General features: G+C 65.8%; 57 protein-coding genes (1 of these 57 running past the window's edge). 29 read left to right on the top strand and 28 right to left on the bottom strand.

The annotated features are described in order from the left end of the window. The 4 genes from F7O44_RS25715 to F7O44_RS25700 form a co-directional block, all read left to right on the top strand. Positions 1-703, top strand: partial view of a response regulator gene (locus tag F7O44_RS25715; RefSeq protein ID WP_162453183.1) — the 3' portion only. 17 nt of this gene lie to the left of the window's left edge; 703 of the gene's 720 nt are visible here — the last part of the coding sequence; its start codon lies beyond the left edge, outside the window; the stop codon is at positions 701-703. A 217-nt stretch (positions 704-920) separates the two neighbouring features. Beyond that, on the top strand, positions 921-1,832 hold the full coding sequence (locus F7O44_RS25710; protein ID WP_162453182.1) for an ABC transporter ATP-binding protein: 912 nt from the start codon (positions 921-923) through the stop codon (positions 1,830-1,832). After that, complete coding sequence (locus F7O44_RS25705) at positions 1,832-2,941, top strand: ABC transporter permease (protein WP_162453181.1); 1,110 nt, start codon at positions 1,832-1,834, stop codon at positions 2,939-2,941. The genes F7O44_RS25710 and F7O44_RS25705 overlap by 1 nt, the downstream gene beginning before the upstream one ends. A gap of 427 nt (positions 2,942-3,368) precedes the next feature. Next, on the top strand, positions 3,369-3,956 hold the full coding sequence (locus tag F7O44_RS25700) for a TMEM165/GDT1 family protein (protein WP_162453180.1): 588 nt from the start codon (positions 3,369-3,371) through the stop codon (positions 3,954-3,956). A gap of 6 nt (positions 3,957-3,962) precedes the next feature. Here the strand turns inward: F7O44_RS25700 and F7O44_RS25695 are convergent, their stop codons facing one another. After that, on the bottom strand, positions 3,963-5,576 hold the full coding sequence (locus tag F7O44_RS25695; protein WP_222851700.1) for a dolichyl-phosphate-mannose--protein mannosyltransferase: 1,614 nt from the start codon (positions 5,574-5,576) through the stop codon (positions 3,963-3,965). A 31-nt stretch (positions 5,577-5,607) separates the two neighbouring features. Between F7O44_RS25695 and rsmI the strand changes: the two genes are divergently transcribed. Beyond that, positions 5,608-6,480: a 16S rRNA (cytidine(1402)-2'-O)-methyltransferase gene (gene rsmI / locus F7O44_RS25690; RefSeq protein ID WP_222851699.1), complete on the top strand. Its 873-nt coding sequence runs from the start codon at positions 5,608-5,610 to the stop codon at positions 6,478-6,480. Between the two features lie 155 nt (positions 6,481-6,635). Here rsmI and F7O44_RS25685 read toward each other — a convergent pair whose 3' ends face one another. Beyond that, on the bottom strand, positions 6,636-8,264 hold the full coding sequence (locus tag F7O44_RS25685) for a family 20 glycosylhydrolase (RefSeq protein ID WP_162453177.1): 1,629 nt from the start codon (positions 8,262-8,264) through the stop codon (positions 6,636-6,638). A 175-nt stretch (positions 8,265-8,439) separates the two neighbouring features. On the opposite strand from F7O44_RS25685, the gene F7O44_RS25680 reads away from it, so the two are divergent. Continuing rightward, positions 8,440-9,756 carry a hypothetical protein gene (locus F7O44_RS25680; protein WP_162453176.1) on the top strand — a complete coding sequence of 439 codons (1,317 nt, stop codon included), beginning with the start codon at positions 8,440-8,442 and terminating at the stop codon, positions 9,754-9,756. A gap of 158 nt (positions 9,757-9,914) precedes the next feature. On the opposite strand, the gene F7O44_RS25675 is transcribed toward F7O44_RS25680, so the two are convergent. Then, a complete protein-coding gene (locus tag F7O44_RS25675; protein ID WP_162453175.1) occupies positions 9,915-10,622 on the bottom strand; it encodes a hypothetical protein in 708 nt (235 codons plus the stop codon). A 545-nt stretch (positions 10,623-11,167) separates the two neighbouring features. Here F7O44_RS25675 and F7O44_RS25670 point away from each other — a divergent pair. Then, the gene (locus F7O44_RS25670) at positions 11,168-12,397 is read left to right on the top strand and encodes a hypothetical protein (RefSeq protein ID WP_162453174.1); all 1,230 of its coding nucleotides are present in this window, start codon (positions 11,168-11,170) and stop codon (positions 12,395-12,397) included. 340 nt (positions 12,398-12,737) lie between these two features. Here the strand turns inward: F7O44_RS25670 and disA are convergent, their stop codons facing one another. Continuing rightward, positions 12,738-13,850 carry a DNA integrity scanning diadenylate cyclase DisA gene (disA, locus tag F7O44_RS25665; RefSeq protein ID WP_162453271.1) on the bottom strand — a complete coding sequence of 371 codons (1,113 nt, stop codon included), beginning with the start codon at positions 13,848-13,850 and terminating at the stop codon, positions 12,738-12,740. Between the two features lie 186 nt (positions 13,851-14,036). Between disA and F7O44_RS25660 the strand changes: the two genes are divergently transcribed. Further along, positions 14,037-14,807 (top strand): SDR family NAD(P)-dependent oxidoreductase, encoded by a 771-nt coding sequence (locus F7O44_RS25660; protein ID WP_162453173.1) that lies wholly within the window; start codon positions 14,037-14,039, stop codon positions 14,805-14,807. On the opposite strand, the gene F7O44_RS25655 is transcribed toward F7O44_RS25660, so the two are convergent. Further along, positions 14,796-15,443 carry a hypothetical protein gene (locus F7O44_RS25655; RefSeq protein ID WP_162453172.1) on the bottom strand — a complete coding sequence of 216 codons (648 nt, stop codon included), beginning with the start codon at positions 15,441-15,443 and terminating at the stop codon, positions 14,796-14,798. The two genes, F7O44_RS25660 and F7O44_RS25655, sit on opposite strands and share 12 nt — an antisense overlap. 29 nt (positions 15,444-15,472) lie before the next feature. Here F7O44_RS25655 and pyrE point away from each other — a divergent pair, with 29 nt between their 5' ends. Continuing rightward, the gene (gene pyrE, locus F7O44_RS25650; RefSeq protein ID WP_162453171.1) at positions 15,473-16,021 is read left to right on the top strand and encodes an orotate phosphoribosyltransferase; all 549 of its coding nucleotides are present in this window, start codon (positions 15,473-15,475) and stop codon (positions 16,019-16,021) included. A gap of 386 nt (positions 16,022-16,407) precedes the next feature. Here pyrE and F7O44_RS25645 read toward each other — a convergent pair whose 3' ends face one another. Beyond that, a complete protein-coding gene (locus F7O44_RS25645) occupies positions 16,408-17,133 on the bottom strand; it encodes a hypothetical protein (protein WP_222851698.1) in 726 nt (241 codons plus the stop codon). Between the two features lie 237 nt (positions 17,134-17,370). Between F7O44_RS25645 and F7O44_RS25640 the strand changes: the two genes are divergently transcribed. Genes F7O44_RS25640 through F7O44_RS30690 form a run of 3 tightly spaced genes read left to right on the top strand, consistent with a single transcriptional unit; the run spans position 17,371 to position 20,261 of the window. After that, positions 17,371-19,125, top strand: a complete 1,755-nt coding sequence (locus F7O44_RS25640) for a carbon starvation CstA family protein (protein ID WP_162453170.1) — start codon at positions 17,371-17,373, stop codon at positions 19,123-19,125. 41 nt (positions 19,126-19,166) lie between these two features. Continuing rightward, positions 19,167-19,607 (top strand): thioredoxin family protein, encoded by a 441-nt coding sequence (locus F7O44_RS25635; protein ID WP_222851697.1) that lies wholly within the window; start codon positions 19,167-19,169, stop codon positions 19,605-19,607. Positions 19,608-19,628: 21 nt separating this feature from the next. Then, positions 19,629-20,261, top strand: coding sequence for a TrmH family RNA methyltransferase (locus tag F7O44_RS30690; RefSeq protein WP_343073922.1), 633 nt, complete (start codon positions 19,629-19,631; stop codon positions 20,259-20,261). An 81-nt stretch (positions 20,262-20,342) separates the two neighbouring features. Here the strand turns inward: F7O44_RS30690 and F7O44_RS25625 are convergent, their stop codons facing one another. Continuing rightward, positions 20,343-21,377: an SIS domain-containing protein gene (locus tag F7O44_RS25625; protein WP_162453269.1), complete on the bottom strand. Its 1,035-nt coding sequence runs from the start codon at positions 21,375-21,377 to the stop codon at positions 20,343-20,345. Positions 21,378-21,507: 130 nt separating this feature from the next. Here F7O44_RS25625 and F7O44_RS25620 point away from each other — a divergent pair, with 130 nt between their 5' ends. The 4 genes from F7O44_RS25620 (at position 21,508) to F7O44_RS25605 (ending at position 24,765) form a co-directional block, all read left to right on the top strand. Continuing rightward, positions 21,508-22,245 carry a UTRA domain-containing protein gene (locus F7O44_RS25620; protein ID WP_162453167.1) on the top strand — a complete coding sequence of 246 codons (738 nt, stop codon included), beginning with the start codon at positions 21,508-21,510 and terminating at the stop codon, positions 22,243-22,245. A gap of 18 nt (positions 22,246-22,263) precedes the next feature. Next, complete coding sequence (locus tag F7O44_RS25615; RefSeq protein ID WP_162453166.1) at positions 22,264-23,322, top strand: hypothetical protein; 1,059 nt, start codon at positions 22,264-22,266, stop codon at positions 23,320-23,322. Between the two features lie 121 nt (positions 23,323-23,443). Next, positions 23,444-23,851 (top strand): phage holin family protein, encoded by a 408-nt coding sequence (locus F7O44_RS29785; protein ID WP_162453165.1) that lies wholly within the window; start codon positions 23,444-23,446, stop codon positions 23,849-23,851. Then, on the top strand, positions 23,848-24,765 hold the full coding sequence (locus F7O44_RS25605; protein ID WP_222851695.1) for an alpha/beta fold hydrolase: 918 nt from the start codon (positions 23,848-23,850) through the stop codon (positions 24,763-24,765). Before F7O44_RS29785 ends, F7O44_RS25605 begins: the two co-directional genes overlap by 4 nt. A gap of 42 nt (positions 24,766-24,807) precedes the next feature. Here F7O44_RS25605 and mnhG read toward each other — a convergent pair whose 3' ends face one another. The 9 genes from mnhG to nth form a co-directional block, all read right to left on the bottom strand. Beyond that, positions 24,808-25,164: a monovalent cation/H(+) antiporter subunit G gene (gene mnhG / locus F7O44_RS25600; RefSeq protein WP_162453163.1), complete on the bottom strand. Its 357-nt coding sequence runs from the start codon at positions 25,162-25,164 to the stop codon at positions 24,808-24,810. After that, the gene (locus F7O44_RS25595) at positions 25,161-25,418 is read right to left on the bottom strand and encodes an MrpF/PhaF family protein (protein ID WP_162453162.1); all 258 of its coding nucleotides are present in this window, start codon (positions 25,416-25,418) and stop codon (positions 25,161-25,163) included. The genes mnhG and F7O44_RS25595 overlap by 4 nt, the downstream gene beginning before the upstream one ends. After that, positions 25,415-25,798, bottom strand: a complete 384-nt coding sequence (locus tag F7O44_RS25590) for a Na+/H+ antiporter subunit E (RefSeq protein ID WP_162453161.1) — start codon at positions 25,796-25,798, stop codon at positions 25,415-25,417. Before F7O44_RS25590 ends, F7O44_RS25595 begins: the two co-directional genes overlap by 4 nt. Positions 25,799-25,803: 5 nt before the next feature. Next, positions 25,804-27,321, bottom strand: coding sequence for a monovalent cation/H+ antiporter subunit D family protein (locus F7O44_RS25585; protein WP_222851694.1), 1,518 nt, complete (start codon positions 27,319-27,321; stop codon positions 25,804-25,806). Next, on the bottom strand, positions 27,318-27,650 hold the full coding sequence (locus tag F7O44_RS25580) for a sodium:proton antiporter (RefSeq protein WP_162453160.1): 333 nt from the start codon (positions 27,648-27,650) through the stop codon (positions 27,318-27,320). The genes F7O44_RS25585 and F7O44_RS25580 overlap by 4 nt, the downstream gene beginning before the upstream one ends. Then, a complete protein-coding gene (mbhE, locus tag F7O44_RS25575) occupies positions 27,647-30,439 on the bottom strand; it encodes a hydrogen gas-evolving membrane-bound hydrogenase subunit E (protein ID WP_162453159.1) in 2,793 nt (930 codons plus the stop codon). Before mbhE ends, F7O44_RS25580 begins: the two co-directional genes overlap by 4 nt. A gap of 205 nt (positions 30,440-30,644) precedes the next feature. Further along, positions 30,645-31,838: a MarP family serine protease gene (locus F7O44_RS25570; RefSeq protein ID WP_162453158.1), complete on the bottom strand. Its 1,194-nt coding sequence runs from the start codon at positions 31,836-31,838 to the stop codon at positions 30,645-30,647. A gap of 48 nt (positions 31,839-31,886) precedes the next feature. Next, positions 31,887-32,528, bottom strand: a complete 642-nt coding sequence (locus F7O44_RS25565) for an NUDIX hydrolase (RefSeq protein ID WP_162453157.1) — start codon at positions 32,526-32,528, stop codon at positions 31,887-31,889. Next, a complete protein-coding gene (nth, locus tag F7O44_RS25560; RefSeq protein WP_162453156.1) occupies positions 32,525-33,235 on the bottom strand; it encodes an endonuclease III in 711 nt (236 codons plus the stop codon). Before nth ends, F7O44_RS25565 begins: the two co-directional genes overlap by 4 nt. 243 nt (positions 33,236-33,478) lie before the next feature. Here nth and F7O44_RS25555 point away from each other — a divergent pair, with 243 nt between their 5' ends. Together F7O44_RS25555 and nhaA are read left to right on the top strand one after the other, a co-directional pair. Further along, entirely contained in the window at positions 33,479-34,141 is a 663-nt protein-coding gene (locus F7O44_RS25555; RefSeq protein WP_162453267.1) for a Crp/Fnr family transcriptional regulator, read from the top strand. 24 nt (positions 34,142-34,165) lie between these two features. Further along, a complete protein-coding gene (nhaA, locus tag F7O44_RS25550) occupies positions 34,166-35,542 on the top strand; it encodes a Na+/H+ antiporter NhaA (RefSeq protein ID WP_222851693.1) in 1,377 nt (458 codons plus the stop codon). A 67-nt stretch (positions 35,543-35,609) separates the two neighbouring features. Here nhaA and F7O44_RS25545 read toward each other — a convergent pair whose 3' ends face one another. The 5 genes from F7O44_RS25545 to F7O44_RS25525 form a co-directional block, all read right to left on the bottom strand. Further along, on the bottom strand, positions 35,610-36,386 hold the full coding sequence (locus F7O44_RS25545) for an MBL fold metallo-hydrolase (protein ID WP_222851692.1): 777 nt from the start codon (positions 36,384-36,386) through the stop codon (positions 35,610-35,612). Next, positions 36,383-37,111: an NUDIX hydrolase gene (locus F7O44_RS25540; RefSeq protein ID WP_187361636.1), complete on the bottom strand. Its 729-nt coding sequence runs from the start codon at positions 37,109-37,111 to the stop codon at positions 36,383-36,385. Before F7O44_RS25540 ends, F7O44_RS25545 begins: the two co-directional genes overlap by 4 nt. Further along, on the bottom strand, positions 37,108-37,566 hold the full coding sequence (locus tag F7O44_RS25535) for a RidA family protein (RefSeq protein WP_162453263.1): 459 nt from the start codon (positions 37,564-37,566) through the stop codon (positions 37,108-37,110). Before F7O44_RS25535 ends, F7O44_RS25540 begins: the two co-directional genes overlap by 4 nt. Positions 37,567-37,633: 67 nt before the next feature. Further along, complete coding sequence (gene sp36 / locus F7O44_RS25530) at positions 37,634-37,792, bottom strand: Sp36 family protein (protein ID WP_162453155.1); 159 nt, start codon at positions 37,790-37,792, stop codon at positions 37,634-37,636. Positions 37,793-37,877: 85 nt separating this feature from the next. Further along, positions 37,878-38,414 (bottom strand): winged helix-turn-helix transcriptional regulator, encoded by a 537-nt coding sequence (locus tag F7O44_RS25525; protein ID WP_187361641.1) that lies wholly within the window; start codon positions 38,412-38,414, stop codon positions 37,878-37,880. Positions 38,415-38,782: 368 nt separating this feature from the next. Here F7O44_RS25525 and F7O44_RS25520 point away from each other — a divergent pair, with 368 nt between their 5' ends. Together F7O44_RS25520 and F7O44_RS25515 are read left to right on the top strand one after the other, a co-directional pair. Next, the gene (locus F7O44_RS25520; protein ID WP_162453153.1) at positions 38,783-39,943 is read left to right on the top strand and encodes a thiamine pyrophosphate-dependent dehydrogenase E1 component subunit alpha; all 1,161 of its coding nucleotides are present in this window, start codon (positions 38,783-38,785) and stop codon (positions 39,941-39,943) included. After that, entirely contained in the window at positions 39,943-40,932 is a 990-nt protein-coding gene (locus F7O44_RS25515; RefSeq protein WP_187361635.1) for an alpha-ketoacid dehydrogenase subunit beta, read from the top strand. The genes F7O44_RS25520 and F7O44_RS25515 overlap by 1 nt, the downstream gene beginning before the upstream one ends. A 42-nt stretch (positions 40,933-40,974) precedes the next feature. Here F7O44_RS25515 and F7O44_RS25510 read toward each other — a convergent pair whose 3' ends face one another. Then, positions 40,975-41,559, bottom strand: coding sequence for a GbsR/MarR family transcriptional regulator (locus tag F7O44_RS25510; RefSeq protein WP_162453151.1), 585 nt, complete (start codon positions 41,557-41,559; stop codon positions 40,975-40,977). Between the two features lie 104 nt (positions 41,560-41,663). Here F7O44_RS25510 and F7O44_RS25505 point away from each other — a divergent pair, with 104 nt between their 5' ends. Beyond that, positions 41,664-42,548 (top strand): DMT family transporter, encoded by an 885-nt coding sequence (locus F7O44_RS25505; RefSeq protein WP_162453150.1) that lies wholly within the window; start codon positions 41,664-41,666, stop codon positions 42,546-42,548. 1 nt (position 42,549) lies between these two features. Here F7O44_RS25505 and F7O44_RS25500 read toward each other — a convergent pair whose 3' ends face one another. Next, the gene (locus tag F7O44_RS25500) at positions 42,550-44,136 is read right to left on the bottom strand and encodes a cation:proton antiporter domain-containing protein (protein ID WP_162453149.1); all 1,587 of its coding nucleotides are present in this window, start codon (positions 44,134-44,136) and stop codon (positions 42,550-42,552) included. Positions 44,137-44,196: 60 nt separating this feature from the next. Then, positions 44,197-44,796 carry a GbsR/MarR family transcriptional regulator gene (locus tag F7O44_RS25495; RefSeq protein WP_222851690.1) on the bottom strand — a complete coding sequence of 200 codons (600 nt, stop codon included), beginning with the start codon at positions 44,794-44,796 and terminating at the stop codon, positions 44,197-44,199. A gap of 214 nt (positions 44,797-45,010) precedes the next feature. On the opposite strand from F7O44_RS25495, the gene F7O44_RS25490 reads away from it, so the two are divergent. From F7O44_RS25490 to bagB, 4 genes are all read left to right on the top strand, one after another. Next, the gene (locus F7O44_RS25490; protein ID WP_162453148.1) at positions 45,011-45,949 is read left to right on the top strand and encodes an ABC transporter ATP-binding protein; all 939 of its coding nucleotides are present in this window, start codon (positions 45,011-45,013) and stop codon (positions 45,947-45,949) included. Continuing rightward, complete coding sequence (locus F7O44_RS25485) at positions 45,949-47,604, top strand: ABC transporter permease (RefSeq protein ID WP_162453147.1); 1,656 nt, start codon at positions 45,949-45,951, stop codon at positions 47,602-47,604. Before F7O44_RS25490 ends, F7O44_RS25485 begins: the two co-directional genes overlap by 1 nt. A gap of 133 nt (positions 47,605-47,737) precedes the next feature. Beyond that, the gene (gene bagA, locus F7O44_RS25480) at positions 47,738-48,718 is read left to right on the top strand and encodes an ATPase BagA (RefSeq protein ID WP_162453146.1); all 981 of its coding nucleotides are present in this window, start codon (positions 47,738-47,740) and stop codon (positions 48,716-48,718) included. Continuing rightward, entirely contained in the window at positions 48,715-49,854 is a 1,140-nt protein-coding gene (gene bagB, locus F7O44_RS25475; RefSeq protein WP_162453145.1) for an ArsA family ATPase, read from the top strand. Before bagA ends, bagB begins: the two co-directional genes overlap by 4 nt. Before the next feature lie 189 nt (positions 49,855-50,043). On the opposite strand, the gene F7O44_RS25470 is transcribed toward bagB, so the two are convergent. After that, positions 50,044-52,473 (bottom strand): transglycosylase domain-containing protein, encoded by a 2,430-nt coding sequence (locus F7O44_RS25470; RefSeq protein WP_162453144.1) that lies wholly within the window; start codon positions 52,471-52,473, stop codon positions 50,044-50,046. 219 nt (positions 52,474-52,692) lie between these two features. On the opposite strand from F7O44_RS25470, the gene F7O44_RS25465 reads away from it, so the two are divergent. Continuing rightward, the gene (locus tag F7O44_RS25465) at positions 52,693-52,986 is read left to right on the top strand and encodes a WhiB family transcriptional regulator (RefSeq protein ID WP_162453143.1); all 294 of its coding nucleotides are present in this window, start codon (positions 52,693-52,695) and stop codon (positions 52,984-52,986) included. Between the two features lie 74 nt (positions 52,987-53,060). Here the strand turns inward: F7O44_RS25465 and F7O44_RS25460 are convergent, their stop codons facing one another. Further along, positions 53,061-53,669 (bottom strand): TIGR04086 family membrane protein, encoded by a 609-nt coding sequence (locus tag F7O44_RS25460; protein WP_162453142.1) that lies wholly within the window; start codon positions 53,667-53,669, stop codon positions 53,061-53,063. 158 nt (positions 53,670-53,827) lie between these two features. Here F7O44_RS25460 and F7O44_RS25455 point away from each other — a divergent pair, with 158 nt between their 5' ends. From F7O44_RS25455 to F7O44_RS25445, 3 genes are all read left to right on the top strand, one after another. Next, positions 53,828-54,109: a hypothetical protein gene (locus F7O44_RS25455; RefSeq protein WP_162453141.1), complete on the top strand. Its 282-nt coding sequence runs from the start codon at positions 53,828-53,830 to the stop codon at positions 54,107-54,109. A 176-nt stretch (positions 54,110-54,285) separates the two neighbouring features. Then, the gene (locus F7O44_RS25450) at positions 54,286-54,588 is read left to right on the top strand and encodes a hypothetical protein (protein ID WP_162453140.1); all 303 of its coding nucleotides are present in this window, start codon (positions 54,286-54,288) and stop codon (positions 54,586-54,588) included. Between the two features lie 124 nt (positions 54,589-54,712). Continuing rightward, positions 54,713-55,009 (top strand): hypothetical protein, encoded by a 297-nt coding sequence (locus F7O44_RS25445; protein ID WP_162453139.1) that lies wholly within the window; start codon positions 54,713-54,715, stop codon positions 55,007-55,009. Between the two features lie 89 nt (positions 55,010-55,098). On the opposite strand, the gene F7O44_RS25440 is transcribed toward F7O44_RS25445, so the two are convergent. Further along, on the bottom strand, positions 55,099-56,085 hold the full coding sequence (locus tag F7O44_RS25440; RefSeq protein ID WP_162453138.1) for an aldo/keto reductase: 987 nt from the start codon (positions 56,083-56,085) through the stop codon (positions 55,099-55,101). A gap of 17 nt (positions 56,086-56,102) precedes the next feature. Continuing rightward, a partial coding sequence (locus F7O44_RS29780) for a hypothetical protein (protein WP_222851689.1) occupies positions 56,103-56,336 on the bottom strand: 234 nt, incomplete at its 5' end.

Here is a 56,336-nt window from a genome sequence, read left to right as displayed (position 1 = left end):
GACCGGCGGCGCCACGTCGATACGTGTCCTGATCGCGGATGACCAGGACCTGGTTCGGACTGGGTTCCGGGCAATCCTCGGGGTGGAACCGGGGATAGAGGTTGTGGGCGAAGCGCGCGACGGCTCCGAAGCCGTAGAACTCACGCGGCAGCTGGAGCCGGACGTGGTCCTGATGGACGTCCAGATGCCCGGCGTCGACGGCTTAGAAGCCACCAGGCGCATCCTCCGCACGGTGGACCCGGGCTGCCCGCCCACGGATGGGCCTCAGGACGCGGTGAAGATCGTCATCCTGACCACGTTCGATCGCGAGGACTATCTTTTCGAGGCGCTTCAAGCCGGCGCGAGCGGGTTCTTGCTGAAGAACGCGTCCGCGGACGATCTCGTTGAGTCGGTGCGCATCGTGGCTCGCGGGGATGCTCTGCTCTCGCCGGAGGTGACCAGGAGAGTGATCGCGCGTTTCAGCGCTCCAGCGCCCGCCACGGAGCCGCGCCGGCCACCCGAACTGACCGATCGCGAGTTCGAGGTTCTGGTCTTGCTGGCTCGGGGAGCCACCAATGCCGAGATCGCCGCTGAGTTGTATCTCGGGGAGACGACCGTCAAAACACACGTATCCCGAATCCTGATGAAGCTCGGGCTGCGTGATCGCACCCATGCCGTGGTCTATGCCTACGAGAACGCGGTCGTCGTGCCTTCGGGGCCCTGAGCCTGTTCCTGAACCCGGCGACGAGTCAGGTCCCGGCGGCTGGAGATCCGTCGCGCGGAGGACCTCAGGTGGTCCGAGCGCCGGACGCGCTGCGTGGCGATCGAAATCTAGTGTTCTAGTGTCCCTGAGTTCGGGTCAGGGCGTTGGAACGAGTGTGATCACCAATCGACCGGATTTACCCCGCCCTTGAGGGCAACACACAGGTGGAGGACGTGCCATGTTGCAAGTGCGCTCGGTGAGCCGAAACTTCGGCGAGCTCCGAGCCCTCGACGACGTCTCGTTCGACGTCGCCCCGGGCCGGATGACCGGGTTCGTTGGCGCCAACGGTTCGGGCAAGACAACCACGATGCGCGTGATTCTCGGCATCCTGGCACCCCACGGTGGCACGGTCACCTGGGGTGGCGCTCCCGTCACGCAAGGTGTGCGGCAGCGATTCGGTTACATGCCGGAGGAACGGGGCCTTTACCCGAAGATGAAGGTCGCCGATCAGATCACCTATCTCGGTCGGCTGCACGGGCTCGATCCGTCGGCGGCTCGCCGGAATACCGCTGAACTGCTCGAGCAGCTCAGCTTGGAGACACGCGCGAACGACCCGGTGCAGGAACTGTCCCTGGGAAACCAGCAGCGTGCCCAGATCGCGGCGGCGCTGGTGCATGATCCTGACCTGCTTATTCTCGATGAGCCGTTCTCGGGGTTGGATCCCATCGCGGTGGAGAATGTCGTCGAGGTCCTGCGGGACCGTGCCGCCCGGGGTGTACCCGTGCTGTTCTCGAGTCATCAGCTCGAACTGGTGGAACGGCTCTGCGATGATCTGGTGATCATCGCTGGCGGGACGGTCGCCGCGAGCGGGCGGCGGGAGAGCCTTCGGGACCGGTTCGGCACCCGGCGGTTCCAGTTGGTCGTCGACGACGATGCCGGATGGGTCCGGGACATGGCGGGTATCAAGATGGTCGAGCTCGACGGGCCTCGAGTTGTCTTCGAGCTGACTGAGGAGTCGCCGTCGGCGGCTGGCCTCGAGTCCGGCCGCCGTGACCAGTCAGTCCTGGAGCATGCGATGCGGCGTGGGCCGGTGCGTAGCTTCGGGCCGGTGACGCCGTCGCTGGCGGAGATCTTCCAGGAGGTCGTGTGATGGACTCGCAGACGAACAACCAGGCGGGCTCGACGTTCCTCAGCTCCACTCGTCTGGTGGCCGAACGGGAGATCAGAACTCAGATCCAATCGAAGGGTTTCTGGCTCACCTTTGCCGTCTTGGTAGTCGGTATCTTCGCGATGTCGCTTCTTCCCAGGCTTTTCGACGGCGGCTCCACCAGCGTCGCGGCTGTCGGAGCCGAAGCCGCCCAAATCGCCGCCGCCGGCGACCTGGACGTTCAGGAGGCGGCGGATCAACAGGCCGCGGAGGACCTGGTGAGATCCGGTGACGTCGACGCCGCGATCATTCCGGACCCAGCGGGCGACTCCCCCGTCGGATTGCGGATCATCGCGCTGAGTGACGCGCCCGACGACGTCATTCTGACCCTCAGCGTGTCGCCGCCGGTGGATCTGCTGGAGCCGGCCGACGTCAGCGAAGGCGTGCGGTTCCTGGTGACCTTCCTCTTCGCGCTGATCTTCTTCATGTTCGCGATGAGCTTCGGTATGGCGATCGCGCAGAGCGTCGTCACCGAGAAACAGACCCGCATCGTCGAGATCCTGGTCGCTACCATCCCGGTGCGGACGCTGCTGGCCGGCAAGATCGTCGGGTATTCGCTGCTGGTCTTCGGCCAGGTGGCGGTTCTGGCGGTTCTCACACCCGTGGCGCTTCGCGCCGGTGAACAAGACGACCTGCTCGACGTCATAGGCGGTGCGCTCGGCTGGTTCGTGCCGTTCTTCATCCTGGGGTTCGTGCTCTTGGCCGGGATGTGGGCGGTGGCCGGCGCGGTGATCAGCCGGCAGGAAGACCTGGGATCCAGCACGTCGTTGGTGATGACGCTGGTCATGGTGCCCTACATGGGAGTGATCTTCTTCCGTGGCAACGACCTGGTGATGACGATCCTGTCGTACCTGCCGTTTTCCGCTCCGGTGGCGATGCCGGCCCGGCTGTTCGCCGGTGACGCGGACTCGTGGGAGCCATTCGTGGCCCTTGGGCTCCTGGCAGTCGCGGTGGTGGCGTGTGTGCTGGTGGCGAGCCGCCTCTACTCGGGCTCCTTGCTCCAGACCGGCGGCAAGGTCGGGCTGAGCAAAGCCTGGGCACGCACCGAGTGAGTGCGTTCGGCATTGGAATCTCTCCTCGCCCAGCAGACTCGGTCGGCAGGAGGCTTCGCCATCGGCCTCCCCCGCCAACTGACGGTCGCGCTTGCCGGCTCCCTCGTGCCTCGTCCGCCGCCTCGCCGCTCGACATGCCCAGACACAACCACGGAGAGATTCCAATGCCGGACGCACTACGAGGTAGCGCGAGGTGAGCGCATGTGATGCTGCGCACTTCGGCTGGTACTGATCGCCCATGCACGAGTAGTGTCGGAAGCCGCGAAGGGGAGTAGCCCCCAATGTCGCGGTCGACATACTGACGCTGACGTGAGCGTCCGGCCGCACAGCCTCGTTGACGAGGCGGGCGAGACCTTCGGCCAAGGCAGTAATGCCGGGTCGGAGTCTCGTTGAACCTCCGGCCCGGTCTGGACCGAAGGGAATCCGCATGGCCGAGGCTTGGGCCGCCTTTCTCGTGAGTTTCGGCGTGATCTTCGTCGCCGAACTAGGAGACAAGTCCCAGCTCATGGCGATGACGTTCGCCACGCGTTACAAGGTATGGCACGTCCTGGTCGGCATCACGGTGGCCACCACCATCGTTCACCTCGGCTCCGTCGCCATCGGCGCCGGACTGGGTGAAGCGTTGCCCACCGGCTGGATCAACGTCGTCGCCGCTGTGGCGTTCTTTGGCTTCGCCGCGTGGACGCTGCGTGGGGACTCGCTCAGTGAGGAGGAAGAGCAGAAGGCCAAGCGCGCGACCGGCTCGGCGATCATCGCGGTTGGTGCGGCGTTCTTCCTGGCCGAACTCGGTGACAAGACCATGCTGGCCACGGTCACGCTGGCGACACAGTATGACTGGTTCGGCGTATGGATCGGCTCCACGATCGGCATGGTGGCCGCGGATGCGCTGGCGATCGTCGTCGGTAGGATGCTCAGCCAGCGGTTGCCCGACCGGGTGGTCAAGATCGGTGCCGCCACGTTGTTCGCGCTCTTCGGCGTCGTGCTGATGATGGAAGGCGTCCTCGAGCTGACCTGACGCGGATCAGATCCAGCTGTCGAACCACATGAGCCGCCGCCATTGCTCATAGGGGATGACCTCTCCGACGTAAATCGGGTAGAAACGCGCGGCGAGAAGGACCACAGCCAGCACGTACAGGCCTGCCACGGCGAGCCCGATCGTTCTGCGGGTCGCCGGGTCGCTCCGGGCCCCGATGATCCGGCCCAGCGTGTAGGCCACAGCCAGGGCCATGAACGGCATCATGGCGGCTGCGTAGAAGGCGAAGGTGGTGCGGTCCGGATACAGCAGCCAGGGCACCCAGGTCGCCACCATGCCGGCCAGGATGGCGCCGGGCCGCCAGTCGCGTCGCAGGAACCAGTACACGGCACAGGCGATCAACGCGGCGATGGACCCCCACCACAGCGCTGGATTGCCGAGAGCCAGCACCGACTGGCTGCAGTGGTCCACGAGACAGCCTTGTTCGTACTGGTCGAGGCTCTGGTACTCGAACAGAACGGGACGCCTGAGGAACAGCCATGTCCAAGCGCCCGACTCGTAGGTGTGTTCGCTGGTCAGGTTGGTGTGGAAGTCCCAAATCCGGGCGTGATAATGCCAAAGGCCGCGCAGCCATTCGGGCATCCATTCGCCTAGGCCCGACGGCGCGTTGCCGGCAGCCCAGTTCCGTGCCCAGCCGTTGTCCGAGGTGATCCAGCCCCACCAGGAACCGATATACACGACCACGGCCGAGCCCACGATGGTGACGAAGGCCACCGGCCCGTCGCGCAGCGCACTGTTGAGGGTGGGGCTCTGAAGCCCGGCGGCCCGGCGCGCGCCGATCTCCCACAGAACCGTCATCAAGCCGAACACGGCGACGACGTAAATACCACTCCACTTGGTGCCACAGGCCAGGCCGAGCATGATGCCGGCCGCCAGCCGCCAAGGGCGCCAGGCAAGCAGTGGCCCGTCGCCGAGCCATTTACCGGCTGCGGTGCGCTCACTCGCCCACCCGGTCAACGCGGCGCGACTTTGATCCCGGTCGACGAGAAGACAGGCGAACGCGGCGACGACGAACATCGCGAGCAGGCCGTCGAGCAGCGCGGTGCGGCTCACGGCGATCGACAAGCCGTCGACCGCCACGAACAGTCCGGCGGTGCAGCCCAGCACGGTGGAACGGAAGAGCCTGCGGCCGGCCCGGGCCACCAGAACGACCGTGATGACGCCAGCCAGCGCCGTCGCGATCCGCCATCCGGTGGGCTCCATGCCGAACGTTCGGATGCCGAGGCCGATGAGGAACTTGCCCACCGGCGGATGGACGACGAAGGACGGCTCGTCTTCGAAGAGTCCCGAGTCCGCGTCGAGAGCGTCCACCTCGCCGCTCATGATCATTTCGTCGGCGTCTTCCACGAACTTCCGGGCGTAGCCGAACAAGAGCTGCGAGAGCGCGTCCTTGGCGTAGTACGTCTCGTCGAACATGATCCGGTTGGGCCGCCCGAGCTCGACGAGCCTGAGCACGGCGGCCACGGCGCCGACGAACAACGGACCAGCCCAACCCCAGAACCGGTTGTCCTGCATCAGCCGGTCCGCCGGCGACGGACGCCGGCGCCCGGGCGCGTCTGCTGCCGGCGCGTCGTTCGGCGCGTCGACGGTGGTCGGGGTCACCGGGTCATCCTACGAGTGTGACGATGGTGGTGTGACAGGTGAACATGGCGGTACATCCGGACCAGGTGTTCTGGTGCTCGCGGCCACCCCGATCGGTCAGGTCGCGGATGCCTCCGCCAGGCTGGCGCGGGAACTGGCTGATGCCGACGTCGTCGCCGCCGAAGACACCCGGCGGCTGCGCAGGCTCGCGGCGTCACTCGACGTCGAGCTGTCCGGACGGCTGGTGTCGTACTTCGAAGCGAATGAAGACACCCGCACGCCCGAACTCGTGGCCGAACTGCTCGCCGGGGCTCGGGTAGTGCTAGTGACCGACGCGGGCATGCCGTCGGTCTCCGATCCTGGCTACCGGCTGGTCGAGGCCGCCGTCGCGGCGGGGGTGCGGGTGACATCGGTGCCAGGACCGTCAGCGGTGGTGACGGCGTTGGCGGTCAGCGGGCTCCCGGTGTCGCGATTCTCCTTCGAGGGCTTCCCGCCGCGCCGCGCGGGTGAGCGGCGCAGATACTTCGCTGCCTTGGCGAATGAACAGCGGAGCATGGTGTTCTTCGAATCGCGGCACCGGCTCGCGGCCACGTTGCGAGCGATGGCTGAGGCACTCGGTGCGGACCGGCTCGCAGCAGTGTGCCGGGAACTCACGAAGACACATGAGGAGGTCCGGCGCGGGCCACTCGGCGAGCTGGTGACGTGGGCTGAGGAGACCGGCCCGCTCGGAGAAATCACGATCGTCGTCAGTGGTGTGGATTCGGCCGCGGACGATCGAGGCCGTATGACGGTGGACGATGCGGTGTCCATCGTGGCCGAGCGGGTGGCCGGTGGTGCGAGCCGCCGCGACGCTATTGCCGACGTCGCACATGAGCTGGGCCTGTCCAGGCGTGAGCTTTACGCCGCGGTGGTCAACCAGCAATGACGGCCCAGCATTGTGCCGGTTCAGGAACAGGCCCAGAGCACGAGAGGCGACGTCATGAAAGATCCGGCGAATGGGGCCTCTCCATGGCGTGGCGGGCATCGGCGAGCGACGAAGGAGCGAGTCCGCTGGGCGAGGAGAGGTCCCATTCGCCGGATCTAACGATGGTCGTATCGAGCGCGAGCGCCTGTTCCGCCTTGCTGCCAAGGGTGCGGCCCCGACAACGGCCGGTAGTTGACCCCGAGAGCGTCGAGACGGACCAGATGGCTGCTGATTCGTTCGGTGACCGGATGCCGGCGGCGGTTCTCCGCGCTGGTCCACGCCATGTCGGCGACGGCGGCCAGCCGAGGAAAGGCGCTGTACTCGACTGCCTTCGGGGTGGGTAGGTACTCCGACCACAGCTGTGCCTGAACGCCGAGCACCTGCCCCGGCGGCTCCACGTCGTCCCGTTCGGCCCCGGCGAACCCAGAGGGAACGGGTTCGAACTCGGCAATGGTCTCCAGCGGGAGATGTCCATGAATATGGAGCGGCTCGCGGGGATCGTCGGAAGCGTAGTGATCGAGGTACACGGCCTCAGCCGGGCCGACGATCACATCGTGACCGGCGGCCAGCGCCTTGGCGGCCAGGCTGAACTCGCGCCACACCGCGATGACCGCATCAGCGGGAGCGCCGCCGTCCATGATCTCGTCCCAGCCGATCACCCGGCGTCCATGTTCGCGGAGGTGATCCGCGAACTGAGAGGTGAACCAGGACTGCAGGAGGCCGACATCGGCGAGGCCGAGTTCAGCGGCTCGGGCTTGGGCAGTGGCGCTCTGCCGCCACTCGGTCCGTGGGCATTCGTCGCCGCCGATATGGATGAAGGGCGAGTCGAAGATGTCGACAACGACGTCGAACACGTCCCTGGCGAAGCGCAACGACTCGTCGGTGGGCGCGAGTACCTCGTCGAAGACGCCGAACGTGGTCGCGACCGGCTTATGTGCATCGGTGTTGCCGAGCTCCGGGTAGGCGGCCAGCGCCGCGCGTACGTGCCCGGGGAGATCGACCTCGGGCACCACCGTGATCTGGCGGGCGGCGGCATAGGCCACTACTTCTTTGAGATCAGCGGTGGTGTAGAAGCCGCCGTGGGGCGTGCCGTCGGAGCCCTGATTGTCGCGGGCGTGGCCCACGACCGTCTCGGTCCGCCAAGAAGCGATCTCGGTGAGCTTCGGCCAGCCCGGAACCTCCAGCCGCCATCCTTGGTCGTCGGTGAGGTGCAGGTGCACGACGTTGAACTGGTGCAGGGCGGCGATGTCGATCAGCCGTAGCAGGAACTCCTTGGGCTGGAAATGCCGGGCCACGTCCAGCATCACGCCGCGCCAGGCAAACCGCGGCTCGTCCTCGATCGTGACACATGGCAGCTCTACCGGCGTATCGGTCACCGGGGCGGCGCGCAGCGTGTCGGCCGGAAGAAGCTGCCGGATCACCTGCACGGCGCGGACCGCGCCGGCAGGGTGCGCCGCGTGGATCGTGGCGCCGTCGTGGCGCACCTCGAGCCGGTACCGCTCGGCCGTTGTGGACGGGAACCGCAATGTGGGGTCCTCGTCGACTACGAATGTGATGGCGGGCGCGCCTCCGGAATCGGAGACGACGGGCAGCGCGTGCCCGGTGCCCGCACGCAGAGCGTCGTGCAGCAGCCATGCCGCGGCCGTTGCCGCGCCCTGGGCGACGAGCACGGTGTCGGCCGAGACAGCGAATGCGCCGGAGTGCTCGGAGACGGACAACGGTAGCGGAATCAACTCGACAGGCACGTGTTGACGATATCCGGCAGTTAGACCACTTGTACATCCACAGGCTCGCCGTAGATGCACCGCAGCCGGACACCGCTACATCTGGCCGGACATGAAGGAACTTGCAGTTAGGAATCATTCTCAATTATCGTTTCATGATTGACCATTGCTGACATACGGGAAGAAGTGTGTGCTCATGAGGCTCCGAGGCGCAGGTCCGGCGTTGCTGGGCGTGGCGTTGCTATTGACGGCCTGCGGTAGTGATGACGCTGACGATCCGGCCGCGGTGGCTCCGACGGCAGAGGAAGAGGATCGTGATGACGATCATGAACACGAGGACGATCACGATCACGAAGATGAGTCCGGTGAGACCCTCGGGGCGACGGAGGTGGACGCCCCGGTCACCCGCTTGCTCGTAGCGGACGGTGAGGCCGGCGAAGTCGCCGTCGTCGAGCCAGGCACCGGTGAGGTCATCGAGGTCATCGACATTCCAGCGCCGGAGATGTACCCCACGATGCTCGCCACCACCGAGGGTGACCGATATGGCTTCGCGGTGATGCCGGACCGTGACTTGGCGCAAGCCATCGACGTCGGGGTCTGGAGCGTTGACCATGGCGATCATTTCCACTACTACGTCGCCGCCCCGGCTCAGCTCGCCGAGTATCCCGGAGGCGGCCCGTCGCACGTCGTCACCCACAGTGGGCAGACCGCCATCTTCTTCGACGACGACGGCGAGTTTCAGGTGCTCAGCGCGGCTGACATCGCTCAGGGGGCGGAGGGCACAGTGATCGCGACGGATGCGCCCCATCACGGTGTGGCCGTGCCATGGGGTGAGGACCGGTTCATCGCCTCCGCGTATGGCGATACTGACCCGGACGACACCACGCTCCCGCCGGAGGTCGTCGTTCAAGATGCCGATGGCGAGGTCGTCGAGTCCGGCTTTCCGGAATGTCCTGGCCTGCACGGTGAGGTCGCATTGGGCGACACCGTGGCGTTCGCCTGTGCTGACGGCATCGTCGTCCTCGAGGAACACGGTGACCACTTCGACGGCCACAAGTTGGAGTACCCGGACGACGACGGCCGCAGCGGGACGCTGCGCACCGCATCCGGCCTCGATGTCCTGGTGGGCAACTACAGTGCGGAGGCCATGCTGGTGATTGACCCGGCCGAGCACGAGGTGACGCTCGTAGACCTGCCGGACGCGTTCAGCACCTTCGCGGTCTCGGCGTACGACGACGGCCGGCTGCTGGGTATGTCGGCCGACGGCACGTTGCACGCGGTGGCTCTGGACTCCGGCGAGATCACGTCGGTCGCGAGTGTCACTGAGGCCTACGACGAAGACGCCGAATGGAGTGATCCCACGCCACAGGTCGCTGTCGGTGGCGGTGCGCTCGTGTATGTGACCGACCCCGCGGCCGGTCAAGTGCACGAGGTGGATCTCGACGGCGAAGCCGTCACGCAAAGCCTCGATGTCGGCGGCACGCCCTTCCACGTGGCGGCTTTCGGCGGCTGACGTGCGCGCGTGTGCAGAAGGTCTCGGCATCTTCTGCTTCTGCCGCACGGACGAGGTCTTGCTCTACACACACAACGGCCTCCCGCATACCAAACGGTGTGCGGGAGGCCGAGTGTGTGTGCGGCAATGGTCGCCGATCAAAGCGACCGGGGCGATGCTCAGTCGTTGCAGGCCTCGTAGTGCGCGTGCTGGCCCACGGTCAGGAAGTTCAGCGGGCCCTGCCACAGCCAGGGGAGGATGCAGGCGTTGTTGCCGATCCCGCCGTCACCGGTGAGCTCCTCGCCGTCCGGAAGGTCGGCGCCGAACTCGCCCAGCACGCTGTCGTCCATGATGACGTCGTGGCTGCTGAGGTCACCCTGCAGGAAGCCCTCGAACGCGCTCTCGTCGAGCATGTCCGAGTCGATCATGTACTGGATGGTCATGTACTGCATCAAGCCGTTGGCGAAGATGTCGACCTCATCGACGTTGTTGCACGCCTCGTAGTGGGCATCCTGGCCGCTGGTCAGGAAGTTGATCGGTCCCTGCCAGAGCCACGGCGCGACACAGACGTTGTTGAGGATGTTGACGCCCTCTGCGTCCGCGGATCCGGATCCGTTACACGCGGAGTAGTAGCCGGTCTGGCCCTCGGTGAGGACGTTGAACGGGCCGGGCCAGAACCAGGGCAGCAGGCAAAGGTCGTTGCCGATGTTCGTGTCGGGGAGGTCGAGCAAGCCGTCCAGGTCGGCGACCTGTGGCGCGGCCTCGGCGACGGCGGGTGTGCTTGTCGCGGCAGAGTCCGCCGTGGCTGATGCCGCGCCGGCGAAGCCAAACGTGGCGGCCAGCGCAACGCCGGCGATCATGGCGCTACGCAGGGTCTTGGTGAGCACGATGTGTCTCCTCGTTCTGCAGAAGGTTTGTTCAGGAATCCCTGGACGTCGTATGGCACGCCCGGAGTTATGCTCCACATCTCATTTGAGATTTGTCAAGCACTGAATAACTATAGGTCAGTTAAGGCTTCTACTTCTGCCATTGTGTGAGCGAGTCGGGCCAGGTGAATGTCGCGCCCAGGCGCTGGGGCGCGTCATTGCGTAGCGAAAGTCGGACAAGTGGGGGCAGTATGCCGCATAGGGTCAATTAGCGCCCGGGGTGTACGTTTGCCCCCGTATACACCTGAAACTCCACGGAGCATCGCTGGGTATGGGCCATTCGAATGACGTGAACGTCAGCCTTCCGGTCTTATCGAGGCAATCTTCGACCAAGGCCGCGATGTACGTCTTTTGTCGTTGGTTGACACGGCCATTAAATGGCAGATAACGTCCAGTCAGTCAGCTCAGAAACTCCTGCTATCGACCGGGTACTTGGCCATTTTGTTTTCTGAGTTCTAGCGCCAAGTCCCATACTTACCTCATTAAGGGGCGTACTCATGACCTTTATGAATGCAACGCGGCCGGCACGCCGCGTTGCCGTTGCTTCCGCCGCATGTGGAGCTGCGGCTTCCCTGGTGGTCGGCGCTTTCGGTCTGCCGGCTCACGCGGACGAGGTCGACGGTGCTGGCGACTTCAAGATCACCGCGGACGGCTACTACGGCAGTATCCGTCTCGACTTCAGCGGTGGCGTTCCGATGGTCGGTGAGATCCCGGATGTGAAGGGCGACGTGACGGTCGGTGTCGTGCAGAACGACGTCGATTCGACCGGGCTCGACGCGCACGGTGAGGGTGTGTACTCGCGCTCGTTCGGCAGCCTCGTCGGCGCCGACCTGCTAGGTGTTGATCTTCCACTCGACCTCTACGCTGTCGAGCAGGTCGCACTCCCAGAAGAAGCTGAACCGGACACCTACGGTATTCACGACCTCACCATCCCGTTGGCGGGTAACCTGCGAGCCATCTCTGGTGAGGCCAAGGCCAACTGGAATGCCGATGTGCTCGGGCATGGTTCGGACGGAGGCGTGCTCACGTCGCTGTACTCTGGTGTTGGCCAGCTGGACCTCGTCGACCTCGGAGAGCTGGGTCTGCTCGACGGTGTACTCGGCAGTATGGTGCCGCTCGACCTTCCGGTGGGCAACGGACCACTGATCAGCACCGGAGACGGCCAACTGCTTCAGGAGACCGGAGTATTCGGCAAGGCTGACGGCAGCCAAGGCGCATACGTCGAGGTGAGTGGCCGCTTTGCTGACCTCAACCTGCTGGGCGGTGCGGCGAACGGCGGCGCCACCATCGGTCTGGCCGCAGCGTCGGACACCGAGGAGCCCAATGCCTGGGGCCGGCTCGAGGCTACCGGTGAGCCCGGGGGTGCCACGTTCGAGTACGAGCTTCCCGCTCTCGAGTTGTGGGTCGGTGACGAGGAGACCGGCGTCGCCATCGAGCCGGGCTTCGATCAGACCATCGAGATCACACCTGGTGTTAAGGCAAACATCAACTTTGCCGACTACCGCACCGACGACACCGAACTGGCGGAGGACGGCACCTACGCCGCCGCGTCGGGTGGCGGGCTGTCCGTCCGGCTGACCGTCGCCGTGCCGGCCCCGATCGTCGGCGAGGTCGAGCTCGGCAGTGCCGAGGTCGGCATTCTCAGCTTCCCGGAGGTCAGCGTCGAGGTGCCCCAGGGCGGGCTCTATGCCGATGGTGACGAAGACGATGACAACGACCTGGAGTTCACGCACTAAGTCGAGTCACGGGGGCGCCCGCGGCACGGAGGGGTCTCCCCACGGCGATGCGGTCCAAGCCGTACGTCGTTTCGCCTCCTGTCGACGGGGGTGCTGCGGAGCTTAACCGCTCTGGGCGCCGGCTGAATGGCCCGTGGGTCCACACCCAACAAGTGTGGACCCACGGGCCTTCGTCGTTGCCTCCCCGAGGCGCTGACATGTCCGCGCGGTTGGCTGGTCTGGCGCGACGATGCACGCCGCAACACGCCACCCGCTCGCGAACACAGAGCACGCCAAAGCTCGACCCCCCACGGACACGACAGAAGCGCCCCATTGGGTGAGGGGGCGGGAGGAGTTTGGGTCAGACGTAGCGTTCGAGGATGCTGGACTCGGCCAGCCTCGAGAGCCCTTCGCGGACGTTGCGAGCCCGGTTCTCCCCGACGCCGTCCACGGTCTGGAGATCGTCGACACTGGCGGCGAGGAGTTTCTGGAGGCCGCCGAAATGCTCGACCAATCGCTCGATGACCGGCGTGGGCAGCCTGGGCACACGGGCCAGCAGCCGGTAGCCACGAGGGCTGACGGCGGTGTCGAGCTGGTCGCCACCGCTGAACCCGAGGGCTTCAGCTACCGCACCGAGATCGAGCAGTTCGGTGGCGGACAGGGCACTGAGCCGATCGATGGCGGCCGCGACACCGTTGGCCTTGCGTCCCGCGGCTGCGGGCAAGTAGTCGCGGACGATGAGCTCCCGGTCCACATCGACGCCGGCGACGAGTTCGTCGAGCTGGAGGCTGAGGAGCCGGCCGTCGGTGCCGAGTTCTACGACGTAGCCGTCGATCTCGATGGAGATACGACGCACCATCTCCAGCCGCTGCGCCACCATGACGATGTCACGGACCGTGACGAGGTCTTCGATCTCGAGGGCCGAGAGGGTGCCGGAGACCTCGTCCAACCGGAGCTTGTAGCGCTCGAGTGTGGCCAGCGCCTGGTTGGCCCGCGAGAGGATCTGGCCGGCGTCTTCCAGCACGTGGCGGATGCTGTCGACATAGATGGCGACGATACGCATCGACTGGCTGACCGAGATGACCGGGAAACCGGTCTGCTTGGCAACACGTTCTGCCGTGCGGTGCCGGGTGCCGGACTCGGTGGTGGGGATAGACGGATCGGGAACCAGTTGCGCTGCCGACCGGACGATCTTGGTACAGTCTCGGTCGACGACGATGGCCCCGTCCATCTTCGCCAGCTCACGCAGCCCGGTGGCGTTGAACTCCACATCGAGGACGAACCCGCCACTGCATATCGACTCGATGGTTTTGTCGTAACCCAGCACGACCAGGGCGCCGGTGCGGCCCCGCAGGATACGTTCGAGCCCTTCGCGCAGTTCGGTGCCAGGGGCAACCGCGGCGAGCGCTTGGCGCAGCTTCGCCTCTGCGTCTCCTCTGTCGCTGCCGGGCACATGACCCCCGTCGTGACTCATCGATGACATCGGCTGCCAGTCTAAGGCCGGGTCAGGTCATGCGCGAGGATGACGCCCGGCACTGTCGGCACCAGTCTACGGCCCTCCGGGTGCCAACCCGAAGGCAACTCTGTGTTACTGATCACCCGGGAGGCGCTGCGGATGCCGTGGTCACGTTCAGCGCGCGGTCTCGTAGGGTAGTTGCCCATGCCTACGGCGCTCGTTACCGGACCTACGGCCGGCATCGGTCTGGCTTTCGCTCGCAAGCTCGCATCGCGGGGCTTCGCGCTTGTCCTTGTCGCTCGGGACGAGGAACGACTGGCTTCGGTCGCCGGCGAGCTGCGCGGTGCCTACGGCGTCGAGATCGAGATCATGCCGGCCGATCTCGCGGCTGACACCACCCGAGTCGAAGAGCGGCTTCGCGACCGGCAGCGACCGGTGGACCTCCTGGTCAACAACGCCGGCTTCGCATTGCGTAAACCCTTCCTCGCCAACGACATCGCCGACGAGGAGCAATTGCTCGACGTACTCGTCCGAGCGGTGTTACGGCTGACCCATGCCGCGGTCCCGGTGATGACCGAACGGGGCGCCGGTGCGGTGATCAACGTGAGTTCGGTGGCGGGCTGGGTACCGCGCGGCACGTACAGCGCGGCGAAGGCGTGGGTCACATCCTTCACCGAGGGCCTGGCGGCACAGCTGACCGGCACCGGTGTGCGCGCGATGGCCCTGGCACCGGGGTTCACCCGGACCGAGTTCCACGACCGGGCTCAGATGAATATGACGGGCCTGCCGTCCTGGGTGTGGCTCGATGCCGACACCCTGGTCGATGCTGCCCTGCGTGACCTGCGCCGCGGTAAGACCGTCTCGGTGCCGGGCGTCGTATACAAAGCCGCCGCCGTGGTTGTTCCTCGGTTGCCACGGCGCCTGGTGCAGGCCACCGGCCGCCGTCATCCGGACCGTCGCCGCTCAGCCAGGTAGTTGATCGAGCGCTCGGGCGAGACCGGCGGTCACGTCCGTCTCCTCGATCACCGGCCAGCCGCGCGAACCCGCGGACCTGGCCCAGAAGGCGGTGTCGCCGCAACCAGGCGCCTCCTGGCCGGTGCGTACATAGATACACGGTGCATCCGGCCAGTCGATGGCCGGCGGCAACGTCTCCGTCCAGAACTGGTGGTCGTGCTGCCGGACACCACCGGCTGGGTCAGCCGGCCAGAGCCCACCCGACTCGTGCAGCCGTTCATGCACGACATCGGCCTCCGCCGGTGCGGCGGCGCGCAGCAAATCGAGGTGGCTGGTGGTGCCGGGGCGGGGCAGCGTGGCGTCGACGAAGATGTAGCCGCCGACGTGCCGGCCGGCCGCTCGCTGGGCTCTGGCCAACGCCGGCAGCAGCGGGCCGGCGGTGCCGTGAGCGACCAGGGCTAGCGGGTCGTCCAGAGCCGAGGTGTTCAGGGCCTGTGCCACGGACGCGATCCAGGACACGCCGAACAACGGTGGTGCGGCCCCGTCTCGCGGTGCCAGGATCGCCAGGCCGGTGCCGGCTAGCTCCCGCTGTGTGGCCGCCCACCAGTCGACCGGATCGACCGGACCTGTTACCAGTACCAATGCGCCGGGTTTCACACATCCACCTTGCCGTACGCTCGTGAGCCGTGGAGACACGGGACCTACTGAGACAGCACATCATCAACAAGGCCGTAGTGCACGGCCGGGTCGTCCTCTCGTCCGGCAAGGAAGCCGACTATTACGTCGACATGCGGCGGGTCACCTTGGATGGCGAGGCCGCGCCGCTGATCGGCGAGGTGATGCTCGACCTCACAGCCGACCTCGACATCGCCGCCGTCGGCGGGCTCACGCTGGGCGCGGATCCAGTGGCGACGTCCATGTTGCATGCCGCCCACCGTCGCGGACACAACCTCGATGCTTTCGTCGTGCGCAAAAGCGAGAAACAGCATGGCCTGCGCCGGCAGATCGAGGGGCCGGAGGTCGCCGGCCGGCGGGTGCTGGCCGTCGAAGACACGTCTACGACCGGCGGCAGCGTGCTGACGGCCGTCGACGCACTGCGAACGGCCGGGGCGGACATCGTCGCCGTGGCGGTCATCGTCGACCGCGACACCGGAGCTCGCGAACGGGTGGAAGAGGCAGGCCTGGAGTACCGCGCCGCCTTCGGGCCGGCTGACTTGGGGCTTGTGGGGGCATAGTAGCTCTTGGGTAGCGGGAGTCTCTCCTTGCCCGGCGGAGAGCCGTTCCTGGGTGGAAGGAGTCTCTCCTTGCCCCGGCGGAGAGCCGTTCCTGGGTGGAAGGAGTCTCTCCTTGCCCCGGCGGAGAGCCGTTCCTGGGTGGAAGGAGTCTCTCCTTGCCCGCAGACTCGGTCGGAGAGGGGCTCCGCCATCGGCCTCCCTCGCTGATGCCCACCGCACCATGGAGAGACTCCATCCACCCAAGCCCGGCGCGGATGCCCACCACACCATGGAGAGACTCCATCCACCCAGGCCCGGCGCGGATGCCCACCACACCATGGAGAGACTCCATGCGCCGGAGCAGCTTGGTGGTCCCGGCACCCGGATCTTTCCTCACCCGGACACTGTCACGCGTTCAGGCCGCGGCGGCACGCTCGCTCGAGCTGGCGTTGCCGCCGGAACCGCTGCCAGAGAGTGAGCGTGGGCTCCAGGGTGGTCCGTTCTGGACGTTCTTCGACCCGGAGGAACCCGTCGCTCAGCTGACCACGGGTCAGCCAAGACGTCCAGCGCTCGAAGTCGGGTACCGAGAAGTCGTGGCCCAGCAACGCGGCTGCCCCGTCGGGCAGCGCCCGGCCGGTCAGGCTGGTGAGCCGGAGCTGTTCGGTGCCGGTGTCTTCGGGGCGAACGGTATCTATGGTGATGTCGATGCCGTCGGTGACACTCAGCAGAAGGTCGCTCGGCTCGCGACGTGCCGCGACGGCGGTGACAGCGGTCGCAGAGTCAGGCTCGATGAGAATCAGCAAGCGTGGCACGTACCACCAATGCTCGCGCCGGAGCATCGGTGAGTCGATCAGCGCTCTGGCTGGGGGATACTTCCTGAGTTCTTGAGTCACCAGGTGTTCGGCGAAGATCGCGCCATCACGGTCCTCGATCAGCCGTGGCCGGGCGATGACTGCGAGTGGCTTCCAGTTGGCGCCGGTCAGACGTGGATCGGACAACGTGAGGCCGACGGCGGGCGCCTTGGCGATGGTCCTGGCCAGCTGGTCGTAGGCATACGGCAGCGCCACCACGGGCTGGTCGGCCAGCAAGAGCGGGGTGGCCGGGGCGGCGTCGGGCCGTCCGTCGGGACCCACCCAGGACAGCTCGGCGGCGGTGGCAGATCGGATTACCTGATGTAGATCGGCGTCGAGGCTCAGGGCAACCTCCCGGTGCGCTGAAGACTAGCGGCGAGTCCTGTTCAGATTACGGGTCCGGGCAGCGGTCCGTGTCGGGCCTTGCGTGGCATTGTGATCTACGTCATGCTGCATCGCAGCAAGGTCCTATGGTTGCGCGGCCTTGGGGGGTGGCCGACAGAGCCCTCGGGAGGCTGCATGCCCGCCATCGTCGTCGCGGTCAGCGTACTTGCCTTGTTCGCGCTGGGATTCATCTACTACTCGAGGTACCTCGCCGAGAAGGTCTACGCACTGGATCCGGCCTTCGTCACCCCCGCCCATGAGTTCTCCGACGGCGTCGATTTCGTGCCGACGAACAAACACGTACTTTTCGGGCACCACTTCACCTCGATCGCCGGGGCAGCGCCCATCGTCGGACCGGCCATCGCGGTGTTCTGGGGCTGGGTACCGGCCCTGCTGTGGATCGTCATCGGCACCATCTTCGCCGCGGGCGTGCACGATTTCGGCGCGCTGGCGGTCTCGGTCCGGCACAAGGCCAAGAACATCGGCACCTTGACCGCCGAAGTGATCAGCACCCGGTCACGAGTCCTGTTCTTGTGCATCATCTTTTTCCTGCTGACCCTGGTCAACGCCGTGTTCGCGGTCGTCATCGGGAATTTGCTCGTTGCCTTCCCCGGTGCGGTGATCCCGATCTTCGTGGAGATCCCGCTGGCCATCGCGATCGGTCAATACATCTACCGGACCAAGTCACCCGCGCTGGTGCCGTCACTCGTCGGCGTGGTGGGGTTGTACTTCCTGATCTGGGTGGGCCACCACAACCCGATCGAGATCACCGGATTTGCCGACTGGCTCGGCATGGAGCCGCGCGACGTGTGGATCGTCATCATGTTCGCCTACACGTTCATCGCATCCCGCCTGCCCGTGTGGCTACTGCTCCAGCCGCGGGACTACATCAACTCCCACCAGTTGTTCATTGCCCTGGGGGTGACCTTTGCCGGCGTCCTGATCGGCTGGGACACCATCGTCGCTCCGGCGCTGAACGACGTGCCCGAGGGGTCTCCCAGCATCTTCCCGTTCCTGTTCATCACGATCGCCTGCGGCGCCATCTCCGGGTTCCATTCGCTTGTGTCATCGGGAACGACGTCGAAACAGCTGGACAAGGAGACCGACGCCCGCCATGTGGGATACATGGGGGCGCTGGGCGAGGGCAGCCTCGCGCTCGCATCGGTGCTGGCCGTCACTGCCGGCGTCGCCGCCACCCGGCTCGATTGGGACGAGCGGTATCCGGATTTCGCCACCGCGTCGGGCGGAGCAACGGGCAACTTCGTCGAGGGGATCGGCCAGTTCGCGAGCAACCTCGGCATCGACTTCGCGCTGGCCACCGTCTTCGCCGCCGTCGTGGTCGTATCGTTCGCGGCCACCACCATGGATACCGGAGTCCGGCTGCAGCGGTACGTCGTCCAGGAGATCGCCGGCATCCTCAAGTGGAACCGGCTGTCGCGCAGCCTGACGCTGGCCGGGCTGGTGGCCATAGCGCTCCCGCTGGCTCTCGCACTGATGCCAGGCGAGGACGACCGAGGTTTCGCCTTCGGCACGCTCTGGCGGCTGTTCGGCACCACCAACCAGCTCACTGCTGGTCTGGCGCTGGCAGTGGTCGCGGTATGGGTCACCAAGCGGATGCGCAACCCGATCGCGATTCTGATACCCATGGCCTTCCTCCTGGTGATGACCACCTGGGCGCTGTTCATCCAGCTAGGAGAGTTCTGGGACAGCCCCGAGCGGTGGATTCTGGTGCCGCTCGACCTGATCATCTTGGCGCTCGCGCTGTGGCTGATCGTCGAGGCCGGCGTCGCGCTGCGGCGCACCGTGAGCGAGCGCCGAGCGGGTACGCTCGGAGGTAGCGACACGTCCGGAGGCGCTGGATCCGGACCGGGGAGCGAGTCCCAGGAATGAACCCGATCACGCAACGCCATCATCCGCCGGGGGATGAGCACGTGCAGGCCCCGAGCCGGGTCGTGCTGATCCGCCCGTGGGACATGTCCGACGGCGTAGGAGCCGGGTGTTGCAGCGGCGGATCCACCAAAGGACTGTGTGTCGACCCGATGCACCATCCGCTCCGGGGCGGTACGCGGAACATCGAGCGTGACAGCTGGGCACCTTTCGCCGAGGTCTACCGCTACCTCCGTGAGCATCTCCCAGGTGGCGTCGCAGTGGAGATCGTCGACCCCCGCAATCACCTGTATCTGCTGCCGACGCTCGTCGCGGCCGCACGCCGCGGAGGAGGCGGGTGGTTCACGGCGCTGCGAGCGGCGTTGCGGGCACCGGGGTACGCCGCGATCATCGTCGATGGCGTGGTCGTCAGTTCCGGCCGGGTGCCGGCGCCGAGAGAAGCGCTGGAGGCCGTGCGAGGCGCACTGGAGGGCGCCTCGCACTGATCCGGCACTACGGTGTCTGCTGTGGACGCAGCTGACGAACCTGTCGCCGACGACGAGTTACCGCACGGCGTCGGCCCCTGGGAGGGGCCCTGGCCGGACGACCCGCGATATGACCCAGAGCTTCTCGAACACGGCGACCGCCGCAACGTCGTCGACGAGTATCGCTACTGGCGGCGTGAAGCCATCGTGGCGGACCTCGACAAGCGGCGGCATACGTTCCATGTGGCCATCGAGAACTGGCAGCACGATTTCAACATCGGCTCGGTGGTCCGCACGGCCAACGCGTTCCTTGCCGCGGAGGTCCACATCGTGGGGCGGCGCCGGTGGAACCGGCGGGGCGCCATGGTGACCGACCGGTACCAGCACATCCGGCACCACACCGACCTTGCCGCGCTGGCCGCTTGGGCGCATGAGCGTGATCTGCCGGTGATCGGCATCGACAATCTGCCCGGGGCGGTGCCGCTCGAGACGTTCGATCTGCCGGTTGCGGGCGTGCTCTTGTTCGGCCAGGAAGGCCCAGGACTTTCCGGCGAAGCACGCGAGCACGTCGATGTCTGCCTGTCCATCGCGCAGTTCGGTTCCACCCGCTCCATCAACGCCGGCGCGGCTGCGGCCATCGCCATGCATGCCTGGATCCGTCAGCACGCCACCTGACGGCTCCCGCAACGATCACCGATGCGGGAGCCGCGACCGGCTATGTGGTGATCATCAGTGGGGCGTGGCCTGGAGGCGTGGCTAGGCAGGGTCGGTCTGGGTGACCTTGGACAGCCCTCGCGGAGCGTCCGGGTTGAGCCCGAGTTGCCGGGCCAGTGTCTCGACGATCAGCTGTGCCGGCACGATCAGCGCCAGTGGAGCGACGAGCTCGGGTAGGTCAGGTCCGGGCACCGCGATGTCGACAGCATCGGCGAAGCCGTTGTCCCCGCCGATGCCGATCGTGGCAGCGGCGCCACGCCGGCGCAGATCGTGGGCGAGGTCGGTCATTCCCGGGACCATCGGGCCGTCGCTCGCGGAGACCAGCAGCGCTACGTGGTCGGAATCGACGACGGCGATGGGACCGTGCCGCAGGTCGGCGTATGACAATCCCCGGACCGGGCGTAGGCATGTCTCTTCGAGCTTCAGCGCCGCCTCGAGCGCCGTGCCGAAGGCGATGCCGCGGCCACTGACAAGAGCCTCAGCTGTGGACGCCAGCTTCTCCGCGGCAGCGTCGACGCCCGCGCGTGCGGAGATGAGACGATCAGCTTCATCCGGAACCCGGTCCAGGTCCGCATCAAGTGCGTCCGGCTCGGGAGCCAGCGAACCGGCGAGGACCGCCATGGCGGCGAGTTGTGCGGTGTAGGACTTCGTGGCGGGAACCGCTAGCTCGGTACCGGCCTGGGTGACGAGCGCGACGTCGGCGGCGTTGGCCAGCGAGCTCGCGCCGTCATTGGTCACCGCAACGGTGCGGGCTCCGCGTCCGGCGGCCCACGCCTGAGTTTCGACGATCTCCTCCGTCTCACCCGACTGTGAAACGCACACCACGAGCGCCTCGGACAGGTCGATGGAGGCTTGGTAATGGGTGGCGACACTGGGCGCGGCCAGTCCGCTGGCCCGGCCGGCGTGTACTTCCAGCAGGTAGCGGCCGTAGATGGCGGCGTTGTCGGAGGAGCCGCGGGCGACGAACAACACGACGCGCCGGTCTGCCGCGAGCTTCTGCAACTCCGCGCGCTGGGGCCGCAATGCCTGCAATGTACGGGCGAGCGCCGCCGGCTGCTCGGCGATCTCGCGGGCCATGGTCGTCTCGGTCACGTGGGTCTCCTCCGGGTGGCGCGGCTTGGTGTCAGCCGGTCACATCTTGACATCAGTTACTTAGCGGAACATCGTCTGGTCCCCTGCGGGCGTCATCTGAACTACCCTTTCCGTAGTGAGTGTCGTCGATGGCCCTGTGCCCAAACACCGGCAGCTGCGGGAGATCCTCCTCGCGTTAGTCGAGGGTGAGCTGGTACCGGATGCCCCGATTCCGTCCGAGCGTGAGCTCGTGGAGAGGTTCGGAGTCAGCCGGGCCACAGTCCGCGAAGCGGTGGGCCGCCTCGTGTCCGAGGGTCGGCTCTATCGCGTCCGGGGCAAAGGCACCTTCGTCGCCGCGCCCAAGATCGAGTCCCAGATGCACCTGGCTTCATTCACCGAAGACATGCGCCGGCGTGGCCACAAGCCCTCTACCGTGGTGCTCGGCGCGGACGAGACTGTCGCGCCGCCTCCTGCTCGGGCAGCCCTCGGGCTGGACGTGACCGATCGCGCCTTCCGGATCGAGCGGCTGCGATCGGCCGACGGCGCACCGATGGCGCACGAGGTCTCCTGGCTTCCGGCTTCGCCGCTTCCCGGCCTGCTGGAGCGGGATCTGACCAGCTCGGTCTACTCGATACTCGCGCATGACTACGGGCGGGTACTGGACTCTGCCGCGCAGAGTGTCTGGGCAGAAGGAGCGGATCCGCTGCGCGCCAGGTTGCTTCGGGTGCCGCCGGCGGCGCCGTTGCTGGTGTTCCGCAAGACGTCCTACGCATCCGGTCGAGCTATGGAACACGTCACGTCGTGGTACCGCGCAGACCGTTATCAGGTACACATGACACTGGACAGCGCCCTACACGGGCACCGTCATCATTGAGCGTGAGAAGCTGGCGGCATGGGGCTTTTTCGACGTAAAACGAGGCGCGGCGCCGACCCGCGTCCGGCGATCGCTGAGTTCTGGTCCTGGTGGGAGGGCAACCGCATAGACGTGGTCGAAGCGCTCCGCGAGGAGCGCAAGGACGACGCACTGCGGCTGCTTCAGCCGTGGATTATGGCCATTGACGACCGCTTGACCTGGGACATCACCGGCAGCGAGGAGAAGAGCTTCGGCTTGGTCGTCACCAGCGCCGGGCAGCACGAGACTCGCGCTACGGCTGAACGCTGGCTGCTCGCAGCGCCGGACGACCCCGATGTCGAGTTCTTCTCCACCCGCCGACGTGACCCGGCGGCCCTTCAAGCAGCCGTGCTGAACGTCGACGGCTATGAGTTCGCGATGGCGGAGATGGTCATCGGAGCCCGGGTGGATCCGGCGTCGAGCCAGGTGAACGTCGTCGTCCATCACCCGCTGTTCACGCTGGTCGACCAGGATCACCGGCTCCACGTAGCCTTCCTCGGCCTCGACGCTGCTCTCGGGGAGCCTGGAGTCGAGCGCTGGATCGGCTCGGTGGCAGTGTCGGTGGATCCTCCGATCGACGCCATCCCGCTCACCTCGCTCGACCATGTCGTGGCCCAGCTCTCCGGCTCGGGCGCCAGCACCGGCGAAGGCAGCGGTGAATGGGCGGCGATGAAAGGTCAGGGAACCAAGGGCCCGGTCTTCGCCATCATCCGGCGTTCCGCGAGCCGGCACACCTACCCGCTGGCTGACACCCATGTCGCCGTGGTCCTCACTTATGAGGCGGGCGACAACGGAATGCCCGTCGATCCGTCCATTTCCGGTGACATCGAGGAACTCGAAGGCCACATCCTGGAAGTCTTCGGCGGCGACGGACCACACGCGGTGCACCTCGGGCACGTGACCGGCGGAGGTCAGGTAGTGGCCCACTTCTACATCGACGGCCTGGAACTCGATCCGGATTCGATCGGTCCGGTTCTGGACAAATGGAACCGTGGCAAGGCATCCGTCGCCACGGCACATGATCCAACATGGGAGCATGTGGCCCCATTCATGCGCTAGTAGACCAAGGGTTCGCATACGCATATTCCACTGCGACCGAGCACAATGACGGTCTGGGTGTTCTAGAGTCGCCTAGAGATTCAGATCTCATCGGACGACTTAGCTGTAACAGGAGATTTCCATGACGACGAGGTCCGCTGACGCCGCCCCTGCCGTGTCCACCGGCCAGCTGATCGGCGAGATCAAAGACGATCTGTCCGGCCTGGTCAAAGACGAGATCGAGCTCGCCAAGGCCGAGATACGGGAGGACGCGAAGGCGGTCGGGCTGGGCGGGGCCTTGCTGGCGGTCGTCGCCTTGCTCGCGCTGCTGGCGCTGGTCATGCTGTCCATCGCGCTGGCCTTCGGTATCCATGCGCTGGGTCTGGGGCTGGGATGGGCGTTCCTGATCACCGCGGGCGCACAGCTTTTGCTCGCGGCGATACTTGGGCTGGTCGCCAAGAACCGGTTCGGATCGGTGAGTGGACCCAAGCGAGCCCAGCGTGCAGCCAAGCAGGCCATCCGGCCGGTTCAGGCTGGTTCGACGTCGTGAGTTTCGCGCAACTGGTCCGTAATGACCTCAATGTTCCCGGCCCGTGGAATCACCGGCAGATCGCGGCCAACGGCGCGCAGTTCCACGTCGCGGAGGTCGGCGACGGCCCACTGGTGCTCTTCTTGCACGGTTTCCCCGAATTCTGGTGGGCATGGCGTCATCAGCTGCCCCGGCTCGCCGACGCGGGTTGGCGCGCGGTGGCCATGGACCTGCGTGGCTATGGCGGCAGCGATAAACCACCACGGGGCTACGATCCCGTCACGTTCGCCGCCGACATCACCGGCGTGATCCGGTCCATGGGTGAACGCGACGCGGTCGTCGTGGGGCACAACTGGGGTGCCTACGGCGCATGGACCGCCGCGGCGCTACGGCCGGCACATGTCCGGGGTGTGGTCGCGATGTCTATGCCTCATCCGCTGGTGCTGCGGCGGCATCTGATGCAGGGTGGCCTCGTACGGACCGGCTTCCTGCTGGGCGCCCAGGCGCCACTGGTTCCGGAGCGGCGGTTGACCGCCGGCGATGGCGCGCTTGTCGAGAAGTTGCTGCGCCGGTGGTCGGCGCCCGGCAGTGCGTTTCCCGACGACGAAGCGAGCACCCGTTACCGGGCTGCGATGCGTATCTGGCCGGCGCCGCACTGCGCTTTGGAGTATCAGCGGTGGGCAGTGCGGTCGCTGCCGCGCGCCAACGGCCGGCGCCTCGCCAAGCGGCTCGAGGTCCCTGTCGATCTGCCGGTGCTGCAGATTCATGGCGCCGAAGACCGTTACATCACCCCGCAATTGGCCGCTGCTTCGCGGGAGTTCACCGGCGACAGTTACGACTGGTTGCGGCTGGAAGGCACCGGGCATTTCCCCCACGAGGAGGCCCCGGAACTCGTGACGGATGCACTCTTGGAGTGGCTGCGGCGTTTCACGTGATGCCTGGGCACCCCAGCGGCGGAGGTGCCTGGCGTCCGGGGCTCAGCCGGGGTTGCGTTGCTGGGATTCTTCGACGGCGTCGCTCAGCTGGTCGTAGCCGGTGGCGGCGGCGAGCGGGCTCTTCGACCGGAACGCGGCGCGGCCGAGCGCGAACCCGCCGACGGGCGCCGTGACGAATTGGAGCGCGGCTGCCAGCCCGAGAGTGATCAGCGATTGCCATGACGGCTTGTTCAGGAATGCCCCGGCCAGGATCAGCACAACGCCGAGCGTGGCGGCCTTGGTGACCGCGCTGAGTCGTGAGTAGACGTCGGGTAGCCGGATGATGCCCAGGGCCGCGACAGCGATGAAGAAGATGCCGACACCAATACAGATGCCGCTGGCCACATCGAGGATGTTCATCGGTCCCTCCTGTCCACGAGGCGCGCGAGCACGACGGTGCCGAGGAAGCCGACGAGGGTGGCGACCAGCACGACGTCGAAGAACATCCGAGTCTCCAGCCGGACGCCCAGGAGAGCAGCGGCGGCCACGAACAAGAAGAACGTGAAATCGCCCGCCGTGGCTCGGTCGGCATCGGTCGGCCCGATGACCATTCGCCAGATAGCTGGCACGAACCCGAGCGCGACCACGATGAGCCCGATGTCGACCATGGTCATGACATGTCCCCCGTCCGGGAAGGCCGGTCGTGGATGCGAACCGCGGAGAGCATGCGCCGTTCGAAATCCTGCAACTCTTGGCGGAACGCTTCGGCGTCGTCCTGGTACATGCCGTGCACATAGAGAACGTTCGGTTCGGCGTTGATCGTCACCGAGAGCGTCCCGGGGGTGAGCGAGACCAGGTTGGCCATGAGCGTCATCTCCATCGGGGTCCGGCCCTGCATCGGCATCGCGACGATGCCTGCTCGCAGCCGTTGCCGGGGCGTGAGCACGTCCCAGGCGACCCAGAGGCTGGCGACGACCAACGCGTAGGCGAAGTAGCCCACGAAGACGAGCAGCCGTGGAATCCGGGCCAGCTCCTGCCCGGTGCGCCGGATCATACGAGTCATCCTCCGGTCACCGCCTGAACGTATGCCGTGGTGTCGACCAGGCCTTGGGCGGCTGTCTCGGCCAGCGGCAGCAGGATTTCCGCGCCGAGCCCGAGCGAAATGGTGACGAGAGCCAGCAGCACCGCGGGAATGATCAGCGTGCGCCGGATCCGGACCCGGCTCGGCGCGGTGAGCGTGGTGGCACCGGCTGCGGTGCCGGACCCGGACGGCTGGCCGGACGGGGTGCTGGTCGCCTCGCCCCAGAACACCGAGTTCCAGATCTTCAGCATGGACAGCAGCGTGAAGATGCTGACGGCTAGCGCCACGGCGCCTGCGATGTAGGCGCCTTCGGACATCGCGGCGCGGATGAGGGTGAACTTGGCGACGAAGCCCGAGAACGGTGGGATGCCAGCCAGAGACAGTGCTGCCACGAAGAATGCCACCGCGAGCACCGGTTCTCGCCGGGCGAACCCACCGAGCCTGCTGAGCCGATCGGTTCCTTCCTGTGTCTCGATCGCGCCCGCCGAAAGGAAGAGGCTGGCTTTCACGATCATGTGGTGCAGCAGGTAGAAGATAGACGCTGCCATCCCAGCGACACCGAAGAAGCCGAGGCCCAGTGCGATGTAGCCGACCTGGCTGACCATGTGGAAGGCGAGGATGGAGCGCATGCTCGTCTCACCGAGCGCCCCGAACACTCCGATCACCATGGTGACGACCGTGACCGCGAGGATGATGCCCTGGACCGGGCTCGCTCCTTCGAAGTAGACCGAGTAGACGCGGAACAGGCCGTAGATGCCGATCTTGGTCAGCAGGCCGGAGAACAGTGCGGTGACAGCGGGAGATGTGTACGGGTACGTCCGTGGGAGCCAGCCGTGCAGTGGCACCAGCGCACCCTTGAGGCCCAGCGCCACCAGAATGAGTCCGCCCGCGAACGCCGCCATGCCACTGACCTCGCCCGCGCCGGCCAGTTCACCGAGGTGAACGCTGCCGTTGACCGCGTAGACCAAGGCGATGCCACCCAGCAGAATGGACGAGCCCATGAGGTTTACCGTCAGGTAGATGCGGCCGGCCGAGAGCGCCGAGGCTTTCATCGATTTCGAGATCAGCACGTAGCTGGGTATGAGCGCGACCTCGATCATGACGAAGAGGTTGAACAGATCCGCTGTCAACAGCGCACCGAAGACACCTCCGGAGAGCACCAGGACCAGCGGAATCACCAAGGGGTCTTCGTCGTCGCCGGTAGCGCACAGGAACATCGAGCACACGAGCGTCAGTAGCGACATCGCGACCAGCACGAGTGCGCTGAACAAGTCCGCGGCGAAGGCGATCGCGATGCCGGCATCCCAGTCCGCGACCTGTTCGACTACGACGTCTCCGTCATGGGTCTCGATCACGAGCAGGACGGCGAACAGCAGGACTAGTGCCGGCGAGCCCAGCAGGAGGATGCGGCGGACCAGCATGTTGCGGCCGGTCAACGGTGTGATCGCGGCAGCCAGCAGAGGAAGGGCGACGACGAAGGGCAGGAGATTGTTCACGACTTCTGCTCCTCTTCCGAGACATCGTCGTCGGCCGGTATCTCGTCGGCGCCGGAGCGAGCCATGCCGAACAAGTACACGGTGATCCCGAAGGTGATGACGATGGCGGTCAACGCGAAGGCTTGGGGTAGGGGGTCGGCGGCTTCATCGGGCGATGACGTCCCGATGAACGAGACGGCCCGGAAACCCATACCTCCGGCGGCGACCAGAAGCGAGTTGAGCGCGTGACCGATGAGAACGAATCCGATGGTGACGCGTACCAAACCGGCCTGGAAGACGAGGTAGACACCGCCAGCCATGAGCAGTCCGACGACAAACGCTGCGGTCATCGCCGATCACCTCCTTGCCCCTGGAGGACGGGTTCGGGCGCGGTCTGGCCGACCTCGGTCACGATCCCGCGGCCGAGGCGTTCGAAAGCGGCCAGGCTCATGCCGAGGACGATCATCAGGATTCCGACGTCGAACAGAAGCGAGGACGTCATCGAGATGTCCAGGTTGCCGATGGTGAGGTAGCCGCTCAACGGCCGCAGGAACGAACCGTCCACCAGGCCCCACACGCCGACGATGACGGACAACGCCAACCCGCCGCGGATCAGTGGCAACGCCGGGATCCTGGGTGGTTGCATCGGTCCGCCGGGCAATTGCAGCACGGCGAAACCGACAGCGGCGACGAGTGCGGCGATGAATCCGCCACCGGGCTCGTAGTGGCCGCGCAACAGGAGGTACACCGTAATCGCCATGGTGCCGGGGAAGAGCAGGCGAGCGGTGAATTGGAAGATCACCATATTGCCCAGCCGGTCCGGAGGCGCGACGTTGCCGGCATTGCTGAGGTCGGTCGGCGGCGGCGCGGTGTAGCGCAGCAGCGACATCAGGCCGAGGCCGGCGATGGCCAGGACAGTGACCTCGCCGAGTGTGTCAAGCGCACGGAAGTCGACCAGCACGGTGTTGACCACGTTGCGTCCGCCGGTGTCGTTCTCGGCTTCTCGCATGAGGTACTGCGCCGCGGGTGACTGTTCGCGCCGGCCGGTGAGCAGGAAGGTAGCCGCGCCGGCCACCAGACCGCTGGTGACGGCGGCTATCGCCGCCAACGTGCGCCGGGTACGGCGCACGTGCTGGAAGACAGGTGGCAGATGTCGCAGCACGAGCACGGCCACCACGACGGTGAGGATCTCGACCAGTAGCTGAGTGAGCGCAAGGTCGGGAGCGCCGGCTATGAGGAACCAGATGCCGACCATGAAGCCGACAACCCCGAGGAGCACGATGGCGGTCAGCCGGGTCTTCGTCAGGCACAGCGCCAGCACGGCCAGCGCCAGAATGGCGACGACGGCCCAGTCTTCCGGACGCGACCTGGAGACCGGTTCGGCGGCGACGTCGGGCCACCGCAACAACCCGACGATGCCCAAGGCCAGCAATCCGGCTATCGGCCATCCGAGGTGAGCACCGATGCTGCTCGCCCGGGCGGGCCGGCCGACCCAGGCGCCGAGGCGAAGACATGCGTCGTAGATGGAGTCGAAGGCTCCCGCGCCGGTGATCGGCAAACGATGGCGGTGCAGCAGCCGGTCGACCGGATACCGGTAGAAGAAGAGGAGCAGCCCCATCGCGAAGGTGGTTGCCGAGAGCGCGAGTGGGGCGCTGAACCCGTGCCACAGGCTGAGGCTGGCGTCGGTCTCGGTCATCACGGTGTCTTGAACCGTGCGGTTGACCATGGGAGTCAGCACACCTACCGTCAGGCCGAGGATGAGCCCCAGGGCCGCGGGAATCGCGGCCGGTGTCAGGAAGGCCTTGCTCGGCTCGTACAGCCGGCGCTGGGTGGTGGGGCCGGCGAAGGCGCCGTAGAAGATACGGAAGCCGTAGGCGAAAGTCAGCCCGGCCGCGGCGACGGCGGCCAGAGCGGCGACCCAGCCGGCCCAGGCTGGGCCCGGTGTGTCGAGGAGAGCGCTGAACGCCTCTTCTTTGCTGACGAACCCGATGAACGGCGGTATACCGGCCATCGACATCGCGGCCAGGCCGGTGAGCGTGGCGGTGATGGGCATGACCCGACGCAGACCGCCGAGCTCTCTGACGTCTCGGCTGCCTGCTTCCCGGTCGATGATCCCGACCAGCATGAACAACGTGGCCTTGAACAGGGCGTGCGCGAATGTGTGCAGGGCCGCGGCGGCCAGGGCCGCCGGTGTGCCGGCTCCGACCAGGGCGATCAGAAAGCCGAGCTGACTCACTGTGGAGTACGCCAGGAGTGCTTTTAGATCGTGCTGTTTCAGTGCGAACAACGCGCCGACGATGGCTGTGGTGAGCCCGACGGTCATCAACGTCACGCGCCACATGCCCGAGTCGCTGAACAGCGGTGAGAACCGCATGAGCAGGTAGATACCGCCCTTGACCAGAGTGGCGGCGTGTAGATACGCGCTGACCGGGGTGATCGCCACCATGGCGTCGGGCAACCAGAAGTGGAACGGGAGTTGTGCCGACTTCGTGAAGGCCGCGAGGAGGAGCAGGACCGCGATGGCTGGCGCGTACGGCGACTCGGAGACCACCGCTGGATCGGCCATGATCTCGGAGATGTTGGTGGTGCCGGCAGTGATCGAGATGAGCACGATAGCGCCGAGTAGTGCCAGGCCCCCGATGACAGTGACGACGAAGGCCCGGGTGGCCGGCCGCACCGCCTTGATGCCACCGCCGCCGATCAGCAGGAACGACGAGAGCGTGGTGGCTTCCCAGAAGATGAAGAGCAGCACCAGATCCCGGGCCAACACCAGCCCGAGCATCGACATTGCGAACAGCGTCAGCAGGGCGTAGAAACGACCGTGCCGTTCGTTGACCTTGAGGTAACGCGGGCTGTACGCCATGATCAGCGAGCCGACGCCGAGGACCAGCATGGCGAACAGGAAGGACAGCCCGTCGAGATGCAACCGGAAGGAAACGCCGATGGTCGGCATCCAGTCCCACGCGGTGGAGACCGATCCGCCGTCGGCTAGGTCACCGGTTTCGGCCGCGATGAGCAGCGCGAGAATCAGGAAAATCGCCGCGATCGGGTAACCGGCATTCCGGCCGAGCCGCGCAGTGATGGCTGGAGCGGCGGCTGCCGTGATTGCCAGCACCGCAAGAGCAATCGGAAGGATCATTGACCGCGCTCAGTCGCTGCTCGCCTGGTCACCAGAACGGTACCTCCGAATGTCTGCACGCAAACGTCAGGGCTGCCTACCGTGTTGCTACACATGGCACAAATAGTTACCAGGCGCCATCATTGGCGCCTGGTCTGCCGTGATTTCGCCACGATTCTACATGTCGCCACTCGCCCTGCCGGGTTCGCCTCAGAGGTGGGGATCGTCACGCGCAGGGCCCGGTGGATACGGCTTCGGTGGCGTCCGGCGCAGCCTCGGCGAACTGTTCGATTTCGCCGAGATTGAGCGCGTACCCGGTGTTCGGGTCGGTCAGTGACGCGGCGAAGATGACGCCGTAGACCGTGCCGTCCTCGGAAACGAGCGGACCACCGGAGTTGCCGGGACGGATGCTTCCCCGCAGGGCGAGCACATCCCGGCTGACGGTGTCGTCGCCGTAGATGTCGCGCCCGAGCAGCTCGTGCTGCCCGCGGATCCGGGCCGGGCTGACGGTCAGCGGGTCGCGGCCCGGGAAGCCGATCACGGCGGCGTCGTCGCCGTTGGAGGGCGGTTCTTCGGCAAGCTCGAGTGAATCTAGAGGCAGGTCTGGCACGGCCAGCACAGCGAGGTCGGTGTCGGGGTCGAACAAGACGACCTCAGCGGCCATCGGGTCCCCGTCAGGGAAGGTGACGACCGGTTCGGAGACGCCGGCCACGACGTGCGCGTTGGTCATGACTCGTTCCGGGCTGATGACGAACCCGGTGCCTTCGAGAACCCGCGAGCATGCCGGTGCCCGGCCGGTGATCTTGAGGACGCTGGCGGTCGCTGCGCGGATCTCCGGGTCGCGGTGCAAGATGCCGGACGGCGGCTCGACCTCCTGGATCGGCTCTGCCACCCACGGAGCCACCACCTCAGGGAACCCGCCGGCGATCACCACGTCCCGGAAAGCCTCACGTAGGCGATCGGGCGAGACCGGTACGACATCGTGGACGGTCCGCAGGATCGCGGACTCACGGACGGCCTTTGAGGCGTGCGGGATAGCCGCCGTGGAGATGGCCAAACCGCACGCCCAGGCAGCGAGCAGCAGCCCGACGATCGCCAGGACGGCGCCACCGCCGGCATCGACATGGCGAGCGGGCCTGGCCGAGACCTTCGATCGCACCCAGCCGCCGGCCCACGACAACAGCCCCTGTCCGATGGATGCGATGCCGAGAACGAGCAGGACGGCCAGTACGGACACGCCCAGGCCGGGCTCGAAGCCACCGAGGACCAGCGGTACCAGGAGCAATCCCGCTACGGCGCCACCGACGAATCCGGCGAAGGACAGCAGACCGACGACGAATCCATGGACCCAACCGGTGTAACCGACCACGACCGCCAGCGCGATGATGATGAAGTCGACAGCGTTCAACCCCAGGATCACTGACTCGAAGCTCCCTTCAGGCGTGCACTACGCATTCCGCGCGACTTGTCATAGTCCCGCTGCGTAGCCACTGAGTTCCTCCACCCGGGTACGATCCCACGGTTTGTCGATTCCGGAAATATCGAACAATCGTGCCAGCAAGCCGGCGGTGAACCCCCACACCAACAGATCCGCGACGCGGAAGGCCGGGCCGGTAATGCCGCTCGGATGCCGAACCTGCAGCCTATTGGCCGGATCGAGCAGGTGGTCCAGTGGTATCCGGTGAACCGACTCGACCTCGCTGGCGTCGACGACGCCGACGGGTGACGGCTCACGCCACCAGGCGAGGACTGGAGCGACGGCGTAGTTCGTGACCGGGATCCACAATGTGGGCAGAACCAGCAGAACGTCGACGCCGGCGGGGTCCAAACCGGTTTCTTCGGCACCCTCCCGTAAGGCCGCGTCGACCGGGCCGTCGTCCTCGGGGTCGATGGTGCCGCCGGGAAATGAGACCTGCCCGGCATGACTGCGCAGACTGCTGGCCCGTTGGGTGAGCAGGACATCGGGCCGGCCGTTGCTCTCGCCGAACAGCATGAGGATGGACGCCGGTCGGGCCGTCCCGTCGGCCGGTGGCGTGAACACGGAGAGATGCTCCGCCGGGGTGTCGGCGACGGCGTCAGTGATCTTGCGGAGCCATGCTGGCACGCTCATCCGCGGGGGCCGTCCCGGACCAGCTTGGCCGCCGCGACAGGGTCGGTCGGGCCTTCACCGTAGGCCGGGCAGAGGCGTTCGAGCGGGCAGGCGCCACAAGCCGGGCGGCGGGCGTGGCAGCGCCGTCTGCCGTGCCAGATGACCCGGTGCGACAGCATGGTCCAGTCTTGCTTGGGGAACAACGCGGCGATGTCGGCCTCGATGTGGTCGGCGTCGGTCTTGTCGGTCCACTTCCAGCGCCGCACCAGCCGGTTGAAGTGTGTGTCCACGGTGAGTCCGGGAACGCCGAAGGCGTTGCCCAGGACGACGTTGGCGGTCTTGCGCCCTACCCCCGGCAGCGTGACCAGGTCGGTGAGCGTGCCAGGGACCTCACCGCCGAACCGGTCGGTCAGGGCTTGGGACAGCCCCATGATGGACTTGGTCTTGGCACGGAAGAAGCCGGTGGGCTGGATCAGTTCCTCCACATGCGCGGGATCGGCCGCGGCGAGCGAGGGCGCGTCAGGGTAAGCGGCGAACAGCGACGGGGTGACCGAGTTGACCCGGACGTCGGTGGTCTGCGCGGAAAGGACGGTGGCGACCAGTAGCTCGAACGGATTGGTGAAATCGAGTTCGCAGTGCGCTTCGGGGTAAAGCAGCGCCAGCTCACGATTGATCTTTCGGGCGCGGCGCACGAGCGCCAGCCGCGACTCAGCGGGGTCGAGAGACACACGCTCACCTTATGTTCGTCATGCCCCGGGCGTGGACTTCCCTGCGTGCCAGGGTCCTGCTTTCGTGTCGCCCAAGCGACACACGTGGGGCCAAATAATGGGTCATGATGGTCTCCGGGCACAATAGTTGAGGTTAGAACGTGAGACGAAACACGTTGCCGACGTCCGGCGCCGAGGCAATCGGGCGGCAGAGTAGAGCCGGCACAGCTGATCAGAAGGAGCCAGGTAGTGGTTGACGAGGCGATGCGCAGCGCACCGTTGTTCCGGGAGTTGAACGATGAGGCCGCTGCGGCACTGCGAGCCTCGATGGTGGAGGTGCACCTCGACCGCAGTGAGGTGTTGTTCCGTGAAGGCGACGAAGGAGACCGTGTTTACGTCGTCACGGACGGAAAAATCAAGCTCGGCCGCACTGCCCAGGACGGCCGCGAGAACCTCCTGGCTCTGCTCGGACCAGGCCAGATGTTCGGAGAACTGTCGCTATTCGATCCCGGGCCGCGCTCGGCTACGGCTACGGCGGTCACCGAGACGTCACTGCTGGGGCTCGGCCATGCCGACCTCATTCCGCTGCTCAGTGGGCGCCCTGAGGTCGCCCGAGGACTGCTGCTGCAGCTCGCCTCGCGGTTGCGGCGGTCCAACGACACATTGGCTGACCTCGTATTCTCCGACGTTCCGGGCAGGGTGGCCAAACAACTGCTCGATCTGTCCACCCGGTTCGGTGTGCCGTCGGACGAAGGTGTCCGGGTGGTTCACGATCTCACCCAGGAAGAGCTTGCCCAGCTGGTCGGCGCGTCTCGCGAGACGGTGAACAAAGCCTTGGCCGACTTCGTCGGACGTGGCTGGCTCCGCCTCGAGCAGCGTTCGGTCGTGCTGCTCGACGTCGAACGTATCCGGCGCCGGGCGCGCTGAGGTCCCGCCCCAGGGCGAGGGGTTGTGAACGAGCACCGGCAGCGTTGGAGCGCCGCAGGCTCCGAGCGCCGGCGAGCTGAAGAGGCCGGCATCTGGCGGTCCGGGCCGGTCTGGATGGCCAGTGACCGCACGCTGGCCCGGCTCGTCGGCCGGCCGGTGGCGGCTTTCCTCCGTGTTGAAGCCGCGGGCGGTATCCTCCTGCTGATCGCCGCGGTGACCGCGCTGGTCTGGGCCAACTCGGCGTGGTCGGAGGCATACGAACAACTCTGGACCACCGAGTTCACGCTGCGCCTCGGCACCTTCGAGTTATCAGAGGACCTGCGGCATTGGGTGAACGACGCCTTGATGGCGCTGTTCTTCTTCGTCGTCGGCCTCGAGATCAAGTACGAGCTCACCTGTGGTGAGCTGCGTGATCCGCGTTCGGCCGCGGTGCCGATCGTGGCCGCATTCGGTGGCATGGCGGTGCCCGCGGCCATCTACACGGCGTTCAACTTCGGTGGTGCGGGTGCACACGGGTGGGGCATTCCCATGGCGACCGACATCGCCTTCGCACTTGGTGTGCTGGCGGTGCTGGGGCGGCGGATCCCATCGTCGGCGCGGGTCTTCTTGCTGACACTGGCCATCGTCGACGACATCGGGGCCATCAGTGTCATCGCGCTCTTCTACACCGACGAGCTCTCGTTGCCCTGGCTCGGACTCGCCTTGCTGGGGCTGTTGGCCGTAATCGCCTTGCGCAGGGTCCGGGTGTGGTCTTTGTATGTCTACATTCTGCTCGGCCTGTTCGTCTGGGTGGCCACATTCCAGTCCGGTGTGCACGCGACCATCGCCGGTGTCGTGCTGGGCCTGCTCACCCCGGCCGAACCACTTCTCGACCAGGAACAGGCCAGGGCGTATGCCCGGGAATCGGTGCCTGACCGGCTCGGTCCGGAAGAGCTGCGACGTTACCGTTTCTTGCTTGGCGAGTCGGTGTCGATGGCCGAGCGGCTCGAGCGTGCCTTGCATCCGTGGAGCAGTTATGTCGTGCTGCCGATCTTCGCGCTGGCCAATGCTGGTATTGACCTCCGGGGCGGGGTGCTCGGAGAGGCGGTGACGTCGTCGGTCACGGTAGGGGTGGTGGCCGGATTGGTGCTGGGGAAGACCCTCGGCGTTTCGCTGACCGCCTGGATCGTGGTGCGGCTGGGCTGGGGGCGGCTGCCCACCGGGGTTTCGTGGCTGACCATGCTGGGCCTGGCCATGGTGGCCGGCATCGGGTTCACGGTCTCGTTGTTCATCACCGGACTCGCTTTCGGCCCCGGTGCGGCGATCGCCGACGAGGCCAAGGTCGGTGTGCTGGCCGCGTCGGTCATCGCCGCGAGTCTCGGAGCGCTTTTCTTGATCTTCGCCGGCAAACGCAAAAACTAGGTGCTCCGGCACATGGAACCTCTCCTCGCCCAGCAGACTGGGCCGGCGATGACACCACGCCTTCACATCAGTCTTCGGTCCCGGTGAGGTAGTCGAGGGCGGCGGCGACGGTGCGCTCGGCGGCGGGCAGGAGCGAGCGGTCGATGTCGGTGTAGACGATCTCGACGACGTCGCGTGCCGAGGCTGCTCCGGCAGCGAGTGCTGCCCGCACCTCGTCGAGGCGGGCCTGCCGGTGGGCGATGTACTCGCCGACGACGGCCGCCGCGTTGGTACGAACTGGACCGTGTGCTGGAAGCAGCAGGTAGCTGTCGTCCAAGCGGGTGCGCAGCTTTTCGAGAGAGGCGAGATAGGCGCCGAGCTGCCCGTCGGGATGCGCAACCACTGTGGTGCCCCGGCCGAGCACGGTGTCACCGCTGAGTAGACCTCGCCACTGCTCGCGCCGCACCTCCACGCAGATCGAGTCGGCCGTGTGCCCAGGAGTGTGCAGCACCCGTAGTTCGAGCCCGGGTGCCTCCAGCACGCCGCCGTCTTCGGTCAGCGGGTGAGCATCGATGCAAAGCCGCGGGTCCTGAGCCAGCACGGGCGCGCCGGTGATTTCGTGGAACCAGGCCGCGCCTTCGGTGTGGTCGAGATGGTGGTGGGTGAGCAGCGTGAACAGGACGGGTCCGAGTCCGCTCACCGCGCACAGGTGGTCCTCGATCAGCGGGCCCGGGTCGACGACCACATTGCCCGCTTCGGTGGTCAGGACGTAGGTGTTGGTGCCGTCGAGTGTCATGGGACCTGGGTTGGCCGCCTGCACCAGCTGGCACCAATCCGGCAGGAGCGCTCGGTCAGCGGTGCTCACGGTCGCTCGCTTTCCCCGGGGTCGTCACCGGGATAACGGGGGTCGTCCGGTAGCAAGGCGATCACGGAATCGCCGAGGTCGAGCCAGCCGGGTGTGATTGCCTCGATGGCTCGTTCGTCCGTCGGCAGGTCATCGACCGAGGCGAAAGCCGACAGCTCTTCGAAAATGGCCCGCGTGGGTGGCAGCATGGTCCACTCGTCGGTCGCCGCCTTGTCGATCGCGGTGCGGGCGGCGACCCAGGCAACCGCCGTGGCTTCGCCGGAGACATCCTGCGGTTGTTGTTCAGCGGGCACGCGGGCGAGAAAGAACCAGGTGTCGAAGCGCCGCGGCTGGAACCGCGGAGTGATCCAGTGCGCCCAGGGCACGAGGTCGGCGGCGTCGAGCCGGAGGCCGGTCTCTTCCTCGGTTTCGCGCAGAGCTGCGCGCACGAACCCGAGCGCGGCGGTCTCGGTGGTTCCGAGCCGTTGCGCCCATATGCGGGCGTCAACCGCACCGGTGGGCTCCAGGTCCGCCGGATCGACGCTGCCGCCGGGAAAGGCGACCATACCCCCGGCGAAGGCCATACCCGGATGCCGCTGGTGCACGTAGACCTCGATTCCGGCGTCACCGTCGCGTACAAGAACGACGGTGGACGCCGGCCGGGCCGGAGCCACATGGTGGCTGCCCGCCGCGAATGCGCGGGCCTCGGCAGCGGCTCCGGCCGGTAGCCGTTGGGCAGGTATCAACGGACCTCGACGATCATTTCGATCTCGACCGGAGCGTCGAGCGGCAGCACCGCCACGCCCACGGCGCTTCGTGCGTGCTGACCCGCGTCGCCGAACACCTTGCCCAACAGCTCGCTGGCTCCGTTGATCACTTGGGGCTGGGCGGTGAAACCGGCAGCCGAGGCGACGAAGCCGACCACCTTCACCACCCGGGTGATCGCGGACAGCTCACCGGCCTCGGCACGCACTGCCGCCAGCGCGTTGAGTGCGCACTGCTGTGCGCACTCATGTGCTTCTTCCGGACTGACTTCGGCGCCGACCTTGCCAGTACGCATGAGGTCGCCATCTCGGAGCGGTAACTGCCCGGACGTGTAGATGTAGCTGCCGGTGCGAACCGCCGGGACATAGGAGGCCACCGGGGCGGCCACCACCGGGACATCCAAACCCAGCTGGGCGAGCTTCTGCTCGGGGCTCATCGGCTGGATGTTGGTTGGGTCGTCGTTCACATAGGCCTCCTGATCCTCGTGTTCTGCACCGGTTGGATCACTCTGGCTTCTCGCGCTTGAAGTACGCCACCAGATTCTCCGGATTCATGCCCGGGACGATCTGGACCAGTTCCCAGCCGTCTTCGCCCCAGTTGTCGAGGATCTGCTTGGTTGCGTGGACAAGGATCGGTGCTGTTGCGTATTCCCATTTCGTCATGGCGTGAGCCTACTGGCGGCACGGGCGGTGCGTCTTCTCCGCCGCGCATCCGCTCGATCTGGCCGGTTTCGCTGTCGGTGCGGGTTCAGGAGCGCCGGTCGGTTCGCGCGCCCGCACTCGCCGAACGCTGATCGCGCGGTGCTTCCGCGCTCGCACCTGATCGACGGGTCCACACCATGCCCTGCCCATCCTGTTCGTCGAAGATCAACCAGGTGCGAGTGCTGCGGACACCGGGCACCTCTTGGATCCGCTCGAAGACGACGTGCCGCAACTCGGCGTTGTTGGGTGCCCGGACTAGCGTGAGCACGTCGAAATCTCCGCCGACGAGCGCGAAATGCTCGATATAGGGCAATGCGCTCAGGGCTGCGGCGACGTCGCGCCAGGTGTTCTGCTGTATCGACAGCAGCACGTACGCGCTGGTGCCGAGGCCGGCGCGTTCGGCATCGATCTCGGCGGTGAAGCCGGTGATGACACCGTCGGATAGCAGCCGATTGATGCGGGCGTAGGCGTTCGCACGGGAAACGTGTACGCGTTCGGCCAACGTGCGGATGGAGAGCCGCCCGTCTTTCTGTAGCTCGGTCAAGATCGACCGGTCGATATCGTCGAGCGCACTGGGAGACATTTGGCCGGTTCGCCATGTGTGATGTGCTTCACGCTGAGATGTTCTGTCGCCCATGCCCCGTCTCCTCAGCCGACTGTCATCGAATTGCCGCGAATGTGGAGAAGACCATCCCATCGAGCGCAGGATTTGAAGTCAAGACCAGCGGACTGGAAAAGATGTGAAGTTCGCGCGATTTCTCAGTGTGCTGGTCCGGACCTCCGGCCGCTCGGTCGCGTCCGGGTGTTTCCAGAGGGCGATCGTGAGCTGATCGCGCCGAGGGAAACGTCCGGACTATTGTCGTTGTGGAAAGGGTGAGGGTGAGCGGGTGATGCCGATGGTTTTGGCGCAGTTCCTCAAGGCGGAAACCGGGACGGTACAGGGGGCACGCGATGTCTGAGAGGAGTGCACCCGGCAGGGGCTCTGGGGCACCGCATCCGGATGCGGGTCTGGAAGCTGCCACCAAGAACGAGGTTCAGCACCTGCCGTCGGATTCGCCGGTGCGATTTGTGACCCCGGATGGCGAGCTGGCGCCGCGGGCTGAACGCAACGGGTACGAATTCCCGTCGGAAAAGCTCTTGTTGTCGGCCTATCGGGCCATGGTGGTGGGGCGCCGGTTCAATACCGAAGCGACCGCATTGACGAAGATGGGCCGGCTGGCCGTTTATCCATCATCACGCGGGCAGGAAGCTTGCCAGGTCGGTGGCGTGGTTGTGCTCGACGAGCGGGATTGGCTCTTCCCCACCTATCGGGACACGGTGGCGCTGATTTCCCGGGGAATCGACCCGGTTGAGGCTCTGGGGTTGCTTCGCGGAGATTGGCATTGCGGCTATGACCCGATGGCTACTCGAACGGCACCGCAGTGCACCCCGCTGGCAACCCACATGCCACACGCTGTTGGGCTGGCATACGCGGCACGACGCCGGGGCGAGGACCTTGTCGCGATGGTTTATGTCGGCGACGGCGGAACCAGTGAGGGAGATTTCCACGAAGCATTGAACTTCGCCGCGGTCTTCAACGCGCCGGTGGTGTTCCTGGTGCAGAACAACAGGTATGCGATCTCGGTGCCGTTGTCGCGGCAGTCGGCCGCGCCCTCGTTGGCTCACAAGGGGGTCGGCTACGGGATCCGGAGTGAGCAGGTGGACGGCAACGACGCCGTGGCCGTGGTGTCGGTCCTCTCGGACGCCGTGGCGTTCGCCCGGACCGGCCGCGGACCGGTCTTGGTCGAAGCCCACACGTACCGGATGGACGCGCATACCAACGCCGACCCGGTCGGCCGCTACCGGGACGCCTCGGAGGCCGAGGAATGGATCGAGCGCGATCCGATGACTCGGCTCGAGGCCTACCTCTCGGCCGCCGGTGTTCTGACCGACAGCGACATCAAGGCGGCTAATGACGCCGCGGAAGACTTCGCGACGGGAATGCGGCCACAGCTGAACGCCAACCCGGAGGTGCATCCGCTGGAGATCTTCGATTACGTGTTCGCCGAGCCGACTCCACAATTGCGTGAACAACGTTCTCAGCTGGAAGCCGAACTGGCGCAGGAGGCGTGATGGCGATCTCGATGGCTCAGGCGCTGAATGCCGCGATGCGCGATGCGATGCAAGCCGACAGCTCTGTCGTCGTATTCGGAGAAGACGTCGGCACACTCGGCGGTGTCTTCACTGTCACGGCCGGGTTGGCTGAGGAATTCGGCGAGGACCGCTGTTTCGACACACCCCTGGCGGAGAGCGGTATCGCCGGCTTCGCGGTCGGCATGGCGATGCAGGGGTTCCGGCCGGTGATCGAGATGCAGTTCGACGCCTTCGCCTATCCCGCGTTCGAACAGCTCGCCTCGCATGTGGCGAAGATCCGGAACCGGACTCGCGGCGCGGTTCATGTGCCCATGGTGATCCGGATTCCCTACGGAGGCGGGATCGGCGGAGTGGAGCATCACTCCGACTCGTCGGAGAGCCACTACGCGCACATACCCGGGCTCAAAGTGGTCACGCCGGCGACGGTGGAGGATGCGTACTCGCTGCTGCGTGAGGCGATCGACGATCCCGACCCGGTCGTGTTCATGGAGCCGAAGAAGTTGTACTGGACCAAGTCCGAAGCCAGTATGCCGGTTCGCACCGCCGGTTTCGGTCAGGCGTCGATCCGGCGGACCGGGTCCGACATCACCCTTATCGCGTATGGCACGACCGTTCCTACGGCACTGGAAGCCGCGGAGGCGGCCACCGAGCAAGGCTTGGACATCGAAGTAGTCGATCTGCGTACGCTGGTTCCCTTGGACGATGCCACGATCGTCGGCTCCGTCACCCGGACCGGACGTTGTGTGGTGGTCACCGAGGCCAACGGCTTCGCCGGAATCGGTGCCGAACTCGTCGCCCGTATCCAGGAGCGTTGCTTCTATTCCCTCGACGCGCCGGTTCTGCGGGTCACCGGCTTCGACGTGCCGTACCCGCCGCCGCTGTACGAGCATCATTACCTGCCCGGCGTGGACCGCATTCTCGACGCGGTGGACCGGCTCGAGTGGGAGGACCAGTCGAAGAGCGCTTAGAACCCGCGGGGTCTTGGTGCTTGAGGCAATGACGGCGCCTGGCTACGAGGGGTGGCGGCTGCCGGCCGGCGGGTCGAGGTTCAGTTGCCGCCGGTACTCGTGCCACTGCATGACGGCCTGGCGGATGGTCTGGTGCATGAAACTCATGTACTCGGCGCTTTCGTGGAGCCGGCGGGCGCCTTGGCCTGGTGCCAGGGCGGCCGCGCCTTCGCGCAGGACCGACTCGTATCGCGCAGTTACCGGCTCCCGTTGCTGCATGATCCGTGCCCAGACATCGCCGTCGTACACGCGGTACACGTCGGCGCGGCTGCCGGGCTCACGTTCTCGAGCCAGCAGGCCGACGCTGACGAGGCTCTGGAGTGCACCGGATATGGCCGCCGGACTCACCTGCAGACCATCCGCCAGCTGGCGTGCGGTGTAGCGTTCATCGTCGTCGACCAGCACGAAGGCGAAGACCCGGGCGGGCATCCGGCTGAGACCGCCGTCGGAGAAGACGAGTGCGAGGCGGTCCACGACCCGCCACCACGCTTCGTCCGTCTCGTGGGCAGTGGCCGGCCCGGAGTTCTGCGCGTCCTGGGAGTGACGGTGGGCGCGGCTCGCGGTTGCGGAGTGTTCGTCTTGCGCCATACATTCACGATATTCAGAATTCATGAATTTGTGAATCTCGCGTATCATGCTCAAGCATGGCAGGGGGTTGTTGCCCCATCACGGATTAGTGCAAGGATCTCTGCGTGAACGCTTGGGGCATTGCGGTGACGTTGTCGATCGCCGCTGCCACGTTCCACGCCTCGGCGGCGGTGTTCCAGGAGCGGATCGCCGGTGCGCACAGCGCTTCGCCTGCTCGCCGGTTAGGTACATTGAGGCTGTTGCGGCGGGCTCGATGGTGGTGGGCGGTCGTTCTGACCGGTATCGCCTCGTCACTGCACATCGTCGCGCTACATTTCGGGCCGCTGACGGTGGTGCAGCCATTGGGCGCGTTGACCCTCGTCCTGGCGTTGACCCTTTCAGCTGCGCTGGCCGGGCGGCGGGTGGTGCGGGCCGAATGGCTCGGCGTGGCCCTGACCATGGCAGGTCTGGGCCTGCTGCTGCATCTGACGACGGCCGAGGGCCCAAGGATCGCATTGAGCTCGTCGGAGGTCCGGGCGCTCACGGTGGTGGCGGTCGGCATCATGGCTGGTTTGGTCGTGGCCGCGATGGGCGCCAAGCGGCTGGTGACCCGCAGCCTGGTGCACGCCGCGGCTGCCGGTGTCGCGTTCGGCGTGGCGTCGGCGATGGCCAGGACTGTCACTGTCCGGATGTCCGACCATGGCTGGACTGAAGCGATCGCTCCGGCCTCGGCCATCATGGTCGGTCTGGCTTTCGGTGGCCTGCTGCTGGCGCAGGCGGCCTACCGCGCGGGAGTAGGCGCCCCGCTGGCGACGCTGACGATCGTCAACCCGATCGTTGCGGCGACCATCGGGCTGCAGCTGCTGGGCGAGCGGTTCGTGGCGGGGGCCGGCGGCGCGGTCTTGGCGGGGCTGGCGGCCGTCGTCGCCGCCTCCGGCGTCATGCTGTTGGCTCGCAACCGGTTCATCGTGGCTCCACGGGTTCCGGACAAGATGCTGATCGCGAGTTGAGTCAGCTCCGTGGTGGTTCGGTGTCGTCGGCCTTCATCGCGCTGTCGGCGACTGCCGAGCCGGCCTCGTCGTACAGGTTGAACACGGCTTGGGCACCCTGTCGGCGAAGTGGCTCGATCTCATCGAGATGCTTGACGACGGCAGCAATGCGCCCCTGAAACGAGCTTCCCTGAAGTTGATCCAAGGCGAAGACGTTGCCCGCGTGATGCGGCATGGCCAAGATGACGTGTTCGACGCGGTCGGACAACTCAAGCCGTTCCCAGAAGTCCGGGTCTGCCGCATCTCCTTCTACGACGGTGTAACCCTTGGCTCGAAGCTGAGCGACTTTGGTCTCGTCCGCCTCGACGCCAAGTACCCGCATGCCGTAGGCCTGCGACAGGCGGTCGTAGGCGCCACGCCCAACGCGTCCCATACCCAACACCACCGCTCCGGCATCGCCCAGGTCGATGGGCCGGTCCGCAGGATGCAGCTTGGTCAGGTCTTGATCGGGCAGGTGTCGCTGCGCCCGCCGGAGGAGCGGACTGCTGCGTGCGTTGAGTAATGCCGCGAGGGCGAAGCTGAGCGCCACGGTCAGAGAGAGCGTGACGAGCCATTCGTCATCGAGCCACCCCTGGCTTGCGGCAAGCACCGCCACGATCAGGCCGAACTCGGAGAAGTTGCTCAGACTGAGCGAGGCCAAGAACGATGTGCGATGCCGCAACTTGAAGCCGGAGAAGATCACCATGAACAGGGCACTCTTCAAAGGCAGCACAACCACGAGGAGCAGAGCGACTCCGACGGTTTCCCAGGTGGGCAGGGCTGTCAAGCCGATCGAGACGAAGAATCCGACCAGGAACAGTTCTTTCAGATTGAACAAGGCCTTGGAGAGCCCGTTTGCGGCCGGATGTGGCGCCAGCAGCATCCCCACGATCAATGCTCCGAGGTCACCCTTGATTCCTACTTGTTCGAACAGGGCGTAACCGACGACAAGTGCGAGCACCACTCCGAACAAGATCTGCATCTCGCCGTGCCCGACGCGGACGAGCAGGTTGCGGAGCAACGGTGCCGCCGGGATCAGCAGGAGAAGGCCGGCTGCCCACGGACTGGGGAGGTCGCCCGTCGACGCCGTGAGGAAGACGACGGCGAAAATGTCCTGCATGATCAGCACGCCGATCGCCAACCGTCCGTACAGGGATCGGGTCTCGCTACGTTCCTCCAGGATCTTGACAGCGAAGACGGTGCTCGAGAAAGACAGTGCGAATGCCAGTAGGGCGAATGTGGTCCAGCCGGCTTCGTGCAGCATGGACAACCCGGCGAACTTCAGCAGTGCCAAGAAGGCGACCAGGAATCCAGTGGACGCCAGCATGTGAATGGTGGCCCCGCCCCAGACCTCACCTCGAAGGAGAGTGCGGATGTTGAGTTTCAGGCCGATGGTGAAAAGCAATAGCGTGACGCCGAGATCGGCGATGGTGCTCAGCTCAGGGGTGATTTCGTATCCCATGGCGTTGAGCGCGAACCCTGCGCCGAGGAATCCGACCAGGGGCGGAAGCCTGATGGCCATGGCGGCCAGGCCGCCAAGGAATGGCACCAGAAGGTAGGCAGGTTCCACGTCGTTCGCTTTCCAGGAGGGCCGTCGGGGTGCCCCGGGGCTGGGGCGGGAGTTTCGAGATTACTTTTCTGATGTGTCCGGTTTATGTGGCGGGTTCCCTGGATCGCTGCTGCCGCCCGTGAACGCCCTGTCCGCCGCGTGCCGGCGATGCTTCTGCCATTCAGCCATGGCAGCCCACATGTGCTCTTCGATGAAGCGGTAGAACTCGATGGTCTCGCGGATGCGGCGGCCACCTGGGCGCTCGGTGCCGATCACCTCGAGGCCTTCCGACAGCACTTCCAAGGTCCGGACGATGAATGGCCGGCGCTGAGCCATGATGGAACTCCAGATGTCGTCGTCGTAGACCCGGTAGTGGTCCACGCGAGAACCTGGCGCTCGCTCCTTGGCGAGCAGGCCGGCTTGAACTAGCTGGCGAACTGCTCCCGACACCGCGGCCGGGCTGACCCGTAGTCCCTCTGAGAGTTCGCGTGCGGTGTAGATCTCGGCGTCGTCGGCCAGAACATACGCGAAGACACGTGCCGACATGCGAGGGAGACCGGCCTCCGAGAGGAGCATGGCGAACTGCTCCACGAACTTGAGGACGTTCTGCTGATGCGCTTCTTCGTCGCGCTGGGCCTGCTGCAGGAGCCCGGCATCCGCGTCGTCTGGCGTCGTCGACAAACTCGAATCCCCCAATGTGACGTGACTCTGTTCAATCTTGTAGCCAGGAGCGTGTGTTCCGTGCTGCAGTGGATCTAGGGAAGCGATTCACGGTGGTGCCCACGTCCCGGCCTCGTGGCTATCCGGCTCGTACTTCTGACCATTGTCTCAGGAGCCGAGAATAGCGCCATTCATAGCTTTCACAAAAGTGTGAAGCATGTGTAAAGTGATCGCCATGACAACAGCGATCGATGTGACTGGCGTGGTCAAGACCTTTGGCCAGACACGTGCCTTGAACGGGCTGAACCTGCAGGTGGAGACGGGCGAAGTGCATGGCTTTCTGGGGCCCAACGGGGCCGGGAAGTCCACCACCATCCGGGTGTTGCTGGGGCTGCTGCGAGCGGACTCCGGTCGGGCGGTGTTGCTAGGGGGCGACCCGTGGAACGACGCGGTGGAGCTGCACAGGCGGCTGGCGTATGTGCCGGGTGACGTCGAACTCTGGCCCAACCTGACCGGTGGGGAAGCCATCGACCTACTGGCACGGCTGCGTGGCGGATTGAACCAGGCCCGCCGTGAGGAGCTGATCGAGCGCTTCGATCTGGATCCGACCAAAAAGGGACGTACGTACTCCAAGGGAAACCGGCAGAAAGTGGCGATCATTGCCGCCCTTGCGTCCGACGTTGAGCTGCTGATCTTGGATGAGCCCACGGCTGGCCTGGACCCGTTGATGGAGACCGTCTTCCAGGACTTCATCAACCAGGCCAAACACGAGGGCAAGACCGTCTTGCTCTCCAGCCACATCCTCGCCCAGGTCGAGAAGCTCTGCGACAAGATCAGCATCATCCGCCTGGGAGAGGTGGTGCAGTCCGGCACGCTGGCCGAGATGCGGCACCTGACTCGCACTACTGTCGAGGCTGTCACAGCGCAGCCACCCGCAGGTCTGACCGAGCTTCCCGGCATCCACGATTTCGAACACGACGACGGCCGAGTGCGCTTCGCGGTCGACGGCGAACACCTCGACGGCGCCGTCAAGCAGTTGAGTCAGCTCGGCATCCGCAGTCTCACCAGCCACCCGCCGACACTCGAAGAGCTGATGCTGCGCCATTACGGCGATGACCTTCAAAGCAATGGCGCGGGTGCGCACGCCAACGGGCGCGGCGCAGAGGAGTCCTGATGGCCACGGCAATCACTGCCCCGCCGGCTCGGCACCGGACCGAACCCGGGCGGCAGAACACGCTGGCCGGAACCGGCACACTTGTACGGTTTGGCCTCCGCCGGGATCGAGTTCGGCTGTCGCTCTGGGCCGGCGGCATCGTCCTGATGACGCTGCTGATCAATGCGACCTGGGAAGAGAACTACGGCGACCGCGAAGAGCTGCTCGAAATCGCGCAGACTCTTGACAGCCCGGCCATGATCGCCATGGTCGGCGTCAACCACGCCGGGGTGGAAGGCACCAGCTACGGCTCGATGATGGGCCAGCAGATGTTCTGGTTCACTCTCATCGCGGTGGCGATCATGAGCATCCTGACCATGGTCCGGCACACTCGCGCCGAGGAAGAGGCCAACCGCGCCGAACTGGTCCGTGCCTCGGTGGTTGGGCGGCACGCCTATTTGACTTCGGCACTGATCATAGTCGGCTTCGCCAATGTGGCGGTCGGCCTGTTGATGGCGGTGGGGCTCGGAGCCATGGACGTTCCGACGGTCGATTGGGCCGGATCATGGCTGTACGGAACCGGGCACATCGTTGTCGGCCTCGCGTTCGCCGGTATCGCCGCCATCGCGATTCAGATCACCGGATACTCCCGTGGCGCCGCTGGCTGGGGATTCTCGGCGCTCGGCGTCGCATATGTGCTCCGGGCCATGGGAGACGCCGGTGAGAACGCGCTGAACTGGCTCTCGCCGATCGGTTGGGCGCAGGAGACCAGGGTCTATGTCGACAACCGTTGGTGGCCGTTGCTGATCGCGGTCGTGGCAGCCGTCGCGTTCGCTGCCATCGGCTACTACCTGTCGATAAAACGAGACGTCGGAGCCGGCCTACGGGCCGCGCGCCTGGGCAAGCCAACCGCGTCGGATTCGCTCACCACGCCGCTCGGCTTCGCGGTGCGGTTGCATCGCGGCTTGTTGATCGGCTTCGGCATCGGGGTGATGCTGCTGGGTGCTTCGTACGGGTCAATCCTCGGTGACGTGGAGAGCTTGCTGGAAGACGTCACAGCGTTCGCAGAGCTCACTGAAGGCCTTGGCGGGACCGCGTTGGAGGCTTTCAGCGCACAGGTCCTGGCCATCATGGCGATTATCAGCTCGATTTACGTCGTGCTCGCCATGCAGCGGCCACGTTCCGAGGAGACGAGTGGTCGCGCTGAACCCCTGTTGTCCACGGCCGTATCCCGGTCCAAGTGGCTCAGCAGCCACTTGGCGATCGCGAGCATCGGTGGCCTGGCCATGCTGTTGCTCGTTGGCATCGGCTTCGCCGGCGCCGGTGTGGCAGCGGCAGGGGAGAACGCCGTGTTCGGCGACCTATTGGCCGGCTCGCTCGTCTACGTTCCGGCGCTTTGGGTTACCGCCGGTGTGGCGGTTGCCCTGATGGCTTGGGTGCCGCGAGCAACGATGCTGACCTGGCTCATCGTGGTGTATAGCTTTGTGGTCGTCTACTTGGGAAACATCCTTCAGGTGCCGGAGTGGACCAGAAATCTCACCCCGTTCGGGCACGTGCCGCAGGTGCCCTCTGCCGACTTCGACATAGTCCCGTTGTTGATCCTCACCGCGGTCGCGGCTGGGCTGTACGCGTTCGGGCTGTACGGCTTCCGTCGCCGGGATCTGGAAACGAAGTAGGCGTTCTCAGGTGCTCCAGCAGCGCGGGGCGGTCGTCGCGGCTTGACGCCCGCCCCGCGTCGTGACACCTGATCATGTCATCGGCCACATTGCTTGATAGTCCCAGCAGGTCGCAGCATAGGCTTGGGCATCTATGAGTGACTGGGAAGGCGTACGGCTGCACGTCGTCACCGGGAAGGGCGGCGTCGGAAAGACGACGGTCTCGGCCGCGCTCGCTCTGGCCCTGGCGGCCAACGGGCACAAGGTGTTGCTGGCCGAGGTCGAGGGCCGGCAGGGCCTGGCCCACCTCTTCGATGTGGGTCCTCTCGACTACACCGAACGTCGCATCGCGTCGGCACCCGGCGGGGGCGAGGTGTATGGCCTTGCCATTGACGCCCGCGAGGCGATGCACGAGTACCTCACCCTGTTCTACAAGCTGGGCCGGGCGGCGCGGGCTCTCGACCGGGTGGGATTCGTCGAATTCGCCACGACCATCGCACCCGGGCTGCGAGACGTCCTCCTCACCGGCAAGACCTACGAGTCGACCAGGCGACAGACCAGCGGTGGTGCGTACGTGTACGACGCAGTGATCCTCGATGCGCCCCCCACCGGCCGGGTCACGCGTTTTCTCGACGTCAACGCGTCGGTGTCGTCTCTCGCGCGCGTTGGGCCGGTCCACCGGCAGGCGACGTCGATCACGAAGCTGCTGCACAGCCCTCGAACCGCCGTGCACGTGGTGACCCTTCTCGAAGACATGCCGGTTCAGGAGGCCGTCGACACCGTCACCGAGCTGGGGGAGACCGAGATTCCAGTCGGCGCCGTGATAGTCAACCAGGTCCGCAAACCTCACCTGAATGGGGAGGAACGGATACTGGCGAAGCAACGCGAGCTCGACCGCGAGGCCATTGTCGCGGGACTCCAGGCGGCCGCCGTGCCACACACCCCAGCGACTCTGGATCGCCTGGCCGCGGAAGCGGCGGATCACGCCGCTCGTCTTGATCTCGAAGACGACGCCCGAGTCGACCTGAGCACACTTGAGCGCCCGATGTACGACCTCCCTCACCTACCTGATGGCATCGATCCGACCGCCGTCTACGAGCTGGCCGAGATCCTGCAGGAACAGGGGGCGGCATGAGCGCCGCGCGGCGAAGCCCTCGCCTGGACGTCGATCATCTTCTCGACGACCCACGCAGGCACGTGATCGTGTGTTGTGGATCCGGAGGCGTCGGCAAGACGACGACGGCGGCCGCGTTAGGGCTTCGAGCCGCCGAGCGCGGCCGGAAGACGGTGGTCTTGACCATTGACCCGGCCCGTCGGCTGGCGCAATCGATGGGACTCACTGAGCTGGACAACACGCCGCGTGCGGTGCCGGATGTTCACCTGGACGAGGGCGGCCGGCTTGACGCGATGATGCTCGACATGAAGCGCACCTTCGACGAGGTCGTGGAGTCACACGCGCCACCGGAGCGTGCTCGCCAGATCCTGGCCAACCCCTTCTACCAGGCGCTGTCGTCGTCCTTCGCGGGTACCCAGGAGTACATGGCCATGGAGAAGCTGGGTCAGTTGCGCCAGCGCGGCCAGTGGGACCTGATCGTGGTGGACACGCCACCTTCGCGCTCTGCCCTCGACTTTCTCGACGCGCCGGAACGGCTGGGCTCGTTTCTGGACGGCCGCCTGATTCGCCTCCTTGGCGGCCCGGTGCGGGCCGGCGGACGAGCCTATCGAGCCTTCTTCCAGGCTGGATTCAACGTCGTCACCGGTGCCATGACCAAGGTGCTGGGTGGCGACCTGTTACGCGATGTGCAGACATTCGTCAATGCGCTGGACACCATGTTCGGTGGCTTCAGGGAGCGTGCTGAGCAGACCTACGCCTTGTTACAGCGCCCGGAGACGGCGTTCGTCGTCGTCGCGGCGCCGGAGCCGGATGCCTTGCGCGAGGCGTCGTACTTCATCGACCGGCTGTCCGAGGACGCGATGCCGCTGGCCGGGCTGGTGCTGAACCGGATCCACATCGACGGCCCGGGTGGGGTCAGCGAAAAGCAAGCCATCGCCGGCGCCGAACGGCTGGAGGAACTGGGCGAACATCAGCTCACCGCTGCGTTGCTGCGGCTACACGCCGATCGGCTGGCGGCCGCGAGCCGCGATCAGCGGATGGGCGAGAGATTCACCGCCGCTCATCCAGACGTCCAAGTCACCCGTGTGCCGGCGCTGGCCACGGAGATCCACGACCTCGATGGCCTGCGCGAAGTGGGCCGCCTGCTCAGCGAGTAAACGGCCCACTTAGTGCCGGTGGCTCTTAGAGGTCGCGCGAATAGGGATCGGCTGGTTCGCGTGCCCTGGCATCCTGGCTGGCGGCGTTCTCCTCAGTCGACGCACAAACCCAGTGCGTCTTCCTCGTCGGCCTTGCCATCCAGGCGCCAGACCCCGCTCACTATCAGCCGCCCCTATTCGCGCGACCTCTTAGTCGCGCCAGCCGTCGTCGTCGTCATCATCATCATCGTCGTTATTGTCCGGCGGCGGTGGCGGCGGGGACGGTGGGTCGTTCTCGGGGATGCGGAACTCCCGCTCGTCCTCGTCGTCATCGTTGTTCCCGGGCGGGTTGCCATTGCTGACGAATAATCGGATGTTGATGCCGGACGGTGCTTCCGAACCGGCGCCGGGATCGCTACGGACGACCCGGCCCTCGGGTAAGTCTGAATCTATCCGGCTCGTCACGGCCGCGGTAAAACCCGCATCTTCCAGGGTCTCGATCGCTTCGTCGGAATCCATGCCCCGCACGTCGGGAACTGTAGTGCTGATGCCCTGGATGACCGAGCCGTCGGGCTCCTCGAAGGACTGGTTGGACTGACCTTCGAGGGTCTTGTCCATCATCTGCTTCCAGATGGGCCCGGGGATGCAGCCACCACAGGGGTCGATGCGTTGCCCGTTGAACGTCATGCCGCGCAGACTGCGCAACTGGCTGGCGTTGTTCGGATCGCCGTCGACGTCGCCGACCGCTACGGCCGTGGAGAGCTGCGGTACGTAGCCGACCCACCACACGGCGATGGAGTCGTTCGTGGTTCCCGTCTTGCCCGCCGACCTACGGCCGCCTTCGAGCTGCATGCGGTTACCGGTGGCTCCAGAGTTGTGCACGACGCCTTCGAGGACCATGTTGACCGTGTCGGCGACGGGCTCTTCCAGAACGCGTTCGCAGTTGGGCTCGATGTTGTCCACGATGACGTCGCCGTTGCGGTCCTTGATGGTGAGAATGGCGGTGGACTCGCAGTGCACGCCGCGGTTGGCGAAGGTGGCGTAGGCCTCGGCCATGCCCAGCGGCGAGACCTCATTCGCACCCAGGACGGACGCCGGGTAGGGGAGGAGGTCGTTGCCGTCGGCGCGCCCGGCGCCCATCTCTTCGGCCAAGGTCAGTGGTTCACACAGGCCGGTTTGCTGAGCCAGTTGTGCGTAGTACGTGTTGACCGAGCGCTCCGTGGCAGTGGCGAGGTTGAACCGGCCGTTGCCAGTCGAGTTTCGCGGTGGCCAGGTCTCGGTGCTCCTGATCTGGCCGTCGCAGTTCGTGAAACTGTTGACCGGCAACTCTAACCGGCCCGGAGAGTCGAACGACGTGTCGAGGCTGATGTCCTGGTTGATGGCGGCGGCGAGGAAGAAGGTCTTGTACGCCGAACCAGGCTGCATACCTACGCTGCCGCCCATGTCGCGGTCGACCGCGAAGTTCACGTTGCTGACGCCTTCGCCCTCGACGCCGTACTCCCGAGAGTTGGACAACGCCTTGATGTGGCCGGTGCCAGGTTCTACCGACGCGAGTGAGGCTACGGCCTCATCGGTCGCGGCCACCCAGTCCGAGACGGCCTCATCCGCCGCGCGCTGGGCGTCGCGGTCCAGAGTGGTTTCGATGGTCAGCCCGCCGGTCCGGAGTGCATCCTCCCGCTCCGCGGGAGTTTCACCGAGTTCTTCCATGGTGCGAATTTCGTTGACCACGTAGTCGCAGAAATAGCCCGCCCATGCGTTGACACAGCCGTTGGAGACCCTGGTGGGATCGAGTTCGAGTTCGGTCTGGCGTGCCTCGGCGGCCTCGGCCTCGCTGATCCGCCCGGTCTCGGCCATGCGGCCCAGGACGACGTTGCGGCGCCCGAGGGCGGCTTCCGGGTTCTCCGTGGGCGCGTACTGGTTGGGGCTCTGGACCAGGCCGGCCAGGGTGGCCGCCTGCTCCACCGTGAGGTCGCTGGCGCTGGTGGAGAAGTATGTCCGGGCGGCTGTTTCGACGCCGTAGGCGCGGGAGCCGAAGTAGGCGATGTTCAAGTAGCGTTCGAGGATTTCTTCCTTGGTGAACTCTTGCTCCACGTTGATGGCCATCCGGAGCTCTTCGAGCTTACGGCGGTAGCCTTCGATGCCTTGGCTGGCCAGCACGTCCAGCCGTTCTTCCTCGGTCTCTGCCTGCAAGAGACGGACCTGCTTGACGTACTGCTGGGTCAGGGTGGAGCCACCACCCTGTGTGGAGCCTGCCTCGACGTTGCGGACCGCCGCGCGTAGCGTGCCCTGGAAATCGATCGGCCCTCGCTCGAAGAAGCGGTCGTCTTCGATGGCGAGGATGGCGTCGATCATGTTGTCGGAGATGTCGTCGAGTTCGACGTACCTCCGATTCTCTTCGAAGAATGTCGCGAGCCTGCGGCCGTCGGCGTCGCGGATGCGGGAGGTCTCCGCGAGCTGGCCGGCCTCGAACTCGAGGTCCATGTTGCGGAACCAATCGGCGCTCTCGCGGGCCCCCAGCCCCAATGCGCCCATGACGGGCAGCGCTAGGCCGGCTATCAAGATGCCGCAGAGGGCACTGACACCGATGACAAGGAAGATTCTGCGGATGCCGGAAGCAATGGCCGACGGTCTGAACGCCATACAAAGCAGAGTAGCGACTCTGATCGACAAGGCAAACTTCCCGCGCACAGGCGCGCACAGCTACCACATCTCGAAGATCGTTGCAATGGGGCGAGTGGACGATCCTATTCCGTGCGATCAGGTCTAGCCTGTGACTATGATCTTTGCATATCGTCACAAGTGAAGAGTTACAGGGGCAGCGAGCTGGAAACTTGTCCAGGTCACGGGGGTGGTTTAGACATGACACTTGTCAAAGATTGGCTGACGGAAGCGGCCTGCCAAAGCACTGAGCCGGACGCGTTGTTCGTTCCGGGCGCGGCGCAGAACCGAGCAAAGGCGGTCTGCTTCGGGTGTCCGGTGCGTACGGAGTGCCTGGCGGATGCGCTGGACAACCGGACAGAGTTCGGTATCTGGGGTGGCATGACGGAGCGGGAGCGGCGTGCCCTGTTGCGTCGGCGGCCCAACGTCACGTCATGGCACGCGCTGTTGGATGCGGCACGGGATAATTATCAAAACATGCGTGAAGCTGGCTGACGGGAAATTTCAGAGTTTCTCATAAGGCGGCGTGCTGGACAGCCTGTGTGTGCTGTCCAGCACGCACTGCCTACCTATTCGGTCCGTTGGTCCCTTCTTTCTCGGGGGGCGTCCGGTCCGGTCCGTCCCTCTGTGGGGGCCGCTTCCTCCGGCCCGGCGTAATCCGGCGCCGTATGATCCCTGGTGGAATATGCGGTGCCCGGACGGTGTGCGGCCGGTTCGGCGGCTCGGGCGATCCCGCCGCCGACGATGCCGCCCAGTGCGGCCGCGACGAGGCCGATCAGCAATGACCAGAACGTCGCCCACAAGGTGCCTGCGCCGAGTTCCGGCAGTGGCGTGGTGAACGTCTCAAACAGCTGAAGTGCCTGCGGCAGCGGGAACACCGTCACCACGACCAGCAGTGATCCCCATACGGTCACGCCGTGGAGCAGACCTGTTCCGGCCCCAGGTATACCCGAGAGCCCGCCGGCGATCAGGCCGGCTATGAAGAGCGCGGCCACGGCGGACGCGAAGGCGAACCAGTGCAGGTTGTCCGCGATCGCGTTCACCCCGGCGCCTTGTCCCCATGCCACCCAGAGGGCGGAGAGCAGCACCATCAGTGCGAAGCCGATCACGGCTCCGGCGATCACGGCGCCCCAGCGGATGAACGTGGTTCCGGTGACCCTTTCTGGTGTAGTCACCATTTGAATCACTCCTTTAGCCAAGACCGCCCATGTTGGCCATGGTGGTCGCAGCCTCGTAGGGATTGACCACTGATGTGCCCGGTACCCCGCGCGTCCCGCGTCAAACCCCGAGCGCCGGTGAGTGGCGATCATGCGAACTTATGTTCTAATCTCGCCGCATGCGGGGGATGCAGGAACGTGAGCAGCCTGAGCATGTCTTGAACCGTCAAGAAGTGCTCAATCACCACTGGCCGCGCGAGCCGCAGGGCTATCGGTATTACGAGCCTGGGATCCCCGTCCAAGTGCGGATTGTCTGGGAGCAAGACGGTGAAGAGTTCGTCGAGGGGGTAGCCAGGTGCTGGGATCCCAGCCATGTTTACGTCGAGGTTCGAGATATCCGCAACGCGACCAACGGAGTCTGGGTGAAACCACACGATGTCTACCGGCGGCTGCCGACGTGAGTTGACGGCCGTCGGCGGTAGGGTCCGAGCGTGCGTCGCCGCGGACCTCGCCCGCCCGTGTGAGCTGATCGTTCGGTGGCCCCACCAATTCATCTGTCGAGATTCCTCTACCGAACCCATGGTGTGAACCGGCATTCTTGATGGACACTCGAAGGTACTCGGCCGAGTGGGGACCTATGACCGATCATCAATCGTCCGGCGACGATCACGGTGTCGACCCGTCGGCAGACGCGACGGCGACTCAACTGGCGGCGTTGGCCCTCGTGCGCCTGTGCATCAGAGATGAGCCGGCCAGCCTGTCTGTCGACCTGCTGACCGAGGAAGACGGCACCATCGACGTCGGCGTGGTCCAGGAACTCGTGAACCTCTCGGCCAACCTCACCTACACCTTGGCCGACGTCTTGGACGTCGGCCCAGAAGAGTTGCTTGACGGCCTGGTGCGAGAGGTGGTGAACGACGACGAGAACGAACAGTCTTGATGGTCCAGGTGCTGCTGGGGGCCTGACCTGATGGCGAGCGGGTGCCGCCGAGTGCCGGCGTCGAGCCGCAGCCCGGTCAGTCTCGTTCAGAAGCGGACGAATCCGGGCGAGCGAGTAGGGGCCTATGACGAATCAACAACCCGCCGGTGACGACCCCGGTACCGAACGTCGCACTGACGCCACATCCGCGCAGCTGTCGGCGCTGGCACTGGTGCGGCTGGCGATTCGGGACGAGCCGGCCAGGCTCTCTGTTGATCTGCTCACCAACGACGCCGGAAAATACGATGTCGACGTCATTCATGAGCTGGTCCGGCTTTCGGCCACTCTCACACAAGCACTCGCCGACGTGACCGGTGTCGAGGTCGAGCAGATGCTCGACGAGCTGATCAGTCACGTTATCCACGACGACCCGGGACGCTAGTAGAGGACCTTATGGGCCTCGCCGGGATGCGGATGCCGCCCGTGAGTCCGTGCCCGAGCCGTCCGCCGGTAGCCGATGCCGCGCAGCCATCACCAGTGTTGATGAACGAGGGGGCGGATGCGGTCCGCGTAGATCTCGCGGATGGCTTCCGTAGTCTCGGTGCCGAGCGGCGCGAGCTCCGCGGCCTCGGCGTTCGCGCGCGCCTGTTCTGGCGACCTAGCCCCCGGGATAACCACAGAGACTTCGGGGCGGTCGATGATCCAGCGCAGTGCCAATTGTGCAGTTGAGTAGCCCTCGGGCGTAAGAGCGGCGATGTCGCGTGCCGCGGCCACGCCGATGTCGTATGGAACTCCGGAGAACGTCTCGCCTTTGTCGAACGCCTCGCCGTGGCGATTGAAGGTGCGGTGATCGTCCGCCGCGAATCTGGTGGACTCGTCGTACCTGCCGGAAAGCAGTCCACTGGCAAGTGGAACGCGTGCGATGATTCCGACCCCCGCCGCGGCTGCGGCCGGGAGGACCGCCTCGAGAGGTTTCTGGCGGAAGCAATTGAGGATGATCTGGATGGTGGCGAGGCCCGGATGGCGCAACGCGGTGAGCGCTTCCTCACAGGTCTCGACGCTCACACCGTAGGCCCGGATACGTTGCTCTTCGACCATCGTGTCCAGGGCCCCGAAGACCTGCTCGCTCTGGTAAACCGCCGGTGGTGGGCAGTGCAGCTGGACCAGGTCGATGGTGTCGACTCCGAGATTCTCCCGGCTGCGGTCGTTCCATGTCCGGAAGGCGTCGAGCGTGTAGGCCCCGGCGTCGTGCGGGTTCGCTCGCCGTCCCATCTTCGTCGCCACGGTCAAGTGGTCATGAGGGCGTTGCCGGAGCAGCTCGCCGACGAGCTGTTCACTCCGGCCATCGCCGTAGACATCCGCCGTGTCGATGAACGTCACCCCTGCATCGACCGCGGCATCGAGCGTTTCCAACGCCGCTTCCCGGCTGACCTCACCCCAGCTGCCGCCGATCTGCCAAGCGCCGAATCCGACCACGCCGATCTTTCGGCCTGTCTTTCCCAAGAGTCGTTTGTCCACGTTCCGACCTTAGAGCCTTAGCCTGGATCCGTGGAACCAGGGACTTCTTGATCGTGATCTTGGTTGATCGGTGCTGGTGTGGTGAAGGGCAGGAGGATGCTGCTGGTCCTGCCAGCCTTTCCATTTTCGGGGTCTCCGGTCGTGCCCTCGCGGGCGGTGGTCGGGTTCAGGCCACTGCTGGTGGCCCGGTGGCGAAAACCGCGTTGTAGAGGGTGCGCCATGGTGCGGCCCATGGCCAGTGCGCGGGCAGG

Origin of the sequence: Phytoactinopolyspora mesophila, from assembly GCF_010122465.1 — a bacterium.
In the GTDB taxonomy this organism is placed as follows: Bacteria; Actinomycetota; Actinomycetes; order Jiangellales; family Jiangellaceae; genus Phytoactinopolyspora; species Phytoactinopolyspora mesophila.
The sequence above is the reverse complement of the archived record's forward strand: the minus strand, read 5'-3'. Positions and strand labels throughout refer to the sequence as shown.

What these genes read in the sequence shown, in the direction of transcription:
- F7O44_RS25710 (WP_162453182.1), top strand. Translation starts at nt 921, where the DNA reads ATGTTGCAAGTGCGCTCGGTGAGCCGAAACTTCGGCGAGCTCCGAGCC.
- F7O44_RS25705 (WP_162453181.1), top strand. Translation starts at nt 1,832, where the DNA reads ATGGACTCGCAGACGAACAACCAGGCGGGCTCGACGTTCCTCAGCTCC.
- F7O44_RS25700 (WP_162453180.1), top strand. Translation starts at nt 3,369, where the DNA reads ATGGCCGAGGCTTGGGCCGCCTTTCTCGTGAGTTTCGGCGTGATCTTC.
- F7O44_RS25680 (WP_162453176.1), top strand. Translation starts at nt 8,440, where the DNA reads ATGAGGCTCCGAGGCGCAGGTCCGGCGTTGCTGGGCGTGGCGTTGCTA.
- F7O44_RS25670 (WP_162453174.1), top strand. Translation starts at nt 11,168, where the DNA reads ATGAATGCAACGCGGCCGGCACGCCGCGTTGCCGTTGCTTCCGCCGCA.
- disA (WP_162453271.1), bottom strand. Translation starts at nt 13,850, where the DNA reads ATGAGTCACGACGGGGGTCATGTGCCCGGCAGCGACAGAGGAGACGCA.
- F7O44_RS25660 (WP_162453173.1), top strand. Translation starts at nt 14,037, where the DNA reads ATGCCTACGGCGCTCGTTACCGGACCTACGGCCGGCATCGGTCTGGCT.
- F7O44_RS25640 (WP_162453170.1), top strand. Translation starts at nt 17,371, where the DNA reads ATGCCCGCCATCGTCGTCGCGGTCAGCGTACTTGCCTTGTTCGCGCTG.
- F7O44_RS25625 (WP_162453269.1), bottom strand. Translation starts at nt 21,377, where the DNA reads ATGGCCCGCGAGATCGCCGAGCAGCCGGCGGCGCTCGCCCGTACATTG.
- F7O44_RS25615 (WP_162453166.1), top strand. Translation starts at nt 22,264, where the DNA reads ATGGGGCTTTTTCGACGTAAAACGAGGCGCGGCGCCGACCCGCGTCCG.
- F7O44_RS29785 (WP_162453165.1), top strand. Translation starts at nt 23,444, where the DNA reads ATGACGACGAGGTCCGCTGACGCCGCCCCTGCCGTGTCCACCGGCCAG.
- mnhG (WP_162453163.1), bottom strand. Translation starts at nt 25,164, where the DNA reads ATGAACATCCTCGATGTGGCCAGCGGCATCTGTATTGGTGTCGGCATC.
- F7O44_RS25595 (WP_162453162.1), bottom strand. Translation starts at nt 25,418, where the DNA reads ATGACCATGGTCGACATCGGGCTCATCGTGGTCGCGCTCGGGTTCGTG.
- F7O44_RS25590 (WP_162453161.1), bottom strand. Translation starts at nt 25,798, where the DNA reads ATGATCCGGCGCACCGGGCAGGAGCTGGCCCGGATTCCACGGCTGCTC.
- F7O44_RS25580 (WP_162453160.1), bottom strand. Translation starts at nt 27,650, where the DNA reads ATGACCGCAGCGTTTGTCGTCGGACTGCTCATGGCTGGCGGTGTCTAC.
- mbhE (WP_162453159.1), bottom strand. Translation starts at nt 30,439, where the DNA reads ATGATCCTTCCGATTGCTCTTGCGGTGCTGGCAATCACGGCAGCCGCC.
- F7O44_RS25565 (WP_162453157.1), bottom strand. Translation starts at nt 32,528, where the DNA reads ATGAGCGTGCCAGCATGGCTCCGCAAGATCACTGACGCCGTCGCCGAC.
- F7O44_RS25555 (WP_162453267.1), top strand. Translation starts at nt 33,479, where the DNA reads ATGCGCAGCGCACCGTTGTTCCGGGAGTTGAACGATGAGGCCGCTGCG.
- F7O44_RS25535 (WP_162453263.1), bottom strand. Translation starts at nt 37,566, where the DNA reads ATGAGCCCCGAGCAGAAGCTCGCCCAGCTGGGTTTGGATGTCCCGGTG.
- sp36 (WP_162453155.1), bottom strand. Translation starts at nt 37,792, where the DNA reads ATGACGAAATGGGAATACGCAACAGCACCGATCCTTGTCCACGCAACC.
- F7O44_RS25525 (WP_187361641.1), bottom strand. Translation starts at nt 38,414, where the DNA reads ATGTCTCCCAGTGCGCTCGACGATATCGACCGGTCGATCTTGACCGAG.
- F7O44_RS25520 (WP_162453153.1), top strand. Translation starts at nt 38,783, where the DNA reads ATGTCTGAGAGGAGTGCACCCGGCAGGGGCTCTGGGGCACCGCATCCG.
- F7O44_RS25515 (WP_187361635.1), top strand. Translation starts at nt 39,943, where the DNA reads ATGGCGATCTCGATGGCTCAGGCGCTGAATGCCGCGATGCGCGATGCG.
- F7O44_RS25510 (WP_162453151.1), bottom strand. Translation starts at nt 41,559, where the DNA reads ATGGCGCAAGACGAACACTCCGCAACCGCGAGCCGCGCCCACCGTCAC.
- F7O44_RS25490 (WP_162453148.1), top strand. Translation starts at nt 45,011, where the DNA reads ATGACAACAGCGATCGATGTGACTGGCGTGGTCAAGACCTTTGGCCAG.
- F7O44_RS25485 (WP_162453147.1), top strand. Translation starts at nt 45,949, where the DNA reads ATGGCCACGGCAATCACTGCCCCGCCGGCTCGGCACCGGACCGAACCC.
- bagA (WP_162453146.1), top strand. Translation starts at nt 47,738, where the DNA reads ATGAGTGACTGGGAAGGCGTACGGCTGCACGTCGTCACCGGGAAGGGC.
- bagB (WP_162453145.1), top strand. Translation starts at nt 48,715, where the DNA reads ATGAGCGCCGCGCGGCGAAGCCCTCGCCTGGACGTCGATCATCTTCTC.
- F7O44_RS25470 (WP_162453144.1), bottom strand. Translation starts at nt 52,473, where the DNA reads ATGGCGTTCAGACCGTCGGCCATTGCTTCCGGCATCCGCAGAATCTTC.
- F7O44_RS25465 (WP_162453143.1), top strand. Translation starts at nt 52,693, where the DNA reads ATGACACTTGTCAAAGATTGGCTGACGGAAGCGGCCTGCCAAAGCACT.
- F7O44_RS25460 (WP_162453142.1), bottom strand. Translation starts at nt 53,669, where the DNA reads ATGGTGACTACACCAGAAAGGGTCACCGGAACCACGTTCATCCGCTGG.
- F7O44_RS25455 (WP_162453141.1), top strand. Translation starts at nt 53,828, where the DNA reads ATGCGGGGGATGCAGGAACGTGAGCAGCCTGAGCATGTCTTGAACCGT.
- F7O44_RS25450 (WP_162453140.1), top strand. Translation starts at nt 54,286, where the DNA reads ATGACCGATCATCAATCGTCCGGCGACGATCACGGTGTCGACCCGTCG.
- F7O44_RS25445 (WP_162453139.1), top strand. Translation starts at nt 54,713, where the DNA reads ATGACGAATCAACAACCCGCCGGTGACGACCCCGGTACCGAACGTCGC.